General features: G+C 71.5%; 43 protein-coding genes and 2 pseudogenes (1 of these 45 only partly in view). 24 read left to right on the top strand and 21 right to left on the bottom strand.

All coding sequences use genetic code 11. From position 1 onward, the window contains the following. Together ACZ7FF_RS13775 and ACZ7FF_RS13780 are read right to left on the bottom strand one after the other, a co-directional pair. A protein-coding gene (locus ACZ7FF_RS13775) for an N-acetylmuramoyl-L-alanine amidase (protein WP_470812158.1) crosses the window boundary here: on the bottom strand, positions 1-626 show its start. The gene continues 1,270 nt to the left of window position 1, outside the view; the window shows 626 of its 1,896 coding nt (coding positions 1-626); it begins with the start codon at positions 624-626; its stop codon lies off the left edge, out of view. Between the two features lie 190 nt (positions 627-816). Then, complete coding sequence (locus tag ACZ7FF_RS13780) at positions 817-1,218, bottom strand: zinc-binding dehydrogenase (RefSeq protein ID WP_470812255.1); 402 nt, start codon at positions 1,216-1,218, stop codon at positions 817-819. Between ACZ7FF_RS13780 and ACZ7FF_RS13785 the strand changes: the two genes are divergently transcribed. Beyond that, the gene (locus tag ACZ7FF_RS13785) at positions 1,123-1,653 is read left to right on the top strand and encodes a TetR/AcrR family transcriptional regulator (RefSeq protein ID WP_470812256.1); all 531 of its coding nucleotides are present in this window, start codon (positions 1,123-1,125) and stop codon (positions 1,651-1,653) included. The genes ACZ7FF_RS13780 and ACZ7FF_RS13785 overlap by 96 nt on opposite strands. A gap of 13 nt (positions 1,654-1,666) precedes the next feature. Here ACZ7FF_RS13785 and ACZ7FF_RS13790 read toward each other — a convergent pair whose 3' ends face one another. Both ACZ7FF_RS13790 and ACZ7FF_RS13795 read right to left on the bottom strand, forming a co-directional pair. Further along, the gene (locus ACZ7FF_RS13790; RefSeq protein WP_470812159.1) at positions 1,667-2,425 is read right to left on the bottom strand and encodes a hypothetical protein; all 759 of its coding nucleotides are present in this window, start codon (positions 2,423-2,425) and stop codon (positions 1,667-1,669) included. A 66-nt stretch (positions 2,426-2,491) separates the two neighbouring features. Continuing rightward, the gene (locus tag ACZ7FF_RS13795; RefSeq protein WP_470812161.1) at positions 2,492-3,922 is read right to left on the bottom strand and encodes a selenium-binding protein SBP56-related protein; all 1,431 of its coding nucleotides are present in this window, start codon (positions 3,920-3,922) and stop codon (positions 2,492-2,494) included. A 557-nt stretch (positions 3,923-4,479) separates the two neighbouring features. Here ACZ7FF_RS13795 and ACZ7FF_RS13800 point away from each other — a divergent pair. After that, the gene (locus tag ACZ7FF_RS13800) at positions 4,480-4,773 is read left to right on the top strand and encodes a hypothetical protein (protein ID WP_470812162.1); all 294 of its coding nucleotides are present in this window, start codon (positions 4,480-4,482) and stop codon (positions 4,771-4,773) included. Between the two features lie 176 nt (positions 4,774-4,949). Here the strand turns inward: ACZ7FF_RS13800 and ACZ7FF_RS13805 are convergent, their stop codons facing one another. Beyond that, positions 4,950-5,369 carry a hypothetical protein gene (locus ACZ7FF_RS13805; protein ID WP_470812164.1) on the bottom strand — a complete coding sequence of 140 codons (420 nt, stop codon included), beginning with the start codon at positions 5,367-5,369 and terminating at the stop codon, positions 4,950-4,952. Between the two features lie 222 nt (positions 5,370-5,591). Then, positions 5,592-6,287: an SDR family NAD(P)-dependent oxidoreductase gene (locus ACZ7FF_RS13810; protein ID WP_470812166.1), complete on the bottom strand. Its 696-nt coding sequence runs from the start codon at positions 6,285-6,287 to the stop codon at positions 5,592-5,594. 86 nt (positions 6,288-6,373) lie between these two features. Here ACZ7FF_RS13810 and ACZ7FF_RS13815 point away from each other — a divergent pair, with 86 nt between their 5' ends. Then, positions 6,374-6,973, top strand: a complete 600-nt coding sequence (locus ACZ7FF_RS13815) for a TetR/AcrR family transcriptional regulator (RefSeq protein WP_470812168.1) — start codon at positions 6,374-6,376, stop codon at positions 6,971-6,973. A 449-nt stretch (positions 6,974-7,422) separates the two neighbouring features. Further along, positions 7,423-7,845, top strand: coding sequence for a hypothetical protein (locus ACZ7FF_RS13820; protein ID WP_470812170.1), 423 nt, complete (start codon positions 7,423-7,425; stop codon positions 7,843-7,845). Between the two features lie 114 nt (positions 7,846-7,959). Here ACZ7FF_RS13820 and ACZ7FF_RS13825 read toward each other — a convergent pair whose 3' ends face one another. From ACZ7FF_RS13825 to ACZ7FF_RS13835, 3 genes are all read right to left on the bottom strand, one after another. After that, the gene (locus tag ACZ7FF_RS13825; protein ID WP_470812172.1) at positions 7,960-8,322 is read right to left on the bottom strand and encodes a hypothetical protein; all 363 of its coding nucleotides are present in this window, start codon (positions 8,320-8,322) and stop codon (positions 7,960-7,962) included. A gap of 441 nt (positions 8,323-8,763) precedes the next feature. After that, a complete protein-coding gene (locus ACZ7FF_RS13830; RefSeq protein ID WP_470812173.1) occupies positions 8,764-8,889 on the bottom strand; it encodes a hypothetical protein in 126 nt (41 codons plus the stop codon). A gap of 259 nt (positions 8,890-9,148) precedes the next feature. Beyond that, positions 9,149-10,318 carry an MFS transporter gene (locus ACZ7FF_RS13835; RefSeq protein WP_470812174.1) on the bottom strand — a complete coding sequence of 390 codons (1,170 nt, stop codon included), beginning with the start codon at positions 10,316-10,318 and terminating at the stop codon, positions 9,149-9,151. Between the two features lie 46 nt (positions 10,319-10,364). Here ACZ7FF_RS13835 and pdxR point away from each other — a divergent pair, with 46 nt between their 5' ends. The 4 genes from pdxR (at position 10,365) to ACZ7FF_RS13855 (ending at position 14,315) form a co-directional block, all read left to right on the top strand. Beyond that, complete coding sequence (gene pdxR / locus ACZ7FF_RS13840) at positions 10,365-11,795, top strand: MocR-like pyridoxine biosynthesis transcription factor PdxR (RefSeq protein WP_470812176.1); 1,431 nt, start codon at positions 10,365-10,367, stop codon at positions 11,793-11,795. Between the two features lie 224 nt (positions 11,796-12,019). Further along, positions 12,020-13,261 carry a sensor histidine kinase gene (locus tag ACZ7FF_RS13845; RefSeq protein WP_470812178.1) on the top strand — a complete coding sequence of 414 codons (1,242 nt, stop codon included), beginning with the start codon at positions 12,020-12,022 and terminating at the stop codon, positions 13,259-13,261. Next, the gene (locus ACZ7FF_RS13850) at positions 13,233-13,928 is read left to right on the top strand and encodes a response regulator transcription factor (RefSeq protein WP_470812179.1); all 696 of its coding nucleotides are present in this window, start codon (positions 13,233-13,235) and stop codon (positions 13,926-13,928) included. The genes ACZ7FF_RS13845 and ACZ7FF_RS13850 overlap by 29 nt, the downstream gene beginning before the upstream one ends. Before the next feature lie 135 nt (positions 13,929-14,063). Continuing rightward, positions 14,064-14,315: a hypothetical protein gene (locus ACZ7FF_RS13855; RefSeq protein WP_470812181.1), complete on the top strand. Its 252-nt coding sequence runs from the start codon at positions 14,064-14,066 to the stop codon at positions 14,313-14,315. A gap of 209 nt (positions 14,316-14,524) precedes the next feature. Here the strand turns inward: ACZ7FF_RS13855 and ACZ7FF_RS13860 are convergent, their stop codons facing one another. Beyond that, on the bottom strand, positions 14,525-15,058 hold the full coding sequence (locus ACZ7FF_RS13860) for a PadR family transcriptional regulator (RefSeq protein WP_470812182.1): 534 nt from the start codon (positions 15,056-15,058) through the stop codon (positions 14,525-14,527). Between the two features lie 90 nt (positions 15,059-15,148). Here ACZ7FF_RS13860 and ACZ7FF_RS13865 point away from each other — a divergent pair, with 90 nt between their 5' ends. Then, positions 15,149-16,495: an MATE family efflux transporter gene (locus tag ACZ7FF_RS13865; protein WP_470812184.1), complete on the top strand. Its 1,347-nt coding sequence runs from the start codon at positions 15,149-15,151 to the stop codon at positions 16,493-16,495. Positions 16,496-16,680: 185 nt separating this feature from the next. Beyond that, the gene (locus ACZ7FF_RS13870) at positions 16,681-17,250 is read left to right on the top strand and encodes a dihydrofolate reductase family protein (protein WP_470812186.1); all 570 of its coding nucleotides are present in this window, start codon (positions 16,681-16,683) and stop codon (positions 17,248-17,250) included. Between the two features lie 101 nt (positions 17,251-17,351). On the opposite strand, the gene ACZ7FF_RS13875 is transcribed toward ACZ7FF_RS13870, so the two are convergent. Beyond that, entirely contained in the window at positions 17,352-18,293 is a 942-nt protein-coding gene (locus ACZ7FF_RS13875; protein WP_470812188.1) for a helix-turn-helix domain-containing protein, read from the bottom strand. A gap of 382 nt (positions 18,294-18,675) precedes the next feature. Here ACZ7FF_RS13875 and ACZ7FF_RS13880 point away from each other — a divergent pair, with 382 nt between their 5' ends. Then, the gene (locus ACZ7FF_RS13880; RefSeq protein WP_470812190.1) at positions 18,676-20,019 is read left to right on the top strand and encodes an MFS transporter; all 1,344 of its coding nucleotides are present in this window, start codon (positions 18,676-18,678) and stop codon (positions 20,017-20,019) included. Positions 20,020-20,309: 290 nt separating this feature from the next. Here the strand turns inward: ACZ7FF_RS13880 and ACZ7FF_RS13885 are convergent, their stop codons facing one another. From ACZ7FF_RS13885 to ACZ7FF_RS13900, 4 genes are all read right to left on the bottom strand, one after another. Next, positions 20,310-20,483: a hypothetical protein gene (locus ACZ7FF_RS13885; RefSeq protein ID WP_470812191.1), complete on the bottom strand. Its 174-nt coding sequence runs from the start codon at positions 20,481-20,483 to the stop codon at positions 20,310-20,312. Between the two features lie 133 nt (positions 20,484-20,616). Next, the gene (locus ACZ7FF_RS13890) at positions 20,617-21,450 is read right to left on the bottom strand and encodes a PIG-L family deacetylase (RefSeq protein ID WP_470812192.1); all 834 of its coding nucleotides are present in this window, start codon (positions 21,448-21,450) and stop codon (positions 20,617-20,619) included. Between the two features lie 252 nt (positions 21,451-21,702). Continuing rightward, positions 21,703-22,392, bottom strand: a complete 690-nt coding sequence (locus ACZ7FF_RS13895) for a response regulator (protein WP_470812194.1) — start codon at positions 22,390-22,392, stop codon at positions 21,703-21,705. Next, on the bottom strand, positions 22,392-24,056 hold the full coding sequence (locus ACZ7FF_RS13900; protein ID WP_470812196.1) for an ATP-binding protein: 1,665 nt from the start codon (positions 24,054-24,056) through the stop codon (positions 22,392-22,394). Before ACZ7FF_RS13900 ends, ACZ7FF_RS13895 begins: the two co-directional genes overlap by 1 nt. 278 nt (positions 24,057-24,334) lie before the next feature. Between ACZ7FF_RS13900 and ACZ7FF_RS13905 the strand changes: the two genes are divergently transcribed. The 3 genes from ACZ7FF_RS13905 to ACZ7FF_RS13915 all read left to right on the top strand — a co-directional run bounded on the left by ACZ7FF_RS13905 (position 24,335) and on the right by ACZ7FF_RS13915 (position 27,238). Beyond that, the gene (locus tag ACZ7FF_RS13905) at positions 24,335-25,195 is read left to right on the top strand and encodes an ABC transporter ATP-binding protein (protein ID WP_470812197.1); all 861 of its coding nucleotides are present in this window, start codon (positions 24,335-24,337) and stop codon (positions 25,193-25,195) included. Further along, positions 25,192-26,070 (top strand): ABC transporter permease, encoded by an 879-nt coding sequence (locus ACZ7FF_RS13910; RefSeq protein WP_470812199.1) that lies wholly within the window; start codon positions 25,192-25,194, stop codon positions 26,068-26,070. The genes ACZ7FF_RS13905 and ACZ7FF_RS13910 overlap by 4 nt, the downstream gene beginning before the upstream one ends. 82 nt (positions 26,071-26,152) lie before the next feature. After that, positions 26,153-27,238: an ABC transporter substrate-binding protein gene (locus ACZ7FF_RS13915; RefSeq protein ID WP_470812200.1), complete on the top strand. Its 1,086-nt coding sequence runs from the start codon at positions 26,153-26,155 to the stop codon at positions 27,236-27,238. 189 nt (positions 27,239-27,427) lie between these two features. Here the strand turns inward: ACZ7FF_RS13915 and ACZ7FF_RS13920 are convergent, their stop codons facing one another. Beyond that, positions 27,428-28,003 (bottom strand): helix-turn-helix domain-containing protein, encoded by a 576-nt coding sequence (locus tag ACZ7FF_RS13920; RefSeq protein WP_470812202.1) that lies wholly within the window; start codon positions 28,001-28,003, stop codon positions 27,428-27,430. Positions 28,004-28,089: 86 nt separating this feature from the next. Between ACZ7FF_RS13920 and ACZ7FF_RS13925 the strand changes: the two genes are divergently transcribed. The 7 genes and pseudogenes from ACZ7FF_RS13925 (at position 28,090) to ACZ7FF_RS13955 (ending at position 34,343) form a co-directional block, all read left to right on the top strand. Beyond that, on the top strand, positions 28,090-28,716 hold the full coding sequence (locus ACZ7FF_RS13925) for a class I SAM-dependent methyltransferase (protein ID WP_470812203.1): 627 nt from the start codon (positions 28,090-28,092) through the stop codon (positions 28,714-28,716). A 40-nt stretch (positions 28,717-28,756) separates the two neighbouring features. Next, positions 28,757-29,260, top strand: coding sequence for a DinB family protein (locus tag ACZ7FF_RS13930; protein ID WP_470812204.1), 504 nt, complete (start codon positions 28,757-28,759; stop codon positions 29,258-29,260). A gap of 196 nt (positions 29,261-29,456) precedes the next feature. Beyond that, entirely contained in the window at positions 29,457-30,101 is a 645-nt protein-coding gene (locus ACZ7FF_RS13935) for a dihydrofolate reductase family protein (RefSeq protein ID WP_470812206.1), read from the top strand. Between the two features lie 317 nt (positions 30,102-30,418). Beyond that, complete coding sequence (locus tag ACZ7FF_RS13940; protein ID WP_470812207.1) at positions 30,419-32,818, top strand: peptidoglycan recognition protein family protein; 2,400 nt, start codon at positions 30,419-30,421, stop codon at positions 32,816-32,818. A gap of 220 nt (positions 32,819-33,038) precedes the next feature. Further along, positions 33,039-33,335, top strand: coding sequence for a hypothetical protein (locus ACZ7FF_RS13945; RefSeq protein ID WP_470812208.1), 297 nt, complete (start codon positions 33,039-33,041; stop codon positions 33,333-33,335). Positions 33,336-33,415: 80 nt separating this feature from the next. Next, a pseudogene (locus ACZ7FF_RS13950) lies at positions 33,416-33,715 on the top strand (hypothetical protein); the annotation flags it as partial. A gap of 25 nt (positions 33,716-33,740) precedes the next feature. Beyond that, positions 33,741-34,343 carry a GNAT family N-acetyltransferase gene (locus ACZ7FF_RS13955; protein WP_470812209.1) on the top strand — a complete coding sequence of 201 codons (603 nt, stop codon included), beginning with the start codon at positions 33,741-33,743 and terminating at the stop codon, positions 34,341-34,343. A gap of 36 nt (positions 34,344-34,379) precedes the next feature. Here the strand turns inward: ACZ7FF_RS13955 and ACZ7FF_RS13960 are convergent, their stop codons facing one another. From ACZ7FF_RS13960 to ACZ7FF_RS13975, 4 genes are all read right to left on the bottom strand, one after another. Further along, the gene (locus ACZ7FF_RS13960) at positions 34,380-35,459 is read right to left on the bottom strand and encodes a sensor histidine kinase (protein ID WP_470812210.1); all 1,080 of its coding nucleotides are present in this window, start codon (positions 35,457-35,459) and stop codon (positions 34,380-34,382) included. Then, the gene (locus ACZ7FF_RS13965) at positions 35,452-36,135 is read right to left on the bottom strand and encodes a response regulator transcription factor (RefSeq protein WP_470812211.1); all 684 of its coding nucleotides are present in this window, start codon (positions 36,133-36,135) and stop codon (positions 35,452-35,454) included. Before ACZ7FF_RS13965 ends, ACZ7FF_RS13960 begins: the two co-directional genes overlap by 8 nt. 68 nt (positions 36,136-36,203) lie before the next feature. Then, positions 36,204-36,908, bottom strand: a complete 705-nt coding sequence (locus ACZ7FF_RS13970; protein ID WP_470812213.1) for a VanZ family protein — start codon at positions 36,906-36,908, stop codon at positions 36,204-36,206. Positions 36,909-37,091: 183 nt separating this feature from the next. Beyond that, entirely contained in the window at positions 37,092-37,973 is an 882-nt protein-coding gene (locus tag ACZ7FF_RS13975) for an alpha/beta fold hydrolase (RefSeq protein WP_470812215.1), read from the bottom strand. A 160-nt stretch (positions 37,974-38,133) separates the two neighbouring features. On the opposite strand from ACZ7FF_RS13975, the pseudogene ACZ7FF_RS13980 reads away from it, so the two are divergent. The 3 genes and pseudogenes from ACZ7FF_RS13980 to ACZ7FF_RS13990 all read left to right on the top strand — a co-directional run bounded on the left by ACZ7FF_RS13980 (position 38,134) and on the right by ACZ7FF_RS13990 (position 43,854). Beyond that, positions 38,134-40,226 (top strand): annotated as a pseudogene (locus ACZ7FF_RS13980) (AfsR/SARP family transcriptional regulator). Positions 40,227-40,418: 192 nt separating this feature from the next. Then, positions 40,419-43,178 (top strand): AAA family ATPase, encoded by a 2,760-nt coding sequence (locus ACZ7FF_RS13985; protein ID WP_470812216.1) that lies wholly within the window; start codon positions 40,419-40,421, stop codon positions 43,176-43,178. 238 nt (positions 43,179-43,416) lie between these two features. Then, a complete protein-coding gene (locus tag ACZ7FF_RS13990; RefSeq protein ID WP_470812218.1) occupies positions 43,417-43,854 on the top strand; it encodes a hypothetical protein in 438 nt (145 codons plus the stop codon). A 130-nt stretch (positions 43,855-43,984) separates the two neighbouring features. Here ACZ7FF_RS13990 and ACZ7FF_RS13995 read toward each other — a convergent pair. Then, positions 43,985-44,299: DNA-directed RNA polymerase subunit alpha C-terminal domain-containing protein (locus tag ACZ7FF_RS13995; protein ID WP_470812219.1), on the bottom strand; the 315-nt coding region annotated here is incomplete at its 5' end.

Genomic DNA, 44,299 nt, shown 5'->3' on the forward strand with positions numbered 1-44,299 from the left:
TGCTGTCCGTCCCGTGTGGTTTCCTCCGCACCGTGTTCGATGGTGGCGAACACCCGGTCGGCGAAGGCACTTGCCGCGCGCTGCTCGGAGGAACCGCTGTAACGGGCTACGGCCGCGTACCACTTGCCCGGGTCCTTCGGGGTGCCACGGACAGTGCTCTTCGCGTACGAGGCGAGGAGGGCGGCCCCCGCGCGGATGTTGGCGGCCTCGTCCGTACGCAGTCGCTTCGCGGGCAGCCCCGTCAGCCTGGCGGCGGCCTGGAGGGTGTGCAGGGACGGAGCGGAGGCCATTTCGGTGAGGCCGGCCCGCCCGGCCTCACCGGCGTCGCCCGCGGCCAGCATCGCGGGCGTCACGTCCGTCAGATGCATGGGTCCGTAGCCGCCGCTGGTGCTGCGTTCGCCGGCATGCGCGTCCCAGGCGGACTCGTGGTACGCCACGGCCAGCAGGACGGGCAGCGGGACGTCGTACTCCGCCGCCGCCTTTTCGAAGGTGTGCTGACGGCTGTCGGCCGTTCCCCGATGTGCCGCCGCCTGGGCGGGCGACGGGACGGCCGAGACCCCCGCGGCTGCCAGCACGCCTGCCGCGATGGTCAGTAGCAGCCGCCGAGGCGGCTTGCGCTCATGCACGTGTAGTTACCTGACTCTCCTGCGCCGATTCCGAACTCCGTGGGCCGCAACGCGGCGGGCGGGGCGCTAAGTGAGGCCCGGACCCGCTTAGTTGGGCACACGAAAATGATCTGTACATGATGTGAAGACGGCGATCAGGTGTGCCGGGTTCCGCCTCGGCGTCTGCTTGAGGGCGACGTGCGGCCCGCTTTCAGATGACGAGGACCCGGCGCCCGCGGGTGTGACCGGCCTGACTGTCGATGTGCGCCGCCGCGGCCCCGGCGAGCGTGTACGACCTCTCGACGGGGATGTGGAGCTTTCCCCGCGAGATGAGGTCGGCGGCCTCGGTGAGCGCGTCCGGCACGCTCCCGGCCACGCCGGAGAACCGCACTCCCAGCTCCGGCGCACCGAGATCGGCGATGGAGACGACGTTCCGAGGATCCCCGGTCAGCTCGACGAGCTCGCGGATCACGCCCGAGCCGGCCAGATCGAGGGCCGCGTCGACACGGCCGAGCCGCTGCACCCGCCCGACCCAGCCCTCGCCGTACGTCGTGGCGAGGGCACCCAGGCTGCGCAGATAGTCCTGGTTCGCGGCCCCGGCCGCGCCGATCACCGTGATGTTGCGGTCGCGGGCGATCTGCAGCACTTCGAGCAGCGCCTCACACAGGCCGTCACCGGCCGGGCGTCCCACGAGCCCCTCATCCCCGCGCTGCGCCGCGAGATCCAGGCCCTGGTGCGACATTGCACGGCGGACGGCGCCGCCCCGATCTGGCGCATGATCGACGGATCGCCTGCCCTCCGGGAGTACGAGGAGTCGATGAGGCTGCGCCACGCCGAGTCGCCGGCGACGGCCATCGCCGCCGATCCGGACCTGCGGCGGACCACAACGGACTGCGGGACGATCGCACGATTCGTGATCGACGCCTATGCGCTGGCTCGTGAAGCGGCGGATCCGGACGCCGCGGTGGACGAGATCCTCCGGATGACCGAGGCGGCCTGGGCCGTCACCGGCCCCTCCGGAAACTCCACGGGCGCGACCGGACGGTAGCCGTGGGCGGCCTTCACCGGTGTGCGGCCCCGACGAGGAGGACGACCGCGGTGACGGCCGCCGCGAGAGTCATCGCCGTCGCGGCCCGGACCGCGGGGACTCGCCGGTCCGCGGGCCGTTGCTCGCGGGCGAGCCGGAGTGCCACCCACGCGGCCTGGGCGAGGACACCGGCAACGACGGCGAGCAGCAACGGCATGACGCCGTCCGCAATGGGCAGAGCGCTCGTCACGACGGCTCCCGCGACCGGGCTCGAACAGGCAAGCCCGATCCATGGAGCCACGCGTCGCCTCGGCGGCATCTCCAGCAGGGCCGCCAGCGCCAGGCCCTCGCCGGCCGCGTGCACGAGGAGTGCCGCCACCACCGCGACGGAGGCGGTCAGGGCGAGCGTCGCCCCCTCCAGGAAGCGGTGCAGAGCGAGCGCCGACGCCGCCCCGATACCTCCCGCGCGCCCCAGTGCGCACGGGCAGCCGATACGGATCACCGCGCCCATGACCCCGAACGAGGCGAGCCCGGTGAGCGGCACCGCCCACTGCGGCACGCCGGCCTCATGGGCCTCGTTCCAAGCGTCGGGCAGGAGATCGAGGACCGCGACGACCAGCAGTATCCCCGAACCGGCGGCCAGGAGGAGCGCCGACCGCCCCGATATCCGCCGCGCCGACCAGGCGCCCACCACGGTGGCCAGGGCCACCATGACGACGGCCACCAGTGTTTCGGTGGGGGGCGGCTGCCATCCGGGCGCGTCGTGGATGTGTGCGCCCACTGTGTAGGACACGGAAAGCATGTTCCCTCCTGCGAGGGCGGCGGCCTGTGTGCGCGGTGCCCCGGTGCGTCGGCTCCGTCAGCGGCGGTAGCAGTACGAATCCGAGGAGGCGTCTCCGCCCTGCAGGCGCGTCTGGTGCACGCGCAGGCCGAGGAAATCGCCGTAGCGCGGGAAGAAGCGCTCGTCGACCGAGAGCCCTCCGCGCGCGGTGTCGGCGTCGAGTCTGACCATCCACGGATCGAGGCCGCCGGGATAGAACTGCTCGTCCCAAGCGGCGTACAGGGAGTTCGTCAGGTACACGCGCCGCCCGTCGCGGCTGAGCTCGACCATCTGCGCTCCGCCCGTCAGCGGCACGTCCGGCTCGGCGGGGTGCGGCTGCCGGCTGACGATGCCGCCGAGGCGCACCACCGCGGTCCGCCTCGGACGGAACGGGTCGCTCACGTCGTACTGGAACAGGTCGCCGGTTCCCCATGCGGAGATGTACAGCCACTGGTCATCCACCGACAGGTCGATGTCGGTGATCAACGGGGGCACGGCACCGAACGGCTTCAGCGCCGAGGGCAGATCCTCCGGCTCCGCGGGCTCGGCGGGGATGGTGATCACCTTGCGGACCACGAAGTCCTCGCCCTCCCGGTGCCACAACCACACCGACGCGGACAGGTCCTCCACGCTGACCACGGTGTTCGTGAACCCCCACGTCGCCTCGGGGTCGTGCGCGGGGCGCAGTTCCAGCACCATCTGGTTCTCGTCCCCCAGATCGACGTTCTGCAGGTGTCGACCGGTGTCGAGCGCCCAGAAGTGCAGTGAGTGCCCGTACTGGCGGTCCAGCAGCAGTTCGGGGACGAGGCCGTCCTCGATCATCGAGGGGCTTCCCCACTCGCTGGTCACGGCGATGTTCTGGCGCAGATGCCACCAGACGTCGTAGGCGAGACGCTGTGGCCCGCGGTCGCTCTCCCAGGCGCTCAGCACTTCGAAGCTCTCGTGGTCCAGCAGCGCGATGCCGCCGGGCCCGTCCGCGCCGTCCGCGCCGCCCAGGCAGGACAGGAAGACTCCGTCGGGGCCACAGTGCAGTGTGTGCGGACGTGAATATCCGGCCTTGGCGGCCAGCTCCTCGGGATCGACCACCTTGACCAGACGAGGACGGGCGGGATCGGGGAAGGTGTCGAGGACATGCAAGCGGGACGAGCGAAGTCCCGGGACGATGAGGTAGCGGCGCGCAGCGTGGTGATGACCGGCGTGCCCCAGCGCGCTGGAGCAGGCGTTCCAGCCGAAGTGGTGCAGTTCGTTGCCCAGATCGGGCAGCTCGGCGTGGGAGATCACACGGCCGTACGCCGGGGATTCGGGGTCGGTGTCGACGGTGAACAACGCGTCCGCGTGCTCTGCGGCCGGGTCGAACCCGACGACATAGGCGAGCTTCTCGGCCGGCGCGGCGACGGCGTCCGCCGGGGTGCGGTACAACGTGGGATCGCTTTGGCCGTCGCGGTCGTGAATGTGCTCGGTCGTACTCATGGCTGTTCCTTACTCCCGAACGGAAGCCCGGATCGGGTGAACTCCCGGCAGACAGGCCAGCTCACACGTTCGAGATCGACGTGCAGACGAGGGTTGGATTCGCCACGAAACGAGCGTTTCACAGCCCTGGAGTGCCTGCCAAGGCGACAGCTCGACGGCGCGACCGCCTCCCTCCGTACCGCGCGCGCGGATGCGAACGCACTTCACGTGTGAGTGATCCTTTTCCGTCCCTGTGCACGGGGGAGTGGAGACATCCGCCCAGGTGGGACGCTCGCGGTGGCAGGGTCGACGCTCGCGAACGGTCCGGTTCGAGTTGATCAGGCGGGACGGGTGCCTGTTACGTGTCGGCCGCCGGGGATCATGCCCGGTTCTCATGCCCGGCGCGCTCGTGCCGCCCCGTACGTGACCGACAGAAAGGTTGCGGTGTGTCCGTGAACGTTGGTGCCGCGGTTCCGGTGATCCGCTGATGACCAGTGTCGCGGCCTGGGGGGGACCGGATCCGGGGCTGGGGCCGTCACCTCTTCCGTGACAGGCCGGCACCGGGACCGGGCGACGTCGTGCTGTTCAGCAACGACTCTCTGGCCCTGTCCCGGCAATCGAAGGTGGTCGCGGCGCAGCAGCAGGCACTGGCCGAGCACGGAACCGGCATGATGATGTCGGGTGTCTTCGTCCTGGACGGTGATCCACGGCGACGCTTCGAGGAGGACATGGCCGACTTCCTCCAGTCGCCCGCAGTGATGGCCTGCCAGTCGGGCTGGGACCCACCTCATCCGCCCACGGCCCCAGACCCGGCGTACTGCGCCGCACATGCCTTGACCCGGGGGTGTTTCAGCTCTGTGCCGGCCGGTTGAGCCGTACCGGCCCCAACTTCCGCAAGAAATGGTCCTGTTCAGGTCCGGTGTACGGCTGAGCCGAATCGGCCGCTGCGACGGTCCGTGGCAGCGACGTAGCCGCCACTCGGGACCGGGCCGAACCGCGCTGCGGGGAGCGGCGGTTCGGCCCGGCCCGACATGGCGGGCAGCGTGGTTCAGCGGACCGTGACGTTGAAGACCGGCGAGGCCGTCTTGCCGTTGACGATGCGCAGGTCGTTCTTGCCCTTGATGCCGAGCTTGACGCCCAGCGAGTAGGAACCGCTGCGCGAGACGGGGACGGACGCGAGCAGGGAGACCCACTTGCCGTGCTGCTCCTGCTGCAGGGTCACCTGGCTGCCGGCCTTGAGGCCGGTGGTCTTTCCGGTGACCCGGAACAGCTGCCAGGCCCGGACCGAGGTCGTCGACGGCGTGGCGGTGATGCTTGCCTTGGCGGCCTGGGCCTTCTGCACCACGGCGACGGGAGACGTGGTGTGCGTGGCCGTGGTGGCGGCCGTCGCCGTGCCCGCGAGGGCGAGAGAGGCGGCGCCCAGAGCACCGATGACGGCTATACGCAGGGAGCGCCGCTTCGAGATCATCACAGATATATCCCTTTCCGTGGCGAAAGTGGTTTTTCTTGATGGAAGAGAACTACATGCCGTTTGGCGTAGTCAGCTATAGGGACGACACGGAAGAGACGGGCGTTCATCGGCGATATGTCCCCGTCTTGTAACAGCCGATGGAGACCGCGGTTGCTCTGAGTGGTTGGCCAGGAGGCTTCCAGGGGTTCCGGGTCGAAGTCCGCGCCCCGAAGCGGGGGCTCACCACGGCACGGTCTCGCCGTGGCGGTCCAGGAACTGCAGGCCAGGCGCCCCGGCCTGTGCTTCCAGGACGTCGACGACCGCCGGGATGCTCTCCTGGGGCGTGAGGGGTGCGTCGGGTCCGCCGAGCGCGGTGCGGTTGTGGCCCGGGTCGATGAGCAGCTTGGTGTGCCGGTCGTTCGCGTGGCGGGTGGCGTAGCTGCGCATCAGCTGGTTGAGCGCGGCCTTGCTGGCCTTGTAGAGCTCGTAGCCGTCCTCGGTGTTGCGCGTGATGCTGCCCTGCTCGGAGGACATGACGGCGACGGTCCCGCCGGGTACGACGAGCCCGCGCAGGGCTTCGAGGGTTCGTAACGGGCTCAGCGCGTTGGTGATCATGACCTCGGTGAACATGTCGGTGGGGACCCGGTCGATCGGCAGGTCGCCGCGGTCGATGGCGGCGTTGACGAAGAGCAGGTCGAGCTGACGATCACTCAAGCGTCTGCACAGAGAGGCCAGTTCCTCCGTGCTCGTCATCTCCAGCGGCTCGACCGTCAGCCGTCCCTTCCAGGCGTCGGCGCCGGCCCGCAGCTCGTCGTCGGCCCCGCGTGTGGTGGCGGTGACGTGCCAGCCGCGTCCGGCGAGTTCGCGTGCGAGGACGAGTCCCAGTCCCCGGGACGCGCCGATGATGAGGGCTTCGCGGATGGGTGTGGTGGACACATCTAACTCCTTTGCCACGGTGGGGACTTCAAGCTAGACGCGACGTTGCGTCTAGTCAATGTCCGTCGACGGGTATGGTGTGCCGCATGCCCGCCACCAGCCGTCAGTCCCCAAGGCCGCGCTCCGGCAACCGGCGTGACGAAGCCGCACGCCTGGCCGTGCTCCACGCCGCCGACGATCTGCTCGTCGAACACGGCTTTCGTGCCCTCACCGTCGAAGCGATCGCGCGCCGCGCCGGGGTCGCCAAGCAGACGATCTACCGCTGGTGGCCCTCGAAGAGCGAGATCCTCCTGGACACCCTCATCGAGGACAGCGACAAGCGCCTGCCCGTTCCGGCGGACGCGCCCACCGCGCGGAGCATCCGCGACTATCTGCACGACTTCGCCGAGTTCCTCACCCACGACCCCGCCGGCAAGGTCCTGCTCGCACTCATCGCCGAGGCGCAGCACGATCGAGGCGCGGCCGAGCGCTTCCAGGAGCGCTTCCTCGGCCCGCGCCGCGAGCGGGAACGCACCATGCTCACGCGCGCGCTCGACGCCGGACAGATATCACTCCCACTCGGCTCGGACGCCACGATCGACGTCCTCCTCGGCCCGATCGTCTACCGCGCACTGACCGGAACGAGCATCCCCGACGCGCTCGTGGACACCCTCGTCGACGATCTGCTCAGACCCCGCCCGAACTGAGCCCCCACGCCGTTCCGGCACACGGCCGCCATCCGATGCCTCGCCCTGCCGTCCGCCTTCACGGTGGCGCCCCATGTCCCTTGATGGCCGTACCAGTTGAGGGGAGCGGCGCCCGGCACGAGGGGTGTTTCCGCGAGGCAGTGTGGAGGCGACACCCGCCGGAGCGCCCGGCGGGTGCCACTGTGGGTTTCGTTATCGCAGCCGGGTCCGGCTGACCGATGGCATCCGGCAATGAGGTCGGCGGGCTGTCGTTCCGGGAAGTGATTTGGTGGCTGTTGGTGAGATTAGGCCTGGCCGGTGTGTTTTGTCTTGGATCTGTAACGGCGCCGGGAGGGGCGCAACGGGCGGGGAGGCCTGCTCATCTGAATGATCAGCGATGGCGCAACCGGGCACCGTCGCGACAGGGGGTGGGACTCACCACGTCGGGGAGACCCACAGGAGGGAAGTCCATGACCAGGACGAAGAAGACCGGGATCAAGGCGCGGGGCGGCCGTGCGGCCGTGATCGGTGCGCTGGGTGTGGCCTCGGTGGCTCTGGCCGCCGTGCCCGCGTTCGCGAAGGGCGACGTGGGTATCACGGCGCCCCACACGGCGCACGTCGGCAAGAACATCACGATCAAGGCGCAGGGCGATGACGACAGTGCCGGCTACCTCCATCAGCTGTGCCTGGAGGAGCGGACCGGCAAGCGGTCGTGGCACCAGGAGGGCTGCAGTGCCGTGGTCAAAGCCGAGGCGCGACTCACCGCGCACGGCACGTCCGCGCACCGCGGTGACCTGCAGTTCCGTGCGGTGCTGTACGGCCTGAAGAGCAAGCGCGACCACCACCCCGTGCGGCTGCACGCGTCCGACGTGGTGACGGTGCACGTCCGCTGATCCAGCAGACCGGCCGCGGGCAGTGGGTACGACCACTGCCCGCGGCCGCGCGAACACGGCAGAGCCGGCACCCCCGCACAGGTCTCCAGCGCGAGGTGCCAGGCTCTTCACTCATCAGCCCTGGGTACCACCCTGAGTGTTGCCGTACCCGGAGCCCTGCGTACCGCCCTGGGTGTTGCCGTAGCCTGAACCCTGGGTGCCGCCCTGGGTGTTGCTGGGCCACCATGTGCTGCCGTACGGCCAGTTGTGCTGGTAGTAGTGGTGCCAGTAGTAGGGGTAGTCGCAGTAGTGGTGCCAGTAGTGCCACTGCCACCACTGCCAGTCGTTCGGGTAGGGCTTGCCGGCCACGGAAGCGGGCGCGTGGTCCTTCGCCATGGGCGCAGCCTCGGCGCTGGCCACCCCTACGGTTCCGGCGGCCAGCAGTGCGATGCAGGAGACACCGGCGATCCGGGCTATGCGGCGTTGGGCGTTGAGCATGAGGAAACCTCGTATTTCTCGGTTCTGAGCGGGGGACTTATGCGATTCATTGCACCTGCACTCGCGGCCGCGGTGTGTCCTCCGATCGGTGGAGCGGCAGGCTGACGTGGAGGACCCTTCCGGCGGGTACGTCGAGTCGCCATCCGGTGGCGGTGAGTGATGGCGGCCGGTACGGGCGTAGTGCCGGTACCGGTGCCGGGACAAGGCTGATGTGCTGTGCCCACGCGATCGAGTCAGCTAGGGGCTGTAGAAGCGCTCGCGCTTGAAGAGCGCGGCTGCCTCGCCCGTCCCCTTGTGCAGCCACAGCTGGGCCAGTAGCTGGGGATCGCGGCGGGTACTCCAGGGGTGGGGCGGTGCCGCACCCTGGGGGAGGCGCCGCGAGGAGTTGGTGGGCGGCGCGGTCAGGTTGCTGGGTCTGCAGCCCCAACAACTGGTGACTGGTCAGTCCAGCCGGGCGTCGGCGTAGGCGACCACGGCGTCCCGCTGGTGTTCGGCGAGCCCGGCGGCGACCTGGTCGTAGGCCACGCGCCACTGGGCCTTGAACGCGGCCGTGTCCGGGGTCCACATCCGACAGATGCCCTGATATTGGGCGTCGGTCTCAGCCTGGACGGCGGGGTCGGTCCCCCAGCGAGCCGACTCCCGCGCCTCGGCCACCGCCCTGCCCCAGGCACCGGGTGGCGCGTAGCGATGGGTGCCGTCGCGTACGAGGGCGGCAGTCGCCGCCCCAGCTCGAGATCCGCGCCCCGATCCCCACGGCCGCCTCGGACCGTGCCGCGGCGCCTACGCGAGGAGACCACCTTCCGGGGCCCGGCACGGCGCGGCCGGCTCAGTCGCCCTTGGCCGGGGTACGTACGGCCGGGATCAGCATCACCAGGGCGGTCAGGGCGAACGCCCACGGGTACCCCGTACGCTCCGCGACGAGCCCGAAGCCCGCGGCGCCGACGCCCATACCGGCGTCGTAGGCGAGGTTCCACAAAGCGGTCACCGTGCCGTACGAGGGACGGTCGACGCGGGCGTACATGAGGGTCAGGGTGGCGTTCTGGGTGACGCCGAAACCGGCACCGAACACCGCGGACCCCACGACGACGGCCACGGGGCTGGAGGTCGACGCGGTCAACAGCACCCCGGCGGCGGACGTCAGCAGACCCGGCACGACCAGCCGCCCCGCGCCCCGCCGGTCGCCGTAGTACCCCGCGAGCCAGCGGGCGCCAGTTGCCGCGGCGGGCTGCACCAGCAGGGCCGTACTCACCGCGCCCGCCGCCGCGGATCCGGCCGCCAGCGGCAGGAACGTGACGAGGATCCCGGCGGCCAGCGCGGTCGTGCCGAAGACGAGGAAAGGCCGCCGAAGCGCTCGCATGCGCAACGCCGCGGCCATGCCGAGGACCTGCCGGCCCGCCTCGCACGACACCGTCCCACCGCTGGGGTCCCGCAACGCCAGTATCGAAGGCATGACGGCCAGCGCCGCCACCCCCGCCGCGACCGCGACGACGCCGTACCCCACCCGCGCCGACAGCCATACACCCAGCGGCAGTGCCACCAGCGACGGTACCCCTCCCACCGCTCCGACCAGCGCGAGTCCTTCGCCCCTGCGCTCCGCCGGGATCAGGGCCGCGGTCATGGCACCCCCCGCGACGAGTGTGAGCGCGAATCCCAGGCCGCGTGCCAGGCACACCGCCACCGTCCCGGACAGGCCGCCCGCGACGGGCAGCGCCAGGGCGGGCGCGCCGAGCAGGAACAACCCGGCGGCCAGCGGTCCTCGGTTGCCGTACCGCGCGATGATCCGGGGCGCGGCCGCCTCGCCGGCCACCGTGGTCAGCATCAGCGCACCCGTGGCGAGGCCCGCGCCGCGAGGGCCGGCGTGCGCGGGCACCGTCGACAGCAGCAGATAGAAGCTCGTCGACGCGCCGACCATGCTGACGAACCGCAGCAGCAGGGCGTGGCTCAGCAGCGGCGGCCGTACGGCCGAAGTCAGCTCGTCGGAAGGGGAGTTCGTCATGCCCCGACGCTAGGCAGCCACCGGCCCACCGGTAAGCTCCAATTCCATGCCTGTGCAGTGGGCCGGTCTCTCACCCGAAGTCCTGCTGACCGTCGACCGGAGCAGCGGTGAGCAGCTGCGCTCCCAGCTCGAACGGCAGCTGCGGGACGCCATCCGCACCGGGCGGCTGCGCGAGGGCGAACGGCTGCCTTCCTCACGGGAGTTCGCGCGCGCCCTCGGCCTCTCCCGCGGACTCGTCCAGGACTGCTACGCGCAGTTGCAGGCCGAGGGCTACCTCGTCACCCGCGTCGGCTCCGCCACCCGAGTGGCCCCCTGCGCACCGCCCGCCCCACCCACGCCCGAGTCCGTGGCGATCGTCCAACTCCCGCGCCTGATAGCCGATTTCCGGCACGGGGTCCCCGATCTCGCCGCCTTCCCGCGCGCCGACTGGGTGCGGGCGGTCCGCGAGGCGTCCCGCACCATGCCCACCGCCGACCTCGACTACGGAGACCCACGCGGCAGCCGGGTCCTGCGTGAGGTCGTCACCGCCTATCTGCGCCGGGTCCGCGCGGCCGCCGCCGACCCCGCGCACGCCGTCGTCGTATCCGGCTACGCCCAGGGCCTGAGCCTCACCCTGCAGGCCCTGGCCCGCGCCGGGGTACGCACCGTCGCCCACGAGGACCCCGGCGCCCCGGCCGCCGTCACGGCAGCCGCCCGCGCGGCAGGGCTGAGGGTGCTTCCGGTGCCGGTCGACGAAGCGGGCCTCGACGTAGGGGCGCTGACGGCGACCGGCGCCGAGGCGGTGGTCGTCACCCCGGCCCACCAGTGGCCCACCGGCGTGGTCCTGGCTCCGGACCGCCGCCGCGCCCTGACCGACTGGGCGGCGCGCCGGGGCGGGTTCGTCATCGAGGACGACTACGACGCCGAGTTCCGCTACGACAGGGAGCCGGTCGGTGCGCTCCAGGGTCTCGCCCCGGACCGTGTGATCTCGATCGGAACGGTCAGCAAGTCCCTGGCCCCCGCCCTGCGCATCGGCTGGCTGCTGACCCCGCCCGAGCTCACCGCGCCGATCACCGACCTGAAACGGATCGCCGACCGCGGCACCCCCACCCTGGACCAGCTGGCCCTCGCCGTACTCGTCGAGTCCGGTCGCTACGACCGCCACCTGCGCAGAATGCGCACCCTGTACCGCTCCCGCTGCGAGGCCCTGCGCGCGGCGCTCGCCACACACGCCCCGGCGGTCCGACTGACCGGCCTCGCCGCGGGCTTCCACGCGGTGGCTCACCTGCCGCACGGGACCGCGGAGCAGGCAGTGGTCGCCGAGGCCCGGTCCCGGCACGTCGGCCTCTACGGCATGAGCGCCTGCCGCACCACGGGGGCGACCGACCCGCCGCAACTCGTCCTCGGCTTCGGTGACGTCCCCGCCCAGGCGATCGGGGAGGGCATCGCGGCGGTCGGTGATCTGCTCGACGGGCGGGTGGGCCTGGCGCGTCGTTGAGCCAGTCTGCGAACGGTTTCGGCTTCGTCGCCCCTGTTTGAGGTCCGGAGACGGGGTTAGGTGTGTCATTGTGGGGCTGTCCGGCCCGCCGCTTTCCCCCGTAGCGGCGGGCCGGACCTTTTCGCGCGCCGGGAGGACGTCCTCGTCGAGCGGCAGAGCGCGGTGACCGTGCACCGGCGCGACGACACGATGCTCGATCCGGCTGCCGACCCTACGGTGGTGGCATGGTGGTGATCAGCGACGAAAGTCGGCGGCCGCCGGCCCGGACCGGTGTGGCGCACGGGTTGGGCCTGGCCGTCCTGTTCCTGCTGTCCGTGGTGGCTGCCTCGATCGAACCGCACGAGCACCGGTTCTCGTTACGCTGGACTGCCCTGGTACTGGCGGGCGTCGGTTGCTGCGCACTCGTCTGGCGGCGTCGCCACCCGATCGGCGTACTGGCCGTCGCGCTGGGCTGTGGGGTGAGTTTCCTGGTCCTCGGGTTCCGGGAGAGCCCGCTGGTGATCAGCCCGGTCCTGGTGTCCGTCTACAGCGTGGCCCTCCTGACCGACCGGCGTACCACCTGGACCACCGCGTCCGCATCGGCCGCTACTTTGGTGGGCACCGCCCTGCTGTGCGCCCCCCACTCGTGGCTGAACCCCGACAACGCGGCACTGCTCGCCTGGACGGCGCTGCCCGCCGCCGTCGGCGACGGCCTCCGGTCCCGCCGCGCTTACGTGGCGGCCGTGGAGGAGCGAGCGGAGCACGCGGAGCGCACGCGTGAGCAGGAGGCACAGCAGCGGGTGGCGGCCGAACGGGTGCGCATCGCACGCGAGTTGCACGACATCGTCGCCCACCACATCGCACTGATCAACGCCCAGGCAGGTGTGGCCGCGCATCTCGCGAAGCAGCACCCGGAACAGATACTGACCGCCTTGGAGGACATCCGGGACACCAGCCGGTCCGCGCTCGACGAACTACGGGTGACCGTGGGCCTGCTGCGGCAGTCGGGCGATCCGGTCGCGCCACGCAACCCGGTGCCGGGCCTGGCCGACATACCGGTGCTTCTGGCGTCCTTCGAACGCGTCGGCCTGGCCGTCGACCACACCCGGCACGGCACCGCCGCCCCCCTGGCGCCGACGGTCGACCTGGCCGCGTATCGCATCGTTCAGGAGGCCCTCACCAACGTGCGCAAGCACGCCGGGGCCGACCACGCCCGGCTGATCCTGCACCACCATTCCGAACGGCTGACGATCACCGTCGAGGACGACGGGGGCAGCGCGCGGCAACATCCCCCGCCCGCGGGCTCCGGGCACGGGCTGATCGGGATGCGGGAGCGGGTGGCCACGGTCGGGGGCCGGCTGCAGGCGGGGCCGCGCCCCGAGGGCGGCTTCAGCGTGACGGCCGACCTGCCGCTGCGGCCCGGCCTGCTGATCGGCGAGACACCAAAGAGGGACGGACATGACGATTCGCGTACTGCTTGCCGATGACCAGGCGCTGCTGCGGGGCACCTTCAAGATGCTGTTCGACTCCACCAGCGACATGGAGACGGTCGGCGAGGCGTCCAACGGCCAGGAGGCGGTGGAACTGGCGCGGGCCCAGCACCCGGACGTGGTGCTGATGGACATCCGCATGCCGGAGATGGACGGCCTCGAAGCCACCCGGCTGATCAGCGAGTCCGCGGATCTCGCAGCGGTGAAGGTGCTCATCCTGACCACCTTCGAGGACGACGAGCACGTGGCCGAAGCGCTGCGCGCCGGAGCGAGCGGCTTCCTGGGCAAGGGCGCGCGCCCTGAGGAACTGGTCGAGGCCGTCCGCACGGTCGCCGCAGGCGATGCTTTGCTGTCCCCCGCGGCCACGGGCGCGCTGATCCGGCGCTTCCTGGCACAGCCGAACCCGTGCCAAGGAGAGGTGCACGAGCGGCTGGAATGCCTCACGCCGCGGGAACGCGATGTCCTCGGGCTGGTGGCCCTGGGCCTGTCGAACGACCAGATCGCCGAACAACTGTTCGTCAGCCCGCTGACCGCCAAGACCCACGTCAACCGGGCCATGACCAAGCTGGCGGCCCGCGACCGGGCCCAGCTCGTGGTCATCGCCTACCAGTGCGGCCTGGCCTGTCCGGCGCCGGAACCAGGGCGCTCCGAGGTGCCCACGTAGCAGGCGGCACGTCTGCCCGGGCCGTAGGCGGGCGTGCCGGGTACCACGGCCGTGGTAGCCGGGAAACGCTGCGCGAGGACGACGCGCGAGGGGCCCCTGCTGGGTGAAGGTGGGATGGCGAACGGAGGTCTCACCATGATCGAAATTCCCAGCCGGACCAACGGCTACGACCGGACGACGATGGCGGCCCGCCACCAGCACGACTGCCTTGCCGCCGTGGCGCCCCAGCTGACCCTTCTGCGGGACTCCCTGGCCGGCGACATCCACCGCGGATATCTCCACGGCCGATCCGAGCGCGGCCACGTCCCGCCCCGTCGCAAGCCCGCCCCCGCGGTCGGACGGCTCACGCTCCCGCAGTGGGTCAGCAAGACCAAGAACATCACCTGACCTCGACCCCGCCGAAGGGCGAGCCCGGCCGCGCCCGCCGACAACCCGCCCCTCCATTACGAAAGCGGGATCCGCGGGTCCAAGGGTTCCCCCGATACCGCTCGCGCTCGCCTCTGGCAGCGCGAGAGCGGAGGGATCCCCCTGCAGTCGCATGATCGTGCACTCGACTGCTCGTACGGCCGGCCGAGCCGCCTGTGGGCGCGGATTCCTCAGGGCGCCGCCTCGCTGAGTGTGTCGATGGCCTCGCGCAGCCAGGATCTCTCCGCCGTGCCGGTGGCTCGGGCGACGCGCAGCATGCCCTCCCGGAACAGGTCCCCGGCCTGTTCGGCGCCCACCGGCTCGCCGCCGCGGTAGAAGAAGCTCGACGGGGTGTCGAGGAACTCCAGGCGGCGGCGCAGCACCGCGGCCTGTGCCGCGGGGTCGGCCAGGTGCCGCAGGAACGACAGCACCGTGTTGAACCGGACCTGGTCGGTGATCTCGGCCTGCTTGGGGTGGCGCAGCCGCTCCAGCAGTTCGGCGCGGCCCTGCTCGGTCAGGGACAGCACCCGGCGAGGGGCGGCGCCCGTGCCCTCCTCGGTGTGCTCGTCGAGCATCCCGGCTGCGACCAGCCGGTTGATGGCCGGGTAGAGCGCGCCGTCACTGACCGGGCGAACGTGTCCGGTGAGCGCCCTGATGCGCTCCTTCAGTTCGTAACCGTGCAGCGGCTCCTCGGCGAGGAAGCCGAGGATCGACAACTCCAGCACCCGCACTCCTCCTTGCGACGCCCCCGGCCCTCATGCTAGCTCTTATCGAGTTACCTCTAAACGAGGTAGCTCGATTCGAGGAGGAAGTGCGTGATCCGGAGTGCGACCCCGACCGCGAAAGTTCACCGCGCGCAGCTCATAGCGCTCGCCCGCCCCGTCTACCTCTCGCTCCTCGCCTCGGTCGCCTCCGGCATCGTCAACACCGTGTGGGTCTCCCGCCTCGGTGGCGCCGCCGTCGCAGCCGTGGCCGTCGCCACCAACACCGAGAACGTGCTGCTCGGTGTGGCGCTGGTCTTCGCCTCCGGTACGACCGTGCTGGTGGCGCACGCCCGGGGCGCCCGGGATCCGGCCGCCGTGCGCGCCGCGGTGCGCGGGGGCTGGGCGCTGTGCGGGCTGGTCACCCCGCTCGTCGCGGTGGGTGGCCTGCTGCTGCGTGAGCCGCTGGCCCGCCTGGTTCTCGGCAGCACCGACACCGCGCCCCTGCGCCTGGCCGCGGACTACTTCGCGATCTCCCTGCCCGGCATGGCCGTCTTCTTCGTCCAGCAGCTCGTCGACGGCATCCTCAAAGGCGCCGGCGACACCCGGACGCCCCTGCGGCTCGCGCTCCTGGCCAACGGCCTGATCCTCGTCGCCGATCCGTTCCTCATCCACTTCCACGGCGTCCGGGGCGCCGCCGCCTCCACCGTGCTGTGCCGGGCCGCCGCCCTCACGGTGGGCCTCGTCGCCGTGCGCCGCAACGCCCTGCTGAGGTCGGCCGCCCGGGTCCGCCCGGCCCACCCGCTCGGCACGGCCCTGCGCCGCGGCCTGACCACGGGGCTGCCGATGTCCGCCGACTTCACCGTGCGCCAGGGTGGAGCGCTCGTTCTCGTGGCGATCGTGGCCCGGCTCGGGATCAGCGCGGTGGCGGCCTACGCGATCGCCTACAAGGCCATGTACGTGGCCACCATGGCCTTCTACGCTCTGCGGCAGGCCGCCGCGATCCACACCGCGCACACCAGGGGAGCGGGCGGCGAGGCACGACGGGACATCGGCCGCCAAGCCGTACTGGTCTCCGGGACGCTGGGTCTTGCGGCCGCCGTGTCGTTCGCCGTCGCGGCTCCCTGGGTCATGACCGCGTTCGCGGCCGGACCCGAAGTCGCCCACCAAGGGGTGCTGTTCCTCCGCTGCGTCGGGCCCTACCTGCTGCTGATGGCCTGCTTCATCGCGCTCGGCGGGGTCTTCGAGGGAAGTGGGGGAGCGCCCATGCTGCTGTGGGTCACCCTGCTCGGCACGGCCGTCCAACTCCCGCTCGCCTACGTCATGTCCGGCCTCGGGCTACCGGGCGTCTGCCTGGCGCTGGCGCTCGCGATGACCGTGCAGTGCGCTGTCGTGGCGACGTTGCTGCGGCGGACCCGGCGTACGGCGGAGACCGTGGCCTCACTGGTGCGGACCAGCTGACGCGTGCTCAGTGCAACCGGCGACGGCTGGGACGGGCAGCGGCGTGCAGCCGGCGGGCAGGGCGGGGCGTCCTCGGCGGTGGCTGCCGTGTCCGGGGCCGGATCAGCGGGAATCCCGCGAGTCGCGATGAGTCCTGCGGCATCCGGCGGTCGTACCCTCGAACCCGTCGCCGAGGAGGCCTTCTGATGCGCAGCGTGACCTATTCGATGGGCATGTCACTTGATGGCTACGTCGTCGGGCCCGACGGCCGTTTCGACTGGACGGCGCCCGACGAGGAGGTCTTCCGCTTCGTCACCGACGAGATCCGGGAGGTCGGCGTCCACCTGTTGGGACGGCGGCTGTACGAGACGATGCTGTACTGGGAGACCGCCGATCAGGATCCGTCGCTCGCCGATTCGATGCTGGAATGGGCCGCGCTCTGGAAGGCGATCCCCAAGGTGGTGTTCTCCACCACGCTGTCGGCGGTGCAGGGGAATGCCCGCCTGGCTTCGGACGGCCTGACGGAGGAGATCGAGCGGCTGCGCGCCGAGCCCGGGGAGGGGAACATCGCGATCGGCGGCGCGACCCTCGCCGCCGAGGCGGCCGCGTCGGGTCTGATCGACGAGTACCGGGCCAGGGTCTACCCGGTGCTGGTCGGCGGTGGCGTTCCGTTCTTCGCCCAGGACGAGCGCCGGGTGGACCTCGAACTCGTCGAGGCCCGAACCTTCGGCTCAGGAATCGTCTTCCTCCGCCACCGCGTGGCACGTCAGGGCTGAGTCCCCAGAAACGGAATGTGGACCCCTGGGCGGCGTCCGCGTGACGTAGCCAGGTTGAACCGCCGCGTTCACCAGGGCCCACGTATCCAAAGGGGCAATGCTCAGCCCACGGAGGCGTGGGCCGGAGCAAGCACGGCGACGGAGCACGGCTCGGCGGCCGTCCCGGCATGGTCCGAGGGCGCCGACTTCGGTCGGGCGTGCGCGGAGTCGAGGCGGAGCATGGCCGCCTCGTCCGGGCTGCCGGGGACTGCCTGGTAGACCACCATGCGCTGGCCGCCCGTCCGGGCCAGCTGCATGACCTCGTAGGTCAGGGTCATCGGACCGACCTTCGGATGCCGGAAGCGCTTCTGCCCGCCACCTCGCTCGCAGACGTCGTACCGCTCCCAGAGTCGCGCGAACTCCGGTGACTTCAACACCAGTTCACCGACGAGCGAGGTCAGCTCGGGGTCGTCGGGATCGGCTCCGGCGACCGCTCGCAGATGCGCCACCGAGAGTGCGACCGTCTCCTCCCAAGGGTCGTAGAGGGTTCGGCCGACCGGGTGGAGGAAGAGATACCGGGTCAGGTTGCGCTGCTCCTGTGACCAGTCCCAGAGCCCGGGCAGCAGTCGCCGGCCGGGCGGGTTCGCGGCCAGGATGCGGTTGTAGCGGCTCACCACATAGGCGGGGAGCGGACGCACCGACTCCAGCATCCGCAGCACCGAGTCGCGGACGGTGTGGTCGGAAGACGCGGGCAGCTCACCGATCCGGCCGGAAGCCAACTCCACCAGCTCGTAAAGGCGTTCGTAAGCGTCACCGCGCAGCCGCAGGGCGCGGCCGAGCGCGTCCACCACGGCGGGGGAGGGGTTGCTCTCCCGACCGCGCTCCAGACGGATGTAGTAGTCGACGCTCACTCCGGCCAGCGCGGCCAGCTCCTCCCTGCGCAGTCCGGGAGTACGGCGCAGTCCCGCGCCGACCGGGAGGCCGACGTCCTCCGGGCGGACCTGCGCCCTGCGGGCCTTCAGATATCTGCCGAGTTCGGTACCACGTGCGTCTGTTGCTGCCATTCGGCTCATTGTGGCAGGTCGACCGGGCATGTGGGGGGCCCTGTCAGGACCAGGAACGCCGCACCCCGGGAACGGCCCGGTCTGCCAGGTGGCCACGTGAGGGCGGAGAGTTGTTCCCGAAGCGGGCGGCCCGACCGCCGGGGCCCAGGGGGTGCGAGGCACAGGACCGCGACCCCGGCAGCCTGGGGCCGCCCGCCGACCCCTTCCGATGCGAAGTCAAGTGCTTTTTCCCACAACGGAGTTCAGCATGCGTTCCACCTCTGTCCGTTCCACGTCCGCGCCGGCCCACGGCCGCGGTCAGTCGTCGTCCGCCGCGCCCGTGGACGGGCGACGACACTCGCACGGGGTTCGACCAGCCGCGCCGCCCTCCGACGCCCCCGCCGTGCCCCGTCGCGGCGGCGTCGCGCTGGTCGCTTCGCTGCTCGGCTTCACGGTGATCACCATCGACGTCTCGGCCGTGAACATCGCCCTGCCCGCCATAGGGAAGTCCCTCAGCGGCGGGATGACCGGACTGCAGTGGGTGGTGGACGCCTACACCGTGATGTTCGCGGCCCTGATGCTGTCCGCCGGCGCCCTCGCCGACCGAGCGGGCGCCCGGCGCGCCTACGCCTGGGGAGTGGCCCTGTTCACCCTCGCCTCCCTCGGCTGCGCGATGGCGCCCGGCATCGGCGTACTGGTCGGCGCGCGCGTGGTGCAGGGCGCCGCCGCCGCGATCGTGATGCCGGCGTCCCTGGCTCTGGTCCGGCAGGCGTACGAGGACCCCCGTGCACGTGCCCGCGCCATCGCGCTGTGGACGGTCGGCGGTTCGGTGGCGATGGCCGCGGGCCCGGTGCTGGGCGGACTGCTCACCGAGTCGGCCGGCTGGCGGGCGGTGTTCCTGCTCAACCTCCCGGTGGGCGCGGTGATCCTGGGCCTGCTGGTCCGGGTGCCGCGCTCGGTGCGCCGGCCCGCCGCGGTGGACGGCGGCGGCCAGCTCACCGCCGTGCTGGCCCTGGCCGGCCTGGCCTTCGCGGTGATCGAGGGCGGCCACCTGGGCTGGACCAGCGGCCCCGTGCTGGCCGCCGCCGCGCTCGCCGTCGCCTCCGGGTACGCCTTCCGGGTCGTCGAGTCCCGGCACCGTCAGCCCATGGTCCCGCTGGGCATGCTGGGCGACCGCCGGGTGGCCGTCCCGCTGGCGGTCGGGTTCGCCGTCAACGCGGCCTTCTACGGCGGCATCTTCCTTCTCGGGCTGTACTACCAGCAACTGCGCGGGATGTCGGGGATCGCAGCCGGGCTGATGTTCGTCCCCATGTCGGCGGTGGTGACGGCGACCAACCTGGTCTCGCCGCGGCTCGCGGAGCGGACCGGCCGCCGGCCGGTGATCGTCGCCGGTCAGCTCATCTTCACCGGGGCGATGCTCGCCATGCTGCCGCTGGCCGTGCACACCCCGGTGTGGCTGGTGCTGGTTCTGCTGCTTCCGCTGAGCGTCGGCGGTGCGCTCGTGGTACCCGCGCTGACCGCGCTGCTGATGGACGCGGTGCCGGGAGAGCGGGCGGGTACGGCCTCGGGGCTGCTCAACTCGTTCCGCCAGACCGGCGGTGCGCTCGCCGTCGCCCTCTTCGGCAGCCTGCTCTCCGGCCCCGGCGGAACCTTCTCCCTCCCGGGCATGCGCATCGGCCTCCTCGCCATCGCCGCCCTGCTCCTGGCCACGGCCGCCCTGTCCCGCCTCCTCCTGCCTCGTCGCTGAACTGGCTGGCGCCTCAGCCGCTGGCCAGGTTCAGGTCGAGGAGAGAGAGCAGGCGGTCCCAGTGGCGCTGCAGAGCGGAGCGGTCGAAGGCGTCACAGTGCGGGATCCTCGATCGAACAGCGGGCCCGCACCGGTCCGTACGGCGCTCAGAGGAGCGCCGGGTCACCGATCCGTGTGTGGCGCAACGCCGTCCCGGCAGTCATCGCCGCGCAGCAAGGCCCGCCGGTCAGAGCCGACGCCAGCAGGGCAGTTCGGAACACTGGAGACGTCGCCGGGACCAAAGAATCAGATCAGCCCAACGCGGCGTGCAACGGGGAACCGAAGTCGACGATCCGACCGGTCTCCCTGAGGATCCGCGAGGCCGCGGCGTTCACGTCGGCCGGTATGTCACCGCGTTCCTGGACGAGCCGGTCGTAGATAGGTGCGTCACCCCAGGCCTGTCGGATCCCGTTCTGCTGGCTCACTGTCTTGTGCCTCCCTCAGCTGTACAAACGACCAGCGAGTGTACGGGTGCGGACGGCACCGCGGGGCCACCCCGACGACCAAAGGACGCCGGGGTGGACCTCATGTGAAGAAGCCCCCTGGAAGGCGGGCGGATCAGCGCAGTCCGGCGAAGAGGTCGTTCTCGGGCACGACCGCGCCGGTGGTGTCCCGGACACGTACGAAGGTCTCGACGCCCATCAGCTCGGTGAACCTCTTCTGGCCCATCTTGAGGAAGAAGATGTTCTCGCCCTGACTGGCGTGCGCGGCCAGGGCATCGAACTTCTGGCCTCCGAACTCGCTGGTGTCCACCCAACTGGTGATCTCCTCGTCCGGGAGGCCGATCTCGGGCGTCGCGGCCGCCTCGGCGGGATCCGGCTCCTCCCAGTCCCCACCGAACTCCCGCATGACCTCACCGAACCTCTGCATCATCGAGCGGGGCGCCGTCGTCCAGTACACCTTCGACGCCGGCTCGGTCATCTCCAGGGCCCTCATCGTGATGCGGTTCGCCTGGATGTGGTCGGGGTGGCCGTAGAAGCCGTTCTCGTCGTAGGTGACGACCACGTCGGGCTGGTAGCGGCGCAGGAGTTCCGCGAGTCGGGCGGCACCGTCCTCCACGGGCGTCCGCCAGAACGATCCGGGGGTGTCGTTGCTCGGCCAGCCCATCATCCCGGAGTCGGCGTAGTCGAGCATCTCGAGGTGACTGACCTTCAGGATCTCGCAGCTCGCTTCGAGTTCCCGACGGCGCATCAAGGCGACGGCCGCCGGATCGTGCTCGGGATCGCCCGGCTTGACACCCCCCGGTCCGTCACCGCAACTGCCGTCGGTACACGTCACGAGGACGGTGCGGATGCCCTCCGCCGCGTACCGTGCGAGGACCCCTCCCGTTCCAGTGGCCTCGTCGTCGGGGTGGGCGTGCACCGCCATGAGCGTCAAGGGCCGGTCGTTCATGAAGCAGTCCTCCTGAGTGAAACGGTCTCGGTGCAAGTCTGCGGCCGGCACATCGGGGGTCGCCCCGATGCCGGGTGACCGGGCGTACCGCGGACCCGGGGACCGGCACCGCACGGGCGGATGATCCGTCGGTCTCTCCGGTCGTCGCCCGTGCGGTGCCGGTCCCCTTCCGGTGCAACAGCGCCGACCGGACCGGCTGTTCCCGCCGCGCAGGGGGGCTCCGGTGCCCAAGCCGCTGGGGGGAAGACGACTTCAGCGCGCGATGCGGTACCGGTGCTCGGGGCGGCCGTTGGTGCCGTAGCGGAGTTCGAGGCGAACCGTGCCCTCCTTGACGAGGTAGGACAGGTATCGCTGGGCGGTGGCGCGGGACACGCCGGTCGCGTCGGCGGCTTCGGCGGCGGACAGGGAGGCGGGGGCGGTGCGCAGGGCCTGGTGGATCGCGCTGAGTGTGGGGGCGGAGTGGCCCTTGGCCGGGACCCGGGGGACGGCGGGCGGTCGGGCGGCGCTGAACAGGGCGTCCACGTCGGCCTGGTCGGCCGTGGTCGTCCGGCTCAGAGCGTCGACACGGTCGTGGAGCTGGCGGTAGGCGATGAGCCGTTCGGCGAGGTCGGCCGACCCGAACGGCTTCACCAGATAGCCGATGGCACCGAGTTTCATCGAGGCCCGCACGGATGATATGTCGTGGTCGGCAGTGATCATGAGGGCGTCGGGGCGGGCGTCGCCCCGCTCCTGGCTGAGGTTCCGCAGGACGTCGAGCCCGCTCCCGTCGGGCAGGAAGACGTCGAGCAGCAGCAGGTCCGGCTGCAGCGCGCGGACCGCCGACAGCGCCTCGGCCACGGTCGCCGCCTCGCCGACGACCTGGAAGCCCTCCACCCGGTGCACGTAGTCGCTGTGGATCTGACCGACCCGGAAGTCGTCGTCCACCACCAGGGTCCGGATCATCAGCTCTCGCCTCCCATCGGCAACGCCCGTGTGAACAGCGCTCCCTGCGGCCCCGGTGCCGTGTCCGGCAGCGGCAGCACGACCGTGAAGACCGCGCCCGAGCCCGCGCTGACCGTGATGGTGCCGCCGTGCCGCTGCACCAGCCGCTGCACCAGGGCCAGCCCCAGGCCTCGGCGCGCGGTGCCCCGCTCGGGGCGGGTCGACCAGCCGTCCTCGAAGATCGACCGGGCAGCGTCCGCGGAGATGCCCGGGCCGTTGTCCGCCACTCGTACGACGATCAGCTCGTCGCCCTCGGTCAGCGTCAGCCGGATCCGGCGTCCGCCGTCGGCGGGTGGCGCGTCGGCCGTCGCGTCGATCGCGTTGTCGAGCAGGTTGCCGACGATGGTCAGCAGCCGCCGCAGGTGAGGTGGGTCCGCGCTGAGCGCGGAGTCGTCGGTGAGGACGATCCGCACCCCGCGTTCGGCGGCCACCGTCGTCTTCGCCACGATGAGCCCGACCATCAGCGGGTTGCCGATGTGCCGGCGCACGGCCTCGGTCAGTGCCTGTCCCGAGCGGGCCGTCTCGATGGCGTACTCGTACGCGGACCGGTGCTCGCCGATGTCCAGCAGCCCGGCCAGCGTGTGCATCCGGTTGGTGAACTCGTGCTGCTGGGCCCGCAGGGCGTCGGTGAGCCCGCGCACCGAGTCGAGTTCGCGCAGCAGGCCGATCAGTTCGGTGCGGTCGCGCACGGTGACCACGGCGCCCAGTTCGTGGCCGTGCAAGGTGACCGGCATGCGGTTGACCGCCAGACAGTGACTGGTGGTCAGAACGCTGACATCGGTGCCGGGCAGAGTGCCGTCCAGTGCGCGGCGCAGCCGGCCGTCGGGCAGCACCTCCTCCAGCCGGTGGCCGAGCGCGGTGCCGAGGCCGAGCAGCCGCCGGGCCTCGTCGTTCACGACGGTGATCCGCCCGTCGGGGTCGAAGGCGACCACACCCTCCCGAATGCCGTGCAGCATCGCCTCACGGTCCTGCAGGAGACCGGCGATCTCCTCCAGCTCCAGGCCGAACGTGGTCCGCTTCAGGCGCCGCGCCAGCAGGAAGGCCGCCGCCGCACCGATGGCGGTGGCGGTGGCGGCGTACAGACCGAAGGTGGGGAGCTCGCGCCAGAGTTCGCCGAGCACGTCGTGCTCCGGGATGCCCACCGAGACCTCGCCGACCAGTGCGCCGGAGGGCCCGTGCAGGGGGGCCTTGCCGTTGGCGGACCGCCCGGTCGCGCCCTGGTCGGCGCCGACGTGCGGGTGGCCGTCGCGCACCACGATCGGTTCGTCCACCGGCTCGCCGATCAGCGCGGGGATGGGGTGCGAGTGCCGCACGCCGTGCAGGTCGATCACGACGACGTAGGACGCTCCGGAGGACCGGCGGATCCGCTCGGCGACCGTCTGCACCACGTTGCCGCTTCCCCCGCGCGCCATGGCCTGCTGGATCTGCGGGTCGGCAGCAGTGGTCTGTGCGATCGCCAGGGCCCGCTGTTCGTAGGAGCGGTCGAGTTCGGCCCGTTGTGCGAAGGCGAACAGGACGAACCCGATCACGCCGGTGAGCGCGAGGATGCCGAGCTGGTTGCCGAGGATCCGTGTGGACAGTCTCCGCTTCCCGCCGCGGCCTGTCCGGAAACGGATGGGTATCACGGGTGCCTCTTCGTTCCGGTCATACGTCGTGCCGGGACGGCCGATGCACGTGCCCGGGTGGCGCGATTGTGCCTGATGGCCAGGGTGCTGCCCACCCCTGCCCCGATGAGCAGAACGAGCAGAAGCCCGCTTTACGCAACTATTGCGAACTAGCTCTGAAACCGCGACGTCGTACGCGGCCGCCCCTAGCGTCTGCCTTCCCCGGTCCGAGAGGGACCTCGACGAATCCCCCGGGGAACCCCGAGGAACCCCGAACGAAGGAAGGAAGCGGCTCCCACATGGCTTCGCGAAACGACGTCGCGACGAGCCAAGGATCCGATGCGGCGGAACATGCGAACGCACGCATCGAGATCTCCGGGCTCACCAAGCGATTCCTGACCCCTGCCGGTGAGGTGTTCACGGCGCTGCAAGGCGTTTCGTTCACCGTGGAGCCGGGCCAGTTCTGTGCCGTGGTGGGTCCGACCGGCTGCGGCAAGTCGACGACACTGAGCATGGTGTCGGGGCTCGACCGGCCCAGCGAGGGCTCGGTCAAGGTCGGCGGCCGTGAGGTGAACGGCATCACCGACGGTGTCAGCTTCATGTTCCAGACCGACGCGCTGCTGCCCTGGAAGACCGTCCTGGGCAATGTGCTGATGGGCCCCGTCTTCCGCGGGGTGCCCAAGCAGCAGGCGCAGGCCTCGGCGCGCGACTGGCTGCGCAGGGTCGGTCTCTCCGGGTTCGAGGACCGCTACCCCCATCAGCTGTCCGGCGGTATGCGCAAGCGTGTGGCGATGGCCGCGGCCCTCATCAACGAACCCAAGATCCTGATCATGGACGAGCCGTTCGGCGCCCTGGACGTGCAGACCAAGGCCATCATGTCCACCGAGCTGCTGAGCCTGTGGGAGCAGATCCGCCCGTCCGTCGTCTTCATCACCCATGACCTCGACGAGGCGGTGGCGCTCGCCGACCGGGTGGTCGTGATGACGTCAAGCCCCGGCTCGGTCAAGGCGGTCTTCGACATCGACCTGCCCCGCCCCCGCGGCTCCGTCCAGGAGATCCGCTTCCAGCCCCGCTTCATCGAAATCCAGCACCAGATCTGGGACACGCTGCGCGAAGAGGTGGAGCGTGCCTACGCCCTGACCGCGGGAGGCAAGGAATGAGTACGACGTCCACCGTGCCCGCTGCCGGCGCCACCGACGGTGGGCACGGCCCGGCGGCGGTCGCCGCGCAGCGCGCCGCGCGGCGGCGTGTCGCCCGGGTGTGGGCCGGCCGCATCGGCCTCGCGGTCCTGGTGATCGGCGGCTGGCAGGCCTTCACCACCTGGGGCATCGTCGACCCCTTCTTCTTCGGCCAGCCGTCCGGCATCTGGCAGCGGCTGCTCGACCTCTTCCAGCACGGCACGCAGTTCGGCTCCTTCTACCAGAACATCTGGACCACCATCGAGGAAGCGCTCATCGGCTTCGTCGTGGGTGCCGTCACCGGGGTCGTCTTCGGTGTCGCGCTGGGGCAGAGCCGCTACCTCTCCGATGTGCTCGGCCCGTACATCAAGATGGTGAACGCGATCCCGCGCATCGTCCTCGGCTCGATCTTCATCGTCGCCTTCGGCATCGGCGTCACCCCGAAGATCCTGCTCGCCGCGGTGCTGGTGTTCTTCATCGTCTTCTTCAACGCCTTCCAGGGCGTGCGCGAGGTCGACCGCAACGTCCTCGCCAACGTCAGGGTGCTCGGCGCCTCTCGGATGCAGATCACCCGGCACGTCATCGTGCCCTCGGCACTGACCTGGATCATCGCCAGCCTGCACAGCGCCTTCGGCTTCGCCATCGTCGGCGCACTGGTCGGTGAGGTGCTCGGCGCGCAGAGCGGACTGGGCCTGGTCATCAAGACCGCGCAGAACAACTTCGACCCCAACGGCGTGTTCGCCACGATGCTCGTCATCGCGGTGATCGTGCTCGGCGCGGAGTGGCTGATCGGCAAGCTCGAACACCGGCTGCTCTCCTGGCGCCCACCCTCTCCGTCCGAGGCGAACGTCCTCTGACACCGGCGTCTCCGGCCGTCCCCCCGGTTCGCCGCGCCCCCGTACGGCGGTTCCCCCAGTCCCGAAAGGTGTATGCCTCGCCATGCTCAACAGAACTCTCACCGTCTCGATCGTGACCGTCCTCGCCCTCGGCGCCGCCAGCGCGTGTTCCGGCAACTCGGGCAGCTCCGGATCGTCCGGCTCCGGCGGCACGCCGACCGTCCGGCTCATGGTCGGCGGCATCGACAAGCAGATCTACCTGCCCTACCAGCTCGCCCAGAACCTCGGCTTCTACAAGAAGTACGGCGTCAAGGTCGAGCTGAGCACCGAGCAGAACGGCGGCATCGGCGCCGAGGAGGCCATGGCCTCGGGACAGGTGGACATGGCCGGCGCCTGGTACAACCACACGATCGAGTTCCAGGCGAAGGGCAAGGCGGTCGAGGACGTCGTCCAGCTGTCCGGCGCGCCGGGCGAGCGGGAGATGTGCACCACGAAGAGCGGCGTGAAGTCCGCTGCCGACTTCAAGGGCAAGACGCTCGGCGTCACCGACCTGGGCTCGGGAACCGACACCCTCACCCAGTTCATGGCGGCGAAGAAGGGCGTCAAGACCAACCAGTTCCACCGGCTCGCGGTCGGTGCCGGCTCCACCGCGGTCGCCGCGCTGCAGAACGGCAAGGCCGACTGCGTCATGACGACACAGCCGACCGTCGCCGCGATGCAGAAGAAGGGTGTCGCCACCTCCGCGATCGACCTGGCCACCACCGACGGCGCCAAGGCGGCGCTGGGCGGCGCGTTCCCGGCCGCCAGCGTCCTCGCGCGCACCGACTGGGTGAACTCGCACAAGGACGCGGTGCAGAAGGTCGTCGACGCACTCGTGGCCACCATGCACTGGATCCACGACCACAGCGCCGCCGACATCGCGAACAAGATGCCGGCGTCCTTCGTGCAGAACCAACTGGTCACCAAGGCCGACTACATAGCGGCCCTCAACGAGGACAAGGGCCAGTTCCTGCCCGACGGACTCATGCCGGCGGGCGGCCCCAAGACCACCCTGGCCACCGAGCAGATGGTCGGCACCGTGACCTCGTCGGTGGACCTCAGCAAGACCTTCACCAACGAATTCGCCACCAACGCCAACAAGAAGGAGGGCTTCACCACCACCACGACCCCGGCCGGAGCCGGCGGCTGACCCCCTCCGGCCCCGCACGAGGCCGCCCGGGCCACCACGGCCCGGGCGGCCTCGGCCTGGGGAGACGGCAGGGGCGGCAGGTGCATCTGACGCACACCGCACCCCACACCGACACCCGGACCACGCCCCTCGGCCGGGCCCGGAGAGCGCCGGGGCTCAGCCCGTCTCCCCGCCCCCGGTGGGTCGGTGCTAGTCGGTGCGTACGTGCGCGCGAACCCCTTGCAGGCCGAACAGGATGAGAAGCTCGACCACGCCGCCGTCGGCGCTGCCCAGCCAGTGGGGCAGGGACGTGTCGAACTCCGCCGCCTCACCCGACGACAGCGTCAGGTCGCGCTCGCCGACCACGAGCCGCAGACGACCGCTGAGCACATAGAGCCATTCGAAGCCTTCGTGGGTCTGCGGGGTCGGTTCCAGTGGTTCAGGTGAGGCGGGGACGACCATCTTGAACGCGTGCACCCCGCCCGGTCGCCGGGACAGGGGCACGAACGTCATCCCGAACCGTCTGATCGGCTTGAGGTGGATTCGGGGGTCACCCGTGCGCGGGGCACCTACGAGGTCGTCCAACGGAACGTCGTAGATACGGGCCAGCGGCAGCAGCAGTTCCAGGCTCGGCCGGCGCTGCCCGCTCTCCAGCCTGGACAGAGTGCTCTCCGACACGCTGGTCGTCGCCGCGAGATCGGCGAGGGTGAGGCCGCGGTCACGACGCAGCGCGCGAAGGCGCGGCCCCACCGCGTCGAGCACGTCGTCGTCCGTCCTGCGATCCATCAGGCCATCTTGCCGTAACCGCAAGATTCCGTGCCAGGGCGAGGGGGCCTGGCGAGACTGGGCTCAAGCCGACACGAGGAGCCTTGATGAGCACTACCGATGCGGTCGCGTTCTGGGACGGCGTCTACGCGTCCCGGCCGGCGGCCGGCGGCCCGCAGCCGAACGCCCGCCTCACCGAGACGGTGACGGGCCTGCCGCCCGGTGACGCGTTGGACCTCGGCTGCGGCGACGGCGGCGACGCGCTCTGGCTCGCCCGACAGGGCTGGCACGTCACCGCCGTCGACATCTCGGCCGTGGCGGTCGAGCGGCTCGCGGTCCTCGCCCGCTCACACGACCTGGGCGACCGTGTCACCACCGCACGGCACGACGTGCGGGAGTCCTTCCCGCCCGGCGGATTCGACCTGGTCTGCGCCCACTACCTGCACAGCCCCTTCGACCTGGACCGGGCAACCGTCCTGCGCTCGGCCGCGCACGCACTGCGCCCGGGCGGGCGGCTGTTGGTCGTCGACCACGGCTCGGCCGCGCCGTGGTCGTGGAACAGGGATCCCGGCATCCAGTACCCGAGCCCACGGGAAGTCGCCGCGGGCATCGGCCTGGCCCGGCGGACATGGACGGTCGAGCGGGCCGACGCGTCCGTCCGGACCGCGACCGGGCCGGACGGGCGCACCGCCGAGGTCACCGACCACGTCCTCCTCATCCGTCGCACCGCCTGACATGGCGGCCGGCGCCCGCCCCGACAAAGGAAGGCCGACCATGCCGCCCAGCACCGTGCGCCGCAACCGTCGCCGCGACACCCCGCCGCCCCGGACCGCCGCCACCGAGAGCGAGACCCTGCGCGGATTCCTCGACTACCTCAGGGCCTCGATAGCCGCGAAGGTCGAAGGCGTCCCGGAACCGCAGGTGCGAACAGCGGCGGTGCCGTCCGGCACGAACCTGCTCGGCCTGCTCAACCACCTGGCTTTCGTCGAGCGCTCGATGTTCCTCGGGGACGGCGTCGCCGACTGGCAGGCGACGCTCCAGGCCGCACCGGCGGACAGCGTGGCCGATGTCGTCGCCCGGTACCGAGAAGCGGTCAAGCGCGCGAACGACGTTCTCGACGGGTGCACCGATCTGGGTGCACCGGTTCCCCGACCGCGCTCGGACCGCCCCGCTCCGACCGTCCGCTGGGCACTCACCCACATGATCGAGGAGACGGGCCGGCACGCGGGACACGCGGACATCCTCCGGGAACTCATCGACGGCACGACCGGTCGCTGATGTCGCTCGAACGTGTCCTCTCGGCCGGGGACACCGTCCGCGTCCGCCACGGTCGCACCACCGACTGGAAGGCTTCCTGACACGCCCAGGAAAAAAGTCGGTGGCCGCTGTCGATTCGGCCGCCTCTCGTTCGACGTCATGTTGTGCGGCGGCGCCTCGCCGCACAACGACGCCACGAAATCAGATGAGGAAGCACGTGGATCAACTGCTGAGGGTCATGAACTTCACCGTGTCGAGTGACGGCATCGGTGCCGGTGAGAACCAGAGTCTCGAGCGGCCGTTCGGCCATGCCCGTCCCGAGAAGCTCTTCGCCTGGGCCGGAGCCACGGCGAGCTGGCCCATGCGCACGGATTCAGGGGGGAGCCGGGGCCTCGACGACTACTTCACGCGGGACTTCGCACGCAACATCGGTGCCGAGATCATGGGCCGCAACAAGTTCGGGCCCCAGCGCGGGCCCTGGCACGACCATGAGTGGCTCGGCTGGTGGGGGGACGAGCCCCCGTTCCACACGCCGGTGTTCGTCATGACCCACCACAAGCGCCCGTCGTTCACGTTGTCCGACACCACGTTCCACTTCGTCGACGGCGACCCGGCCACGATCCTCGAACAGGCGCGGGATGCGGCGCAGGGCAAGGACGTCAGACTCGGCGGCGGAGTCAGCACCATCCGGCAGTTCCTCGATGCCGACCTCGTCGACACCATGCACGTCGTGGTCTCACCGGAGAAGCTCGGGTCCGGACTGCGGCTCTGGGAGTCCCCGGACGAACTGCTCGACCGGTTCCACCTGGAGGTCGTGCCCAGCCCGAGCGGCGTGACGCACCACCTGTTCTGGCGAAGGTGACGCGGGGACCCGCACGAGTTCAGGCGGCGACCGGTCCGAGCCGGCCAGGGCGAACCGCCCCGGCCCCGGCCGGTCGCCGCCGACCGCGCAGCGGCCGGCGGCCGTGTCGATGTGTGACACATGTACATCAGAGTGCGCTGTAACTCCTGGGCACTCCAGTGACGGCTGTGCCCAGCAATTGCTCTGATGACAACTACAACGTGGCTTCCAGGTGGGGCATGAGAACTGAAAAGTGGGTTCGGCGCGGTCGTCGTCGAGGTCTGAAGGCACGGACATGGGGGGCGCTGGGGGCGGTCGTCGCCGGCGGCGGCGTGGCCGTGGCGACAGTCGCGATGGCCGGGGCGGGAAGCCACGGGGGAGCGTCGGCCGCACAGGGGCCGATCAAGACCCATGTCCACTCGCTGTCCCTGACCGGGGCCGACGCGTCGCTCAAGACGCTGGGGGCCCGGTCCACGTCTCCGTTCAGCATGGTGGGCGTCACCTGGAACGGCGCGCACGCCAAGCTGCGGGGCACGGTCGACGTACGGACCCGTTCCGCCGACACCGGCCATTGGACACCGTGGCTGAAGATGCAGCAGCCGGACGACATCCCCGACGCCGCCGAACTGAACCGTCCCGGTGTGCGCGGCGGGATGTCGCCCATGTGGTCGGGGCCGTCGAACGGGATCCAGGTCCGTGTGACGGGCGCGGGCGAGAAGACCGTGCTGCCCGCCGGACTGCGGGTGGACCTGGTCGACCCTGGCAAGGCCGCCACCGGCGGGACGCAGACCTCCGCCATGGGCCCCGCGGGCTACGCCATGGACGCGGGGGCCACCGACACCGCGACGGCGGCGCCCACGGACACCGCCGCGCCGACGGACGACGCCGCCCCCACCGACCCCGCGACGGCGACAGCGGGCACCGGCGCTTCGGACACCCCGACCGCGACGGACTCCGCCTCGTCCACGGACACCCCCACCGCCACGGATCCGGCATCCGCCACGCCGTCCACCGGTACCTCCGCCTCCGCCTCCGCTCCCGCCTCGCCGAGTGCGTCCCCGACGTCGTGGCCCGGCCAGCTTCCGGCGCTGTCCGACGCATACCCGTCCTGCACGGCCTCATCGCCCGGCCCCTCCCCGTCGGCGTCGCCGATCCCGCCCGACCCGATGCCGGCCGCGACCACCTCGACGGTGGCGCCACCCACCGTGGTCACCCGGGCCGGCTGGGGCGCGGACGAGTGCGCGCGGGAATCGGGTTACCCCTCGTACGGCTCGGGGGTGAAGGTGATGTTCGTCCACCACACGGACACCACCAACGCCTACTCGTGCACGGACTCCCCGGCGATCGTGCGCGGCATCTACGCCGAGCACCTCAACCAGGGCTGGCGCGACCTCGGTTACAACTTCCTCGTCGACAAGTGCGGCACCGTCTTCGAGGGCCGCTTCGGCGGGATGGCGCTGCCGGTCGTGGGCGCCCAGACCTACGGGTTCAACACCAACAGCATGGGTGTGGCCGCCATCGGCACGTACACCGATCTCAGCGGCGGCGACTCCACGGCCAGTACCTTTCCCGGCGCCACGCCGACTCAGGCGATGCTCGGCTCCATAGCCCGCCTCGCGGCCTGGAAGTTCGGTATGACCGGCGTGAACCCGGGCACCGGCACCGCGTCGCTGCCCGAGGGTGCCTCCGACAGCTACGGCTTCACCCTGGGCAACAGCTACAACTTGAACGTGATCTCCGGGCACCGGAACGGCTTCGCCACCGACTGCCCCGGCAACCAGCTCTACAACGCCCTGAGCACGATCCGCTCCTACGCGGCAGGCCCGGTCGGCACGGTCTCCCTCACCGGGATGTCCGGCGGGGCGGCCAAGGCCGGGTCGAGCTACTACACCAAGGGCGCGGCCACGGTGAGTTGGACCACCGCCACGCCGTCCGCCGTGATCTCCGGATTCGACGTCCTGGTCGACGGCAAGGCCGTGGCGCACACCTCCGGCTCCGCCCGCTCCGCCTCGATCTCGGTCGCCTCCGGCAGCCACACCGTGCAGGTCCGCGCCACACACGTCCGTGGATCGACCACGCTGTCCGGCTCGGTACCCCTGGTCGGTGACACCACCCTGCCCACCTTCCCGACCGCTCCCGGCGTGAAGGTGCGCACCGGCACGGTGAGCTCCAGCGCGGTCCCGGTCACGGTGACCTGGAAGGCCGCCGACAGCGCGGCGCTCGCCAAGGTCATGGCGACCTCGCCGTCCTCGGCCACTTTCGGCCCGACGACGACGTCCTGGGCGACCAGCGCCAAGCCCGGCACCTCGGACCTGTTCGCCCTGAAGGCGTACGACGTGGCCGGCAACACCGCGACCTCCTCCGTCCACCGCACGCCGAACATCGTCCAGGAGACCTCCACCACCCGGACCGGCACCTGGACACGCCGTAGCAGCACCAGCTACCTGGGCGGCTACTCGTACAGCTCCTCGTCCGCCAAGGCCTCGATCAGCTGGACCTTCACCGGACGCTCGGTGGCCTGGATCGTCTCGCGGGCCTCCACCTCGGGGCAGGCGTACGTCTACGTCGACGGGACCAAGGTCGCCACGGTCGACCTGAAGTCCTCCACCACCTCCTACCGCCAGGCGATCTGGACCAAGACCTGGTCCAGATCCGCCACACACACCCTGAAGATCGTCGTGGTCGGCACCTCGGGCCGGCCGACCGTCACCACCGACGGCATCGCGACCCTCGGCTGAACACCGGCCGCACCCCGAACCCTCTGCCCGCGGGAAGCCCGCGGGCAGAGGGCTTTCCACGGCACATCCAAGTCGCTGGGTGCGCGGGAGGCACAGGGACGGCTCGCGGGCGATTCGCGAGTGACGCGGGACTTCCCGGTCGTTCGCGACCCGGACCGGGCAGGCCCAAGGGGGAGCCGGCCGGACCGCGTTGTCGGTGGCGGATGCGAGGCTGATCGGTATGAACGGCGATGAGCAGCTGCTGCGCGGCCGGGTCTACGGCTGCGACCACGACGACCCCGACCCGGGCCCACAACAGCACCGGACCTACGCCAAGCTCATGGGCGGTCCGCTGGACGGGCTGCTGCTGGACATCACGGGCTGGCGCGCGGAGGAAGTCGACGACGGCGCGGCTCTGTCCACCGAGCTCGGGCGGTACCCCGGCGGCCGGTCGCTCTACGAGCCGCTGCCCGGCGAACCCCGCACGCCAGGCCCGGGCGTCAGGTGCCGATTCCACCACCGCGGCGACATACCCTGACACCCGCGCCGGTCGCCACGGTCCCCCGGAGCCTCGGGGAAACAGGGGAGAGCACGCCCGATGAGCGCTGCGCGCCCTGGCTCGCTCCCACCCATGCCCCGGGACGGGCCCTCGCCCGGTTCCCACTCTCCACGGGCTTCGGCCTCGCCGTCTCTCCGGCGGCCATCACGGCCCTCGCGCCCCATGGTCCCGGCGCCCTCTGGGGCAGCCTCGCAGCCGCCACGCTCCTGTCCGCGGGCGCCGTCGCCAAGGAGAAGGACCCGAGCGGCAGCACCGTTCCTGACGGGACAGCCCTCGGACACGGACGGCTCCGCGAGCGTCCGCAGGTCGCCGGGCTCGACGACGAGGGCGCCCCGGCCGTCGATCGAATAGCTTGGTGAGCAGGACGAGAGGCCGGGGGTGGCGATGACCGTCGTACTGAGGGCGGCAGATCTGATGCTGCGCCCGTGGGAGGCTGGTGACGCCACCGCGCTGGCCGCGCTGGCCGACGACGAGGAGCTGCGTCGCTGGACGTCGCATCGGGTGGCCGGCCAGCCGGACGCGGTGGACTGGATCGCCGCACAGCGAGCGGGCTGGGAGACGGGGGAGCGGCTCAGCTTCGCGGTCGTCGTGCACGGGCGGGTGGCGGGGCACATCGTGCTCAAACGGCCCGGTGGCGCGGGCGCCGTGGCCGAGATCGGCTACTGGACCGGTGCCCCCGCGCGTGGCCTCGGTCTGGCCTCCCGAGCGGTCGAGATGCTGACCGCCTGGGCTTTCGACAGCGGTGGGGGAGAGGGCCTGGCCCGCCTGGAACTGATCCACAACGTCGGCAATCCGGCCTCCTGCCGCGTTGCCGAGAAGGCGGGCTACGCCCTCGAAGCCGTGCTCCCGCCACGCCCACCCCACCCGTTGGAGGGACATCTCCACGTGCGAGAGCGTGGGGCCGTGGCAGCCTCCTCAACGCGCTCGGGCAAGGCCCGCGGACGCGATCCTCGACAAGGTCGCAGCGTTCGGCCGGAAGACCTCTGATCCAGGGCACGCCCGGGGCGCGCGCCGGGTCGATGCCTACGGTGCGCCGGGAAGCCGGACCGTGACGAGGAGGCCGCCCTCGGCGCGGGGGACCAGGTCGAGGGTGCCGTCGTGGGCGCGTACGACGCTGTTCACGATGGCCAGGCCGAGGCCGACACCCGCGTGCTCGTCGGTGCGTACGCGTTCCGTTCCGCGCTGGAAGGGCTCGGTGAGGGTCGGCACCAGCTCCGGTGGGAGCCGACGGCCCGTGTTCTCGACCCGCAGCACGCTCGTGTCGTGGTGCGTCTCCGTGTGGACCGACACGGTGCCGTCGGCGCGGAGGTTGTGGACGATGGCGTTCTGGACGAGGTTCGTCACCATCCGCAGCAGGAGCTCCGCGGAGCCGCTGGCCCGGGCAGCCGTACCGGTGACGTCGAGAGTGATCCGGCGCTGTTCGGCGAGGGGCAGCAGCGTTTCGACGGCCTCTTCGGCCATCAGGGACAGATCGACGCTCTCGCGGGTGAAGTTTCCGCGGTCGCCGCGGCTGAGCAGCAGGAGGGCCTCGGTGAGGTCGATCGCCCTCGCGTTGACCGTGTGCAGGCGCTCGATGAGTTCGCCCCGGTCCCTCGTGGGATCCTTGCGGGCCACGTCGAGGAGCGTCCGCGAGATCGCCAGCGGGGTGCGCAGTTCGTGGGAGGCGTTCGCGGCGAACCTCCGCTGCTCGGCGATGTGGGACTCGAGTTGATCGAGCATCGAGTCGAACGCGTCGGAGAGCTCACGGAATTCGTCCCGGCGGCCCTTCATACGGACCCGGTGGGACAGTGACCCGCTCCCGGCCGCCCGCGCCGCATCCGTGATCCGCGTGAGTGGTGCGAGCATCCGGCCGGCGAGGATCCATCCCCCGACGAGGCCGAACACGAGAAGGAACCCCATCGCCACGGCCGCGGCGGGGGCGAAGGTGTGCACAAGGAGGTAGCGGTTGGGCGCGATCCCGAGCAGGCCCTTGGGGGTGTCCGGCACGTAGCGCAGCAGGAACCCCCACACCACGGCCAGGAGCAGCGCGCCGGCGAGGGCGAGGAATCCGGCGTAGCTGAGGGTGAGTTTCAGCCGGGCACTGAGCCCAGGGCGTCTATACATGCCCAGTCCCGGGTTCGGTGGTGTCCGTACCGGTCTCGATCCGGTAGCCGACACCCGGCACGGTGGAGATGATCCGTGGTTCGCCGAGCCGTTTGCGCAGTGCCGAGACGGTGATGCGCACGGCGTTGGTGAAGGGGTCGGCGTTCGCGTCCCAGGCCCGCTCCAGCAGCTCCTCGGCACTGACGACCCCTCCCTCGGCGGCGACGAGGACTTCCAGCACGGCGAACTGCTTGCGGGTGAGGGCGACATGGCGTCCGTCCCGGAAGACCTCACGGCGGAAGGGGTCGAGGCGCAGGCCCGCGATCTCGGTGACCGGGGGCCGGGCGTGGGCACGTCTGCGGTTGAGTGCCCTGAGCCGCATGACGAGTTCGCGAAGCTCGAACGGCTTGGTGAGGTAGTCGTCGGCGCCGAGCTCGAACCCGGAGGCCTTGTCGTCGATCCGGTCGGCAGCGGTGAGCATGAGGATCGGGATGCCGCTGCCGGAGGCGACGATGTGCCGGGCGACCTCGTCGCCGGAGGGGCCGGGGATGTCGCGGTCGAGGACCGCGATGTCGTAGGAGTTGACGCCGAGCAGCTCCAGGGCGGAGTGCCCGTCGCCGGCGATCGCCTCCAGCCGCAGACCGTCACGAACGGCTTCGGCCAGGTAGGGCTCGTCCTCCACGATCAGTACGCGCATGTCCGAAGCCTAAGCAGAGCCCCATGTCGTCGGCGTATGCGAGGGGGTGAGCACACCGGACAAGCGGCTCAGCCCGCGGGTGCCGGCACGGGGCGAGGCCGGTCCGACGGTGTGTGGGCCGTAGTGCGCCACCAGCGGCGCGACGCCAGCGCGGCCAAAGCGGCCCCGGCGGTGTTGACCAGAACGTCGTCCACGGAGGACACCCGGTCCAGAACCAGGACGTACTGTGCGGTTTCGACCAGGACTGAGCAGCCCGCGCCCAGCGCCAGGACCCGTGTCAGGGACGCCAGCGCCGCGAAGCGCATCGGAGCGAAGAACCCCAGCGCCGCGAAGACCAGCAAGTTGCCGACGATCCCGACCGGCCCCATCGTGACCAGGTCCCGCAGTGGTACGAGGCTCACGCGGCCGGGAACGGTGCCCGCTCCGGCGCCCGGCATCATGGTCAGCCACAGGAACGGCACCGTCCCGTGGACCATGCCCACCTCCGCCAGCGACAGCCGCCACGCCGACGTGGCGCCCGCGGCCCGCCGACGGTACGCCAGAGCCCACGCCACCAGGAGGGCCAACGGCAGCGTGACCAACGTCATGAGCACCACGCCGTTGAACGTGTCGAAGCAGCCGTGCCACCGCCCGGCCACGCACATCGGAGCGGACATCATGAGCGGCCGCCGCACGACGAACGCGGCACTCGCCGTGCCGAGCACCGCCAGACCGAGGAACACGATTCTTCGTGCGCGGTGGGGCGGTGCCGACGGCGATGCGTTGTGGTTCATGCCCCCATGGGACACGGAGGGCCGTTGCGGTGGCGTATGCGATTTTCGATACACCCGCGATACACGGAATCCCGGGCGTCGAGCAACTGACGCAAGCTGACGGCATGTCTGGCGGGGCCACACGCTGCCGCAGAGAAGAGCAACGACAACAGACCTGGACGTTTCGGGCGCGGGCGCCGGACTTCAGCGGTCGGCCAGGGCCCGGATCTCGTCGGCGATCAGCTTGGGATCCTCCTCGGCCATGAAGTGGCCGCAGGAGACCGTGCGGTGGCGCAGGTCGCCGGCCCAGGCGCTCCACAGGGCCTCGGCGTGGTAGCCGAGTGCGGCGCCCCAGTCCTGCTGGAGGACGGTGACCGGCATGGCCAGCCGATCGCCGGCCTCGCGGTCGGCGGTGTCGTGGTCCACATCCACCCCGGCGGATGCCCGGTAGTCGGCGACGATGGAGGGCACGGCCGCCGCGCACGCGGCGATGTAGTGGTCGCGGACTTCGGTGGGGATCGCGTCCGGGGCGTTGGTCCAGGCGTCGAGAAAGTAGCCGAAGAAGGCGTCGGCGGACGCCTGGACCATCTGCTCCGGCAGGCCCGGGGCCTGGGCCATCAGGTAGAGGTGGAAGCCGACCGCGCCGGACACCCCGTGCAGGGCGTCCCACATGTCGAGCGTCGGCAGGATGTCCAGGAACAGTGCGCGCGACACCGCGTCCGGGTGGTCCATCGCGGCGCGGAAGGCGACCAGGGCGCCGCGGTCGTGACCGGCGAGGGCGAAGCGGTCGTGTCCCAGCTCGGCGGCGAGGCGGACCACGTCCCGGGCCATGGTCCGCTTGGAGTAGACGTCCGGACCGCTCTCGGCGGGCTTGTCGCTGGCGCCGTAGCCGCGCAGGTCCGGACAGATGACGGTGTGGTCGGCGGCGAGGTCGGCGGCGACGTGCCGCCACATCAGGTGGGTCTGCGGGAAACCGTGCAGCAGTACGACCGGGCTGCCGGCGCCCCCGACGGCCGCGTGCAGCATGACGCCGTCGTCGACCGACACGCGGTGCTCGGTGAATCCAGGGATGCTCGGGTGGGTCACGGCGACTCCTGTGGGTCGTGGCAGAGTGGACGTCCCGGACCCCCGGACCCCGGCGGTCCGGCTCGTCCGGGCGCCACCCAGGTTGCGGGCCCCGGATCAGCGATCGATGAGTGGACACGCGGCACCCCGGCGGTGGAGCCGCCCGCGAAGGGACCGTGCCGTGGGCGTGGAATTCGGACTGCTGGGACCGGTCGCCGCCTGGGACCCCGACGGCACACCCCTCCCGCTCGGCGCGCCCCGCCACCGGGAGGTGCTCGGCCGGCTGCTGGTCGCCCGGGGCCGCGTGGTCCCGGTCGGCCGGCTCGTGGCCGACCTGTGGGAGGCCGAAACCCCGGCCGGCGCGGTCGGCGCCGTCCGCACCTTCGTCGCGGCGCTGTGCCGCGCCCTGGAACCCGGACGTCCTCGCAGGCAGCCGTCCCGGCTGCTGGTCACCGACGGCCCCGGCTACGCCCTGCGCGCCGGGCGCGACGCGGTGGACGCCTGGCGATTCGAGGACACCGCCGCGCGGGCCGCCGAAGCCCCGCCCCACGCGGCGGTCGCCCTGTGGGACGAGGCGCTCGCCCGCTGGCGCGGGCCGGTCCTCGCCGACTTCCCCTCCGCCGCATGGGCAGCGGCCGAACAGGCCCGGCTGGAGGCCCTGCGCCTCGACGCGGTCGAGCGCCGCGCCGACGCCCTGCTGGCCACCGGCGCCGCCCGGGACGCCGTCGCCGACCTGTGCGCCCACGTCACCGGGCACCCCGGACGGGAGGACGGCTGGGCGCTGCTGGCGACCGCCCTCGACCGGTCCGGACGCCGCGGCGAAGCGCTGGAAACCCTGCGGCAGGCCCGCAAGCCCTCACCGGCGCGTACGGGCCCGGCACCGGAGCCACCCTGGCACGCACCGAGGCACGCATCCTCCATGCCGCCACCGGATCCGCGACCGAGCCGGCCGGGGCGGCGGACGGCGTCTGGAACCGCACGGCCGCCGCGTGGGACCGCTCGGTGCCCGCCCGCTCACGGGCCCGGCTGCACGCCACCGCCGGCCTGCTGCGCACCCTCGCGGTGACCGGCGCGGGCGGGCTGGAGGAGGCACGCGAACACCGCCGGGACCTGGTCGCCGCGGCCGAGATGACCGGGGACACCGAACTGGCCGCCAGGATCATCGGCTCCTACGACGTCCCGGCCGTGTGGACCCGCGCCGACGACCCCGAGGGCGCCGGCGAACTGGCCCGCACGGCGGCTCGTGCCGCCGCCCGGCTCGGCCCGGACGGACCGCCCGCGCTGCGGGCCCGGCTGCTGTCGGTCGTCGCGGTCGAGTCACGCGGCGACGCCGCCGCCGATTCGCCGCTTCCCCGGGCGGCGGACGCCCCCGCGGCCGAGCCATGGCGGCTGGGCGCCGAACGCGCCGCCGGGGAGGCCGTCGGCCTCGCCCGGCGCCTCCAGGACCCCGCCCTGCTCGCGTTCGCCCTCAACGGCGCCTTCATGCAGTCCTTCGCCACCTGCGGATCGGCCGCTCGCCGAGACGCGCTCGGCGCCGAACTGATCCGGCTGGCCGTCGACCACCAACTGCCCAGCCACGAGATCCTGGGACGCATGATCCGCATGCAGGCCCTCGCCGGACTCGGCGACCTCGCCGCGGCGGACGCGGAGGCCGAGGAGATCGACCGGCTGGCCCGCCGCAACGAACGGCCGCTCGCCGGGGTGTTCACCTCCTGGCACCGGGCCCTGCGCACCTGCGAGACCGACGGCTGGCGGGCCGCCCGCTCGCAGTACGCACGGGTCCTCGCCGAGAGCGCCGACTGCGGCATGCCCGGACTCACCCGGGGAGCGGCCGTCCTCGTCGCGATGATCCCGGTACTGCGGGACGACGACGCCCTGCCCGACCCCGACGACTTCACCCACCTCGACCCCGGCCCGTACCGGCCTTGGCTCGACCCCCTGCTGCTGGCGGCTTCCGGCGCCACCGAACGGGCCCGGCAAGCCCTCGAAACGGTTCCCCGCCCACCGCACGACCACCTCCAGGAGGCACTGTGGTGCGTCCTCGCTCGCGCGGCGGCGGCCGTCCGGCACCTGCCGGTCCTGCGCCGCGCCCGCGATGAACTCGCCGCCGCCGAGGCCGAGTTCGCCGGTGCGGGAAGCGGCCTGGTCTCCTTCGGCCCGGTCACCGGACATCTGCGGGACGCCGACGCGGCCCTCGGCGTGCACGCCCCGTCCTCCGCGGGGGCGGCCGACGGCGGCGCGGAAGACCGGTCCCCCGGCGCACGGCAGGCTTGAGCAAGCGCCGATCGGTCGGGCTCCGGCCCCGCGCACGGCAGGGGCGGCGGCCGGCGCCGACTCGGGGAGGCGTGCAGTCAGGCCAGTTGTCCGCGCAGCTCGGCGACTCGGCATCCCTTCCCGGACAATGCGGTTCATTCGCCCGCCCATCCGTAGCATGCTTGCCGGCGGGGGAAGTCGGCTGGGGGGAACATGAGAATCGTCGGACGAGAGACCGAATGCGCACGATTAGCCGCCTTGCTGGGCGAGGCGCGCGCGGGCCAAGGGCGCAGCATCGTGTTGCGCGGCGAGCCGGGTATCGGCAAGACGGCGTTACTGGACCATCTCGCCGAGAACGCCGACGGGTTCACCGTCGTACGGGCGGCCGGCGTGGAGTTCGAGTCGGAGTTGGCCCTCGCGTCGCTGAGCGAGCTGATCGGGCCGCTGTTCGACGTGGTGCGGGAGCTGCCGCCGGGGTACGCCGATGTGCTGACCGCCCTCGTGCCACAGAAGTCCGACGACGGTGCCGCGCCACCGGCATCGGCAGGACGGCACGCCATATACGCCGCGACGCTCGCGTTGCTCACCGCGGCCGCCGCGCGCCGGCCCCTGCTGTGCCTGATCGACGACGCGCACTGGATCGACGACGCGTCGGCCGCCGCCCTGTTGTTCACGGCGCGCCGGTTGCTCGCCGACCCGGCGTTGATCGTGTTCGCGTCCCGGGACGTCCCCGAGTTCGACGCGCCCGGTGTCGGAACACTGCGCCTGGACGGTCTTGACGAGCGGGCCAGCCTGCAACTGCTGGCCCGCGACGGGAACGTGTCGGCGTTGGTCGGCGCGCGACTGGCCGCGCTGACCATGGGAAACCCGCTTGCGCTGCTGGAGCTGCCCCGGGTGCTGTCACTGGAGTCCGCGGAAAGCCTCAGCGAACTCGTCGAGCCGCTGCCGACCACGAAACTGCTGCAACGCGCCTTCGCGGCGTCGCTGGTCTCGATGTCGGCCCGGCAGCGGCAGGCGCTGCTGGTGTGCGCCGCGGCGGGCAGCGCGCAACTGGAGGTCGTGGCACGGGCACTGGGAGCGCTCGGCATCGATCTCGCGGCCCTGGACGAGGGGGCCGTCAGCGGTCTGGTGCAGATCTCCGGACGTACGGTGGCGTTCCGCCATCCGCTGATCAGGTCCGCCGTCTACTCGAAGGCAGGACCGGGCGAGCGATGGCAGGCGCACGCGGCGCTGGCCGACGCGTGCACGTCACCGAAGGACGCGGACCGCAGGGCCTGGCATCTCGCCTGTGCGACGGTCGGACCGGACGAACATGTCGCGGCGGCGCTGGTGGCCACCGCCGACCGCGCCCGGCGGCACGGCGGGATCGTCGCGCAGGCCGCCGCGCTGGAACGTGCCGCCGAGCTGACCGGGGAGCCGGTGACGCGGGCCAGGCGGATCCGGTCCGCCGCGACGCTCTGGTCGTCGGCCGGCGCGCTGGACCACGCCGAGGCGCTGCTCGACCAGGCGCAGGCGCTGGCCGGGGACGATGTCACCGCGCGCATCGAGGTGTTGGGCGACCGCGCCTACCATGCCGTGCTGCGCGGGCGGGCCGGCGTGATCTTCGACTCGCTCGTCGCGGAGGCGGCCGGCGCCGGACCGGGGGACCGGCTGGCGGCCGGCCGGATGCTGAGCCTGGCCATGAACGCGCCCCTGGCCAGATGGGACGTTACGGCGACGCTGGAGGTCTGCACGAAGGTGATGGCGCTGACCGCCCCGGACGGCCGCCCCAACCCCGCCTTCCCCAAGGGGGCTGTGCGCATGGCGCTGGCGCAGGTGCTCGCCGGGCAGCCGGCCGGCGCCGTGCTGGCCAGGGAGTGTGTCGCGGTCTGCGAGCGGCACGTGCCGAACGGAGCCTGTGCCGAACTGGCCGAGGTTTTCATGTACGTGGAGGAGTACGACCTGGCGCGCCGCATGATCGACCATGATGTCGCCGCAGCCCGAGCCGTCGGCGACATCGCGCTGCTCGGCTACGGCCTGCGCCGGCGAGCCCAGTTGGACATCCGCGTCGGCCGGCCGCTCACGGCCTACTCCGACGCGCTGGAGTGCGCCGGTGTCGCCGACGCCATGGCGCAGCCGACCACCGTCGCGGCCTCCCGCGCGACACTGGCCATGGTCACCGCTGTTCTCGGCCGCGCGGACGACTGCGAGGCACACGCCGAGGAGGCGATGCGACTGTGCCCGGAGGACCTGGAGACCGAGGTACGCGTCCGGTACGCGATGGGCCTCGTGGCGCTGGCCGGCGGCAGGATCGACGACGCCGTAGCCGAGTTGCGCCGCGCGGACACGGCGCTGTCCGCCGTCGTCGAGCCGGCCGTCGTACCGGTCGCCGCCGACCTGGCCGAGGCGCTGGTCCGGGCCGGCCGGCCCGGCGAGGCGCGGAGTGTGCTGGACCGGCTGGACGCCGCCGTCACAGCGACGGGCCGGCGTGGCCGGGGCGCCGCGGCTCGGCGGTGCCGCGCGTTGCTGGCACGCGGTGCCGCCGCGGGGCCGCTGTTCGCCGCGGCGTTGGAGGCGCACCAGGACGTCGACGAACCGTTGGAGCGGGCCAGAACCCTGCTCTGCCAGGGCCAGTGGCTGCGCCGGTCCAGACGTCGCCAGGACGCCTACCAGCCGCTCGCGGCGGCGCTGGAGATCTTCGAGTCGGCCGACGCCAAGCTGTGGGCCGAGCAGGCCCGACACGAACTGACGGTGCTCGGCCTGCGCACCCTGCCGAGTGCCGACCGGCCGGATCCGGGCGTGCTCACGCCGCAGGAGTGGCGGATCGCGTGGGCGGCCGCTCAGGGGCGGACGAGCAGGGAGATCGCGGCCGAAGTGCTGCTGTCCGTACGCACGGTGGATCACCACCTGGGCAACGTCTACCGCAAACTGGGTGTGTCGTCGCGCCGGGCGCTGATCCGGCGGTTCGGCGGATCAGCAGAACTACCCGTCTGACGCCCGATCACCGCAGGGGCCGTCGCCGCCGGAGAGCGGCCTCGGCCCCTTTCCGCTGTTCGACAGCCGCCCATTTCACCTGTCAGTTCTACGGATCCGCGGCGCGCGGCCGCTCCACATACTGGGTCCCATCGATCGGCAACGACACCAGGGGGATCTAATGAGGGCAAGCACATCAGCGGGGCGGGCCGCGGCTTCGGTCGCCGCCGTTCTGGCCGTCGTCCTAGGCTCGGCAGGCGTGGCCGATGCGGCCGGCGGGTCTTCGTCGCACGGGGTCTCCTCGCTCCACGAGAGGCCGGCGGCCACCGGCGCGACGCTCACCGATGCGTCGATCACGTTCTTCACCCTCGACGACAACAAGGACAGCGACACACTGCTGTCCATCCAGGTCCTGGACCGCAGCAACAGGGTGGCCGCCTCGGCGACCGGATTCTTCGGGCAGTTCGGCGACGGCACGACCAAGCCGGTCGCCCTGAAGCTGCGGCCGGGGTTCACCTGGGACGCCCTTCAGGCAGGCCACTTGCGGCTGAACATCCAGCCGCACGGCGACGACACGTGGAAGTTCGGGTACGAACTCGACCTGAGCTTCTCCGACGGGGACTTCGCGCCGACCGTCGAGAGCCGCCTGTCGCTGAGCGAGGACAACAAGACGTTCCTCGACCCGCTGCAGTTCTGACCTGAACCCGGGGCCGCCGCCATCGACGGCTGCGCGGTTCCGGGCCCCAACGACGCGTGGTCCCTCCCCTCGGCCGAGGGGAGGGACCACGCATTGCTCATCGGATCGGCGGCACCGCGCTATCCGGCGCTCAGTACTGCTCGGTCTCCATGAAACCCGTGCCCCCGTTGTCGTCCGCGTCGAAGGCGGCGGCGGTCGGGTCGAATCCGGGCGGGCTGTCCTTCAGGGCCAGGCCCAGGCCGGCCAGCTTCGCCTTGACCTCGTCGATGGACTTCGCACCGAAGTTGCGGATGTCCAGGAGGTCGGCCTCCGAGCGGGCCAGGAGTTCACCCACGGAGTGGACGCCCTCGCGCTTGAGGCAGTTGTAGGAGCGGACCGTGAGCTCCAGCTCCTCGATCGGCAGCGCGAGGTCGGCGGCCAGGGCGGCGTCCGTGGGGGACGGGCC

This window comes from Streptomyces sp. NPDC037126, assembly GCF_055605965.1.

Bases quoted from the DNA above. Each gene is read 5' to 3' on its own strand.
- ACZ7FF_RS13805 (WP_470812164.1), bottom strand. From the start codon at position 5,369: ATGATCTCGAAGCGGCGCTCCCTGCGTATAGCCGTCATCGGTGCTCTG.
- pdxR (WP_470812176.1), top strand. From the start codon at position 10,365: ATGCCTGTGCAGTGGGCCGGTCTCTCACCCGAAGTCCTGCTGACCGTC.
- ACZ7FF_RS13910 (WP_470812199.1), top strand. From the start codon at position 25,192: ATGAGTACGACGTCCACCGTGCCCGCTGCCGGCGCCACCGACGGTGGG.
- ACZ7FF_RS13825 (WP_470812172.1), bottom strand. From the start codon at position 8,322: ATGCTCAACGCCCAACGCCGCATAGCCCGGATCGCCGGTGTCTCCTGC.
- ACZ7FF_RS13945 (WP_470812208.1), top strand. From the start codon at position 33,039: ATGAACGGCGATGAGCAGCTGCTGCGCGGCCGGGTCTACGGCTGCGAC.
- ACZ7FF_RS13920 (WP_470812202.1), bottom strand. From the start codon at position 28,003: ATGGATCGCAGGACGGACGACGACGTGCTCGACGCGGTGGGGCCGCGC.
- ACZ7FF_RS13960 (WP_470812210.1), bottom strand. From the start codon at position 35,459: ATGTATAGACGCCCTGGGCTCAGTGCCCGGCTGAAACTCACCCTCAGC.
- ACZ7FF_RS13965 (WP_470812211.1), bottom strand. From the start codon at position 36,135: ATGCGCGTACTGATCGTGGAGGACGAGCCCTACCTGGCCGAAGCCGTT.
- ACZ7FF_RS13870 (WP_470812186.1), top strand. From the start codon at position 16,681: ATGCGCAGCGTGACCTATTCGATGGGCATGTCACTTGATGGCTACGTC.
- ACZ7FF_RS13895 (WP_470812194.1), bottom strand. From the start codon at position 22,392: ATGATCCGGACCCTGGTGGTGGACGACGACTTCCGGGTCGGTCAGATC.
- ACZ7FF_RS13815 (WP_470812168.1), top strand. From the start codon at position 6,374: ATGCCCGCCACCAGCCGTCAGTCCCCAAGGCCGCGCTCCGGCAACCGG.
- ACZ7FF_RS13890 (WP_470812192.1), bottom strand. From the start codon at position 21,450: ATGAACGACCGGCCCTTGACGCTCATGGCGGTGCACGCCCACCCCGAC.
- ACZ7FF_RS13905 (WP_470812197.1), top strand. From the start codon at position 24,335: ATGGCTTCGCGAAACGACGTCGCGACGAGCCAAGGATCCGATGCGGCG.
- ACZ7FF_RS13985 (WP_470812216.1), top strand. From the start codon at position 40,419: ATGAGAATCGTCGGACGAGAGACCGAATGCGCACGATTAGCCGCCTTG.
- ACZ7FF_RS13875 (WP_470812188.1), bottom strand. From the start codon at position 18,293: ATGGCAGCAACAGACGCACGTGGTACCGAACTCGGCAGATATCTGAAG.
- ACZ7FF_RS13820 (WP_470812170.1), top strand. From the start codon at position 7,423: ATGACCAGGACGAAGAAGACCGGGATCAAGGCGCGGGGCGGCCGTGCG.
- ACZ7FF_RS13795 (WP_470812161.1), bottom strand. From the start codon at position 3,922: ATGAGTACGACCGAGCACATTCACGACCGCGACGGCCAAAGCGATCCC.
- ACZ7FF_RS13925 (WP_470812203.1), top strand. From the start codon at position 28,090: ATGAGCACTACCGATGCGGTCGCGTTCTGGGACGGCGTCTACGCGTCC.
- ACZ7FF_RS13915 (WP_470812200.1), top strand. From the start codon at position 26,153: ATGCTCAACAGAACTCTCACCGTCTCGATCGTGACCGTCCTCGCCCTC.
- ACZ7FF_RS13930 (WP_470812204.1), top strand. From the start codon at position 28,757: ATGCCGCCCAGCACCGTGCGCCGCAACCGTCGCCGCGACACCCCGCCG.
- ACZ7FF_RS13845 (WP_470812178.1), top strand. From the start codon at position 12,020: ATGGTGGTGATCAGCGACGAAAGTCGGCGGCCGCCGGCCCGGACCGGT.
- ACZ7FF_RS13850 (WP_470812179.1), top strand. From the start codon at position 13,233: ATGACGATTCGCGTACTGCTTGCCGATGACCAGGCGCTGCTGCGGGGC.
- ACZ7FF_RS13835 (WP_470812174.1), bottom strand. From the start codon at position 10,318: ATGACGAACTCCCCTTCCGACGAGCTGACTTCGGCCGTACGGCCGCCG.
- ACZ7FF_RS13970 (WP_470812213.1), bottom strand. From the start codon at position 36,908: ATGAACCACAACGCATCGCCGTCGGCACCGCCCCACCGCGCACGAAGA.
- ACZ7FF_RS13955 (WP_470812209.1), top strand. From the start codon at position 33,741: ATGACCGTCGTACTGAGGGCGGCAGATCTGATGCTGCGCCCGTGGGAG.
- ACZ7FF_RS13855 (WP_470812181.1), top strand. From the start codon at position 14,064: ATGATCGAAATTCCCAGCCGGACCAACGGCTACGACCGGACGACGATG.
- ACZ7FF_RS13830 (WP_470812173.1), bottom strand. From the start codon at position 8,889: ATGTGGACCCCGGACACGGCCGCGTTCAAGGCCCAGTGGCGCGTGGCC.